Genomic DNA, 57,671 nt, shown 5'->3' with positions numbered 1-57,671 from the left:
CGATCAAGGACACGGCCGTGCGGGAGGCTCGCGAGGAGACCGGCTACGACATCGAAGTCGACCGTCTCGTGGGCGTCTTCTCGGACCCCCACCACGTCGTCAGCTACGACGACGGGGAAGTGCGCCAGCAGTTCTCCGTCTGCTTCGCCGGCCACGTCATCGGTGGCAGCCCGCGACTGAGTGCCGAGACCCGTCAGGTGGGCTGGCACACACGCGAAGACCTCGAAGCCATGACCGAGGACGAGGTACATCCCTCCATCCTGCTGCGCGTCCGCGTGGCCCTACGCGGAGAGGCCGCGGCCTACATCGGCTGAGAGTCGGCCAACAGCCGCTCTGCGGCAGCCAGTTGACGCGACAGCTCCTTCTCCGCTGCTTGGAGGGCGCGGGTGACCACTCCGTCCGCGCCGTAACGCTCCTGCACATCCGCCAAGCGCTCATCCATCGTCATCGCCTGGCCTGCTGGGCCGGTCGTTATGTCGCAGTAGGTCAGCAGGTCGCGTACCGCGGTGCCCTCGTCCGGGTAGGTCGCCATGACCTTAGACAGTCCCCGCAGGGCTGCCTCGAAGGACGCGCACGAGTGATGCGCCACCAGGCACGCCACCCGTTCGTGGCCCTGCTGGCGCAACCATTGGGCGCCATCAAGCGAGTGAAAGCCTGTCGCCATGAGCGGCTCGGCGTACCCAACGTCGTGAAGCCATGCGGTTAGCACGAGCAGCTCAGCCTCCGCTGGCGCCAAGGCTCGCGCCGCCCCCGCCGCCTTAGCGGCCACAGCTTGAACATGCCCCCATCGGCGCGCATCGCCGCCAAGTAGTCGCAGTGCTGCACTACGAGCCGACGGAACGGTCAGCTCAGGTAGGCCTGGCGACTCACGCACCTCACCAGTTTAAGGATGGGCCTCCCCACCTACCAGCGCCACGAGTGCTGTGAGGAGTTTCTCTACTCCGTCAAGGCGGCGGGCTGCGCCCACCGCTGTTGCTGGCTACGGCGCGTCTCACCGCCCTGCGCGCGGCCTCCGGCCGTGCTCGCACGGCTCGCACGCCGTAGCCAGCAACGGGAGGGATGCGTCGGAGGACTGATGACAACGGCGGGGCACAAGTCGCGACGGGCCAGGGCTATCCAGGCAAGAATCCGGCGAAACGGGCAAAGACGGGGCCTGTAGGCTAATCTGCGATGTATGGCTGAGCCCTGGGTGTCTGCTGACGTGATAGCTGAGCATCTCGGCGTGACCAAGGACAGCGTCTATGTCTGGATCGCCAACAAGGCGATGCCCGCTCACAGGGTCGGACGGCTGTGGAAGTTTCAGATCACCGAGGTTGACGCGTGGGTGCGCGCTGACGGCGCGGTCGACGCCACCAGCGAGAAGGTCGACCGATGAGGATCATTGACAACCTTAACGAACTCCTTGGTGACGACCTCAAGGGATCAATCAAGCCTGGGTCGAAGTTGCGGATCGCGGCGAGCACGTTCTCGATCTTCGCCTTCGAGGCATTGAAATGTGAGCTCCAATCGATCAAGGAGCTCGAATTCATTTTCACTGCACCGTCGTTCACGACGACGAAGGCGACCGACAAGCCCGCGCCGGAAAAGCGCCTGTTCTTTATCCCGAAAGACAAGAACCGGGACGCCACGCTGTATGGATCGGAGTTCGAGATCCGGCTGCGCAACAAGCTGACACAGCGGGCGATCGCGCGGGAGTGCGCGGAGTGGGTACGGCAGAAGGTGACGTTCCGTTCCAACCGCACCGGAGCGCCCATGCAGTCGTTCGCCGTCGTCGACGACGGTGCCGCCTATGCACCGCTTCAGGGGTTCACCACGGCGGACCTCGGCTATGAACGGGGTCCGGCGGTGTCCAACATGGTGCACAAGATCGATGATGCCCCGCTGACGCGACAGTACATCCAGCTTTTCGACCAAATTTGGCACAACCTAGACCAGCTCGAGGATGTGACCGAGGCGGTGAGGGAGCACATCGCGAGCGTATACGCGGAGAACTCCCCGCAGCGGGTGTACTTCCTGATCCTCTACAACCTGTTCAATGAGTTCCTCGACGACATCAATGAGGATGTGCTGCCCAACGATCTGACCGGCTATCAGGACACCGAGGCCTGGAGGGCGTTATACAACTTCCAGAAGGACGCCGCGACTGGTGTGATCAACAAGCTGGAGACGTACAACGGCTGCATCTTGGCGGACAGCGTGGGACTGGGCAAGACATTCACGGCACTGGCGGTGATCAAGTACTACGAGTTGCGGAATAAGACGGTGCTCGTGCTGGCACCGAAGAAACTCGCGGACAACTGGACGAACTACAACAGCAACTACACGACAAACATCTTCGCCAAAGACCGCTTTAACTACGATGTGCTCGCCCATACCGACCTGTCCCGCGACGGCGGTTACTCGCTAGGCAAACGGCTCGACCTGATCAACTGGGGGAACTATGACCTGGTCGTGATCGACGAGTCGCACAATTTTCGCAACGCCGACTTGGTACAGGAACGTGAGACCCGCTATCAGAAACTGATGCGCAAGGTCATCCGTGAGGGCGTCAAGACCAAAGTGCTGATGCTCTCCGCGACACCGGTGAACAACAGGTTTAACGACCTGCGCAACCAGCTCGCCTTGGCCTACGAGGGCGACTCGACACAGCTCGCCGAAAAGCTGAACATTCAGACCTCAATCGAGGAGGTGTTCCGGCAGGCGCAGCGCGTATTCAACGAGTGGAGCGACCTGCAGCCGGATGACCGCACAACCGACGCGATCCTGGCGCGCCTGGACTTCAACTTCTTCGAGCTGCTCGACGCGGTCACCATCGCCCGCAGCCGCAAGCACATCCAAGCGTTCTACGACACGGCGGACATCGGCGCATTCCCCCAGCGGTTGAAGCCGGCCTCGCTGCGCCCGCCACTGACTGAGCTCACAGACGCGCCGACGTTTAACGCAATCTTCGAGCAGCTCCAGCTCCTGACGCTCGCCGTGTATACGCCGCTTGCATACGTTCTTCCGAGCCGCCGTGACAAGTACGAGCAGATCTACGGCGCAGGCAGCGGACAGAACTTCATGGGCGGTGAAAACGCGAACCTGGGGGCGGCCAGTCGAGAGCAGGGGATCCGCAAGCTCATGACGGTGAACTTGCTCAAGCGGCTGGAGTCCAGCGTCGAGGCGTTTCGACTAACCTTGAACCGGCTTGAGACGACGGTTGCCGAGGCGATCGAGGCCGTCGATAACCATTCGACCAATATCGCCGACCTCATCTCGGCATTCGCTGACGTTGACGCCGAGGACGACGACTTCGAGATTCCCACCAGCGGCACGGTCGGCAAGAAGGTGCAGATCGACCTGGCCGACATGGACGTCGATTCGTGGACCCGGGACCTACTCAACGACGCCACGGTCATCCAGCAGCTCCTCGCCTCGATCAGCGACATCACCTCCGAGCACGACGCGAAGTTCAGCGTGCTGCAGGACCTCATCCTCAACAAGTTCACTCAGCCGCTGAACCCGGGCAACCGCAAGGTACTTATTTTTTCTGCGTTCGCTGACACCGCCGAGTACCTCTATAGAAACCTCGCCCCGACGCTGAAGCAGCAGGGATACAACTCCGCTCTCGTGACCGGCCGAGGTAACCCTTCGACGACAGCGGGCAAGGGCTATGACTTCCAGCAGACGCTCACGCTGTTCTCCCCGCGGTCCAAGCAGCGACACCTGGTGATGCCGAAGGAATCGTTGGAGATCGACGTGCTGATCGGCACCGACTGCATCAGCGAGGGCCAGAACCTCCAGGACTGCGACTTCCTCGTCAACTACGACATCCACTGGAACCCGGTGCGGATCATCCAGCGGTTCGGCCGCATTGACCGCATTGGCTCAATCAATGAGCGCATCCAGCTCGTGAACTTCTGGCCCGATATCTCTCTCGACGAGTACATCAACCTCAAAGAGCGCGTCGAGAACCGCATGGTCATCGCCGACCTCGCCGCGACCGCCGACGACAACATGCTCACCCAGGAGGCCAGCGACGCCGCATTCCGCAAGGAGCAGCTCCGCAAACTCCAGGACGAGGTCATCGAACTCGAAGACGTGCGCACCGGCGTCTCGATCACCGACCTGGGCCTGAACGACTTCCGGATGGACCTGCTCGGCTACATCAAGGAGTACGGCGACCTGGCCGGCACCCCTAAGGGTCTGCACGCCGTAGTGCCCGCGGACCGCGACAAAGGCCTCAAGCCTGGCGCGCTCTTCGTGCTCCGAAACATCAACGCCGACGAGCACCTCAACCGCGGCAACCGCCTGCACCCGCACTACCTCGTCTACCTCGACGACGAGGGTCAGGTCATCGCCGACTACACCGAGGTCAAGCACCTACTCGACCTGATTCGCGCCGGATGCCGCAACCGTGACGAGCCTGCATGGGAGGTGTGCCGCGTCTTCAACGCCGCCACCCGCGACGGTGCCGATATGAGCCGGTACAGCCACCTGCTGACCGAGGCGATCCGCTCCATGATTGACGTCACCGAAGAACGCGACGTCGACAGCCTCTTCAGCCCCGGCCGCACCACCGCCCTCCTTCAGACCATCGCCGGGCTCGACGACTTCGAGCTGATCGCCTTCCTGGCCATCGTCGAGGAGCCCACCGATGGTTGAACCCGTCCTCTACCGCTGGCCGCCCAACGCAGCCTTCGGCCGCACCGTGCCCAAGACGAAGTTCTACGAGCACGGCAACGTCGGCGCCGCCTTGCGCGAGAAGTTCGTCAATGATGTCCAGCGCATCATCTGGGGCTACAAGCTAGGGGACGACACCGTCCGCCTACGGGGAACCACCGCCGTGCCGGAGATTCAGGTATTCACCGTAGAGACCAAGGGAGTAGACGTTTCCGACGACGTGCTCGCCGCCATCGACAGGACCGTGCACTTCCCGATCGTCTTCGAGGTCACCGGCGGCGACAAGGTGCGCACCGTCGCCGCACAGAAGACCTTCGGCGGCAAGACTCCCGCGGTCGGTGCCTACTACTCGGCCGGTTGGCTGTCCGCCGACGCCGAGCGGCAGCCCCTGCCAACCGCGCTCGACCTGCCGGGCCTGTATGAGGCGATCCTCAGCGCCTTGTTGCCCATGGACAAGCGCGCCGGCGAGACAGTCCCGGAGGCAATCGACAGACTGGACCGCGCCCGACGACTTCAGCGCGAGATCGCCGCACTGGAGCGCAAGCTGCGCACCGAACCGCAACTCAACCGAAAGATCGAATATCGAAGGCAGATCAGTGAACGCACCGCAGTTCTGACCGAGCTGACCAACCCCACACCGAGCAACAAGGAATGACCGTGGACAGACTCAAGATGCACTCGCCTGACGTCACCCAGCGCAACATCGATGCGATCGCGGAACTCTTCCCCACGGTCATCACCGAAACCCTCGACGCCGATGGCAACCCCAACCGTGCGATCGACTTCGACGCTCTCCGCCAGGAACTCTCTCACCACATCGTGGATGGGCCGCAGGAGCGATACCAGCTCGACTGGCCGGGCAAGCGCGCCGCGGCCTTCGCCACCAATGCCCCAATCGCGAAGACCCTGCGCCCGGCGCGGGAGGAGTCGGTCGACTTCGATACGACCAAGAATCTCTTCATAGAGGGCGACAACCTGGAAGCGCTCAAGCTGCTCCAGGAGTCCTATCTGGGCAAGGTCAATCTCATTTACATTGACCCGCCGTACAACACAGGCAACGACTTCGTCTACGAAGACGATTTCGCGGAATCGAGCGCCGACTACTTGATGCGCTCGGGCCAGAAGTCGGAGATCGGTGACCGACTTGTGGCGAACACTGAAGCAAACGGTCGGTTTCACTCCGACTGGCTGAGCATGATGTATTCCCGACTCAAGCTGGCGCGTGGCCTGCTGACCGACGACGGGGTCATAGTTGTCGCCATCAGCGACCACGAGCATGGGAACCTTCGTCTGCTCCTTGACCAGGTCCTCGGCTCGGAGAACTTCATCGCGAATGTCACGTGGCAAGGCAGCGGGAAGAACGATGCGCGCTACACAGCGGGTGGCGTTGACTACATGCTCATCTACGCGAAGAACGAGCGTCTGCTTCGTTCTCTCGACACTCGCTGGGTGGAGCCCAAGCCTGGGATCGACCAGGTCGAGGCGGTCGCTCGCCGCGCCTGGCAGCAGTCGGAGGGCGACCCCGCGAAGGCAACCAAAATCTTCCGAAGCGGAGTTAGGGTGATCAAGGCCGACCTGGAGCCGGCCGTCTTCCGCTACGACCAGATTGACGAGTCGGGCCGAGTGTTCCAGGCAACGGACCTGCGAAGCCCGAACCCACGTCCCAATCTACAATATCCAGTCGCCCACCCAGTCACCGGGCGGCCGGTTAGAATGCATCCGAACGGTTGGGTCTATTCGGCCGACAGGATGCAAGCATTGATTGCTGAAGGTCGAGTCGTATTCGGGCCGGACGAGACAACTTCCCCCCGCCTGAAGCGGTTCCTCGAGGAGCAAGGCAGTCGGGTCCCGTACCCCACCTTCACCCAGGTTCGTATGCCCGGGTCAAAGAAGCTTGCTGATCTGCTGGGCGCTGGCGTTTTCGACTACCCGAAGGACACCGCAGTCCTGGTGCGTTGGATTGGCGCAATCACCAGGAACAACCCGAACGCGGTTGTTCTCGACTTCTTTGCTGGCTCTGGCTCGACTGGCCACGCCGTCATGGAACTGAATGCCGCGGATGGCGGACACCGCCGCTACATTCTCATTCAGCTCGGCGAGCCGGTTGACCAGCCCGACTATGACACCATCGCCGACATCGCCCGAGAGCGCCTGCGCCGCGCCGGCGCGCAGGTGACGCAGTCCGCCGGACAGCTGAGCGAAGATCTCGACGTCGGCTTTCGGTCACTACACGTTGCAACGACAAGCATGGCTGACACGGCGGCAACCGCGGACGACCTGGTGCAATTCGAGCTCTTGGATGCCGTCCGCAGCGTGAAGCCCGACCGCACCGACGAAGACCTGCTCTTTCAGGTGCTGCTGGACTGGGGGCTCGACCTTGCTGAGCCGATCGCGGTCGAGGACGTCGGAGGCCGACGTGTGCTGTCGGTCGCCGATGACGCTTTGATCGCGTGCTTCGCTGATGACGTCACCGACGAGGTCGTGCAAGCGATCGCTGGACGGCATCCGCTGCGCGCTGTCTTTCTGGATGCCGCCTTCGCAAGCGACGCCGCTCGCATCAACGCCCAGCAGGTCTTCCGCGAGGTGTCACCCGAGACACAGGTAAGGGCCATCTGACCCATGAAGCTTCAGTTCAAAGTGCAGCAGTACCAGACCGAGGCCGTCGATGCCGTAGTCGAGGTCTTCACCGGGCAGCCGTATGCGGACGGGGTGAAGTACCGCATCGACCCCGGCAAGGACGCGGGGTTGACGCTGTTGGAGGACGCTGGGCTGCGCAACGCCGAGATCGCGCTCACGACATCCCAGCTGCTGGAAAATGTACACCGAGTGCAGCAACCGCGCGGGCTGGCGCCCTCGAAGGACCTCAAGGACCCGGTCAAGAAGTCCGCCGCCCCGCTCAATCTCGATATTGAGATGGAGACCGGTACCGGAAAGACCTACGTCTACACGAAGTCCATCATGGAACTGCACAAGCGGTATGGGTGGTCCAAGTACATCGTCGTGGTGCCGTCGATCGCGATCCGTGAGGGCGTGAAGAAGTCGTTCGACATCACCGCGGAGCACTTCCAACAACTCTACGGCACCAAGCCGCGCACCTTCGTCTACAACTCCTCGCGGCTGCACGAGTTGGAGCGCTTCTCTTCGGACGCAGGCGTGCAGGTGATGATCATCAACATCCAGGCGTTCAACGCCACGGGCAAGGATGCGCGTCGCATCTACGAGGCGCTCGACGACTTCCAGTCTCGTAGGCCCATCGATGTAATCGCGGCGAATCGGCCGATCCTGATCATAGACGAGCCGCAGAAGATCGAGGGCGACGCGAAGAAGCCGTCGAAGTCGCTGGAAGCGCTCGGGCTGTTCAACGCCCTATTCGCGCTGCGCTACTCGGCCACTCACAAGATTGAGCGCACGAAGATCCACCGCCTCGACGCTGTCGACGCGTACAACCAGAAGCTGGTGAAGAAGATCGCGGTGCGCGGCATCACCGTGAAGCACCTGGCCGGCAGCACCGCATACCTGTATGTCGACGGCCTGGAGGTCGGCAAGGGGGCGGACTTCCCGAAGGCACGCGTTGAGCTTGAGGTGCAGACCGCTCAGGGCATCAAGCGTCAGGTGAAGCGCTTGAGTCAGGGAATGAATTTGCACGACATCTCCGGCGGAATCGAGGCGTATAAGGGCCTGTTCGTCCGAGAGGTCGACGTGAACCGCGACATCATCGAGCTGAGCAACGGCGACATCATGGGTGCGGGGGAGGTCACTCAGGACGTGACCGACGACGCGAAGCGCCGCATCCAGATTCGCGAGGTCATCCGCGCCCACCTCGACAAGGAACGCGAACTGTTCGCGCAGGGCATCAAGACCCTGTCTCTGTTTTTCATCGACGAGGTCGCTAAGTACCGGGACTATGAGCGCGAGGACACCCTTGGCGAGTACGCGCGGGTCTTCGAAGAGGAGTACGAAGCAGTGCTCGCCGATTACCTCGGCCAGCTCGATCTCGACGACGCCGCGGAGCGGTACCGAAAGCACGTCGAGGCGATTGGAGTTCGCTCGACACACGAGGGCTACTTCTCGATCGACAAGAAGACCGGTCACTCGATCGACGGCAAAATCGTCGCGCGTGGCGACTTCGCCGGGCAGTCCGACGATGTGGACGCCTACGACCTCATCTTAAGGGACAAGGAGCGACTGCTGTCGTTCGAGGAACCCGTCCGGTTCATCTGGTCGCACTCGGCGCTGCGGGAGGGCTGGGACAATCCGAACGTCTTCGTGATGGGCATGCTCAAGAAGAGCGACAACACCACGACGCGGCGGCAGGAGATTGGCCGCGGCCTGCGCCTGGCGGTCGACCAGAACGGCGAGCGAATGGACAACCCGGTCACCGTGCATGACATCAACGAGCTGACCGTCGTCACCGACGAGTCCTATACCGACTTCGTCACCGCGCTCCAGAAGGAGATCGTCGAGTCGTTGTCGGCCCGCCCCCGCAAGGCCACCGTGGAGTACTTCATCGGCAAACAATTCAGCACCGCCGATGGGTCGACCAGCGTACTGGAGAAGGCGGTCGCTCAGGCTCTGTACAACCACCTCATCCGCAACAACTACATCGACGACGACGGCCTGGTTACCCAGGAGTACAAGGACGCCCGCGCCGATGGAACTCTCGCTGCACCGACCGCCGAAGTACTCAAACCGGTCATCGACTTCATGTGGCCACTGGTCGACGCGCTCTACCTTGACGTTCCTAGGCCGATCGACGGGCGTAAGCCTAAGAAGATTCCGCTCAACGAGGTCAACTTCACGAAGCGCGAGTTTCAGGAACTGTGGGCGCGCATCAACCACAAGGCTGTTTATCAGGTCAAGTTCGACTCACAGGAGCTGATTAAGAACTGCATCCGTACCCTCGACTCCTCGCTCAACGTTACAGTGATGCAGTATCTCGTTGAGAGCGGCAAGCAGGTCGTCGGCCTCGATGTCGAGCAGCTCGAAGCCGGCACAGGCTTCAAGGTCGCCGAGACCAGGATCGCGCACTCGGCCGTCTCGGCGGGCTCGACCGTGAAGTATGACCTCCTCGGCGAGATCGCGGAGAAGACGCAACTCACCCGGCGTACCTGTGCGGCCATCCTCACCGGAATCCAGCCGGGCACGTTCGCGAAGTTCAAGCAGAACCCCGAGCAGTTCATCACCGAGGCCGCCCGGCTCATCAATGAGCAGAAGGCCACCGTGATCGTAGAGCACCTCACCTACGACCCGCTCGACGGCCGCTACGACTCGTCGATCTTCACAGGGAATCAGACCGCCCAGGACCTGTCGAAGGCCGGCAACAAGCTCAAGAAGAGTGTTTACGAGTACGTTATCACTGACTCCAAGGTCGAGCGCTCGTTCGTCGAGAAGCTCGACGTCAGCGACGAAGTAGTCGTGTACTCGAAGCTGCCGCGCGGGTTCTTCATCCCAACCCCCGTCGGCGACTACAACCCCGACTGGGCAATCGCTTTTCGCGACGACACGGCGAAGATCAAGCACGTCTACTTCGTCGCCGAGACCAAGGGCTCCATGTCGACCCTGCAGCTCAAGGGCGTCGAGGAAGCCAAGATCGAGTGTGCACGAAAGTTCTTTGCCGCGCTCAGCGCCAAGACCGAGCACGGGGGTGTGGAGTACGACGTAGTCGACAGCTACTCCAAACTTATGGATCTCGTGACAGGAGAATGAGTTCCTAGCACGGCGAAGCTCAGGGACGGAAACGCTGGCGAGCACTGGACGTGGCCACCCAGCGATGGCTCCCACCTGTGCCGGTGAGCGTTACGGGTCCACGCTGACGGCAGCCGTGACGGCAACGCGACGGCAACCGCCGCACTCCCCCCGCACGCCAGCGCACCATCCCCGCAGGTCAGCCGCCTTCCCCGGACCTCCGCAGACGCCCCTCCCCGCTCTTTTAATCCGCGGGTTCAGGGTTCGAGCCCCTGGGGGCCCACCCGCTCGACCTGCAGGGCCCTATGGGATCTAGGCCCCTGGGCCTGCACTCGCCAAGGAAGCAGCACCCCAGCTCCGGGCGTCAGCGCCAGTTGGGGTCCATCGTCAGCGACGTCAGCGGGTCAGCCATCCACGCGTCGAACTCCTCGACCGTCACGAACAACGGTCGGCCGGAGAAGCACCGAGCGACCTCGCTGAGCCGTTTGAGACCCTCATCAGGGTCAGCGCTCGTGACGGCGATCAACGCGTCGTCCAGCAGCGGGCTGACGGTCGAGGTGACGTAGGCGTTGCGCTGCTCACCGAGCGCGCGCTCGGCCTCCCCGAGCAGGAGCGCCGTGGCGACAGCGGTGGCTGTCTCGTCTTCCAGAACCCCGATCCGCTCGCCGTCGAGGCGCTCAGTGCGGGCGGCCGCGAGTGCGGTGCGCAGCCCCTGGGCGATGAAGGTCGCCGCCGCCTGCGCCACGAGACCACCGGCGAGCGCCCCCACGACCGGCACGGGGATCACCGTCTGGGCGACCGCGCCGCACACCCCGGTCAGCGTGGCCCGCAGGGCGGCCTCGCAGCAGCGTGCGGCGAGCTCGCCCGAGTCGATGTCGCCGCGGGCGAAGGCGATCCCGGCTTCGGTGACCTCGGCGACGGCCTCGGCCATCGAGGCCGGTGAGGACCCCCTGCCCAGGGCGGCGGGCAGGGCTCCGGCCTTCGCGGCGACGCCGATGCTCTTCCCGAGACCGGCGATCGCACCGGAGCGCACCGCGGCGCGTGCGGCGGCCCCGGCGGCGCTGGCGGCCGCAGCGGCCGCCGACGTCTCGCCTGCCCGCACCCGGGCGGCGTGGCCGGCGGCCTCCAGGACACCGGTGAGGACGGCTCCTGTCGCTGCGCCGGCTGCCATCGCGGCGCCGACTTCGCGGGACGCGGCGGCCGCGGCCTGCCGGTGTCCCCACCTCGCGGGGTCTGCTGCCGCCCGGTACGCCTCCTCCGTCGACACCGGGCGGCTGCGCACGTCCCCGGCGTGCAGGACGTCCGTGACGTGTGCACGGGCGTCGAGGTAGTCGGCGTAGCCGATGCCCTCGGCGTTGAGGGTCAGGCGCCGGTCGAGCAGGTCCTCGACGGCTGCGAGCTTGTCCTGGGCGATGAGGCGCTGCATGCCCTCGTAGCGCTCGCTGGCGATGCTCCTGGCGGTGGTCGTGGCGCGGCCCATCAGCTTGGCCTGGGCCGCGGCCAGCAACCGCTCGCCGTCGACGAGGTGCAGGTCGGCCGCAGCGTTCTGCGAACCGCCGGCGGCCCACTCGGTGGTGGGGGCACGCACCGTGGAGCCCTTGGCGATCGCGTCCCGGTTGAAGGACGCCTCGTGCATCACCTCGAACAGGTGCCCGGCACGCTGGGGCAGGCCGGTGTTGCGGTACCGCTGCGCGACCTGCTGGGCGATCCCCCGGATGCGCAGCGCCTCCGCGGTCTGCTCGGCGAGCTTGCGCGTCGAGGCGTTGACGAGCGCTCAGGTCACCGCATCCACGCCGCTGCGCCGGAGCCTGCGGCGTCGGCCGGCGGGCTCGTCAGGACCACCGCCCCCGAGGTCCTGCAGGCGTCGCCTGGCGTCGTCGACGACCTGCCCGGACAGGTCGGTGACCACCCCGTCCTCGTCGGTCAGCGGCGTGGACATGATCGAGATCGTCGTCGTCACCAGGGACACCACCGTGGCCACCTGAGCGCGCTGGGCCGGGGAGTAGGTGGCGTAGTCGTCGTCGGCCTCGACGAGGGCCTGCAGCTGCGGCAGGTGCGCACCGGTCTCGGCGCGGGTGAGGTCGGCGTCGGCGCGGCTGAGCTCCTGCGCGGTCTGCTGCTGCTTCCTGCGCTGCCGGCGTCCCTGCCAGGAGACGACACCGACGGTGGTGAGCAGCACCGGCGCCGCCACCAGCCCGCCCAGGACGACGGTGCCCGCGGCCACGCCGCCGCCCCCCGCCGCGAGCGATCCACCGCCGAGCCAGGCGAGCGTGGCGCTGGTGGCGGCGGCCCCGGACAGGGTGGAGATCGCGGTGCCGGTGGAGGCGGCCGCGAAGGCGCCCACGGTGGCGAAGGCCGTCGCACCGGCCCCGGCGCCCGCGGTCAGCCCACCGGCCAGCGCCCCGACCGTGCGCAGGGCGCTCAGCCGCACCCGGACGACCTGGACCTGCGGTGCCGAACCGGTGGTGGGCAGGTCGATGCCCGCCAGCTCGGCCAGGTCGACGTTCTTCAGCTGCGCGAAGACGTCCCGGAAAGGCACCAGGACCTCGTCGTAGACCTCCCGCCGGCGCTGCTCCTGCGCGGTGCGCTCACGCTCCGCACGGGTGAGCAGCGCCGCGTGGCGGTCCTCGAGCTCCTCGGCCTGCGCCCGGTTGGCACGGGCCAGCCGGGCCGCCTCGACGAGGGCGATGGCCACGCTGTCTCCTTCCTCGTCCCCGGTGTCAGTCCCCGACCGCACCGGAGCTGGATGCGTCCTCGTCCCCCGGCTCGTCGTTCGCGTCGTCGGCCGGGGGCATCCCGGTGGCGTCGTCGGGCAGTTTCGGCGCCGGCGACACCGCGCACGACCGCGGCGAAAAAGGCCTCCTCCACCGCCGCGCGGCGCGACAATGGCGGCCGTCGGCACACACGTGAAGGAACGGCAGCATGGCGATCTTCCGCAGGCGCTCCCCGCTCGCACAGGCTCGGCGCCTGCACGCCGCGTGGCTGGCCGCCGCCCACGCCGAGCGCCGCCACGCGCACAGCAGTGACACCCGCGCGGAGGAACGTGCCTGGGCCCGTCTCGTCGCCCACGTGGACGCGCACGGCCTGAGCGGCGGGCCCCTGGACCCGCGCGGTCCGCAGCGGACCGCGTGCTCACCGCCCCAGCAGCTGCGCGAGGGCGAGCGCGTCGACGGGGGCCCGCGCGGCCATGGTGTTGTCGAAGTAGACGTACACGTCGCGCCCACCCGCCGCCCACGCCTCCACCCGCCCGGCCCAGTCGTCGAGCGCGGCGGCGTCGTAGCCGCTGACGTACAGCTCGGGTGAGCCGTGCAGCCGCACGTAGGAGAAGTCGGTGGTCTGCTCCAGCCGCAGCGGCCAGCGCCCGCCGGTGTCGGCGGTGACGAGCGCGACGCCGTGCGCGCGCAGCACCTCGGCGAGCGCCGGGTCCTCGTGGCTGCGGTGGCGCACCTCCACGGCGTGCCGCAGCGGGCGCTCCTCGACGGCGAGCGGTACGGCGGAGCCGGGCGCGCCGGACGCGGCGAGTTCCGCGGCGGCGGTCGTGGTGCGCGGCAGCAGCGCGCAGAACCGCGCCAGCACGTCGGCGTCGAAGCGCAGGCTGGGCGGCAGCTGCCACAGCACCGGCCCGAGCTTGTCGCCGAGGCCCAGCACGCCTGACGCGAAGAACGCGGCGAGCGCGTCCCGCACGTCCACGAGGCGGTGTTCGTGGGTGACGGCCCGCCAGCCCTTGACGCTGAAGCAGAAACCCGGTGGGGTGCGCCGCGCCCAGGACGGGTAGTTCGCGGGGCGCTGCAGGGCGTAGAAGGAGGCGTTCAGCTCCACGCTCGCCAGCCGGCCGGCGAGGTGCTCCAGCTCCCGGCGCTGCGCCAGGCCGGGCGGGTAGAACACCCCGCGCCACTCCGGGTAGGTCCAGCCGGACGTCCCGATCCGCACGCGTCCCACGAGCCGGGGACCCCGCGTCAGAGGGCGGTGAGCACCACGGGACCGTCCGCGGTGACGGCGACGGTGTGCTCGGCGTGCGCGGCGCGGCGCTTGTCGAGGGTGACGACCGACCAGCCGTCGCGGGCGGTGCGGTAGCCCTCCCCGCCGGCCAGCAGCATCGGCTCGATGGCCAGGGTGCTGCCGGGTTCCAGGCGCACCGCGTCGGCGCCGGGCGCCGGGCGGTTGGGCACGAACGGCGCCTCGTGCATGCTGCGGCCGATGCCGTGGCCGCCGTGGTCGGGCAGGTGGGAGTAGCCGTGGCGGCGGGCCACCTCGTCGACGGCGCGCGCCACGTCCAGCAGGGTGGCGCCGGGGCGGGCGGCGGCGATGCCGGCCGCCAGGGCCTCCTCGGTGGCCCGCACCAGCCGCACGTCGTCCTCGTGCTGCTGCCCGACGTGGACGGTGATCGCGGAGTCGCCGTTCCAGCCGTCCAGGATGGCGCCGGCGTCGATGCTGAGCAGGTCCCCGTCGTCGAGGCGGCGGCCGGTGGGGCGGCCGTGGACGACGACCTCGTTGACGGACAGGCACAGCACGCCGTTGAACGGCCGCGGCGCCCAGGAGGGGGCGTAGCCGAGGAAGGACGGCAGGGCGCCGGCCTCGCGGATGCTGGTCTGCGCGATCTCGTCCAGGTCGCGCAGCTTCGCGCCGGGCACGGCCGCGGCGCGCACCGCCTGCAGCGTGCGGGCCACGACGCGGCCGGCTTCGCGCATGGCGTCCAGCTCGGCGGTGGTCCGGACGGGGAAGGCGGGTGCGTCGCTCACCGGACGAGTATGGCGCCGCGCCGGTCGCGCCGGCGGACGGTCACCCCCCGGGCAGCACCGGGCGGGCACGGTCGGGAGTCCCGCCCGGCGCGACACCCCCGAGGCGCCGCCGCACCGCATCGGGCACGGCGGGGCGCGCGCGCCGGGGCATCCCGGCGACCACGAGCCCGTAGGCGTCCAGGACGAGTTCCTCGACCAGCCGGGCGGTGACGCCGGGGCCGCCGGCCACGGAGATCCAGTGCCGCTTGTTCACGTGGTAGCCGGCGGTGATGCCGTCGAACTCCTGGCGCAGCGCCCGGGCGTGCTCCGGGTCGCACTTGAGGGTGACGATCGGCTGGCCGGTGGCCTCGGTCGCCATCAGGAACACCTTCCCGGCGACCTTGTACACGTCGTGCTCGGGACCGAACGGCCAGGTGCGGGTGACGGCGGGCAGCTCCTCCGCCACCCGGGCCGCGACCTCCTGCACGGCGGTGCCGTCCAGGGACGCGCCGCCGTCCGGGGTGGAGGGGGTGGGGCTGTTCACGCGGGCATCGTGCTGCCCCGGACGGGTGCGGGGCAACGCACCCCGGCCGCCTCGCGGGGGCGCCCGGGCAGGTGCGGTGGGTACGATGCCGGTCGCCTCCGGCGGCAGCGGATCGCCGCTCGCAGGCACGGCAGCGTGCTCCCGGGCACTCCCGCACCGTTGAAGGGCTGACCTCGTGATCTTCCTCTCCGTCCAGTCGGCGGTGGCCTTCGGCCACGTCGGCAACTCGGCCGCGGTCTTCCCCCTGCAGCGCATCGGCGTGGAGGTCGTCCCCGTCCACACGGTCAACTTCTCCAACCACACCGGGTACGGCGCCTGGCGGGGCCCGGTCATGGCCGCGGAGGACGTCCGGGACGTCCTCACCGGCGTGGAGGAGCGGGGGGTCTTCCCGCAGGTCGACGTCGTCCTGTCCGGCTACCAGGGGGGCACCGGGATCGGCGACGTGATCGTCGACGCGGTGCGCCGGGTGAAGGCCGCCAACCCGTCGGCCGTCTACGCCTGCGACCCCGTGATGGGCAACGCGAAGTCGGGCTGCTTCGTGGCGCCGGAGATCCCGCACCTGCTGCGGGACCGGGTGGTGCCCGTCGCGGACATCATCACCCCGAACCAGTTCGAGCTGGGTTTCCTCACCGGCACCGAGCCGACGACGCTGGAGTCCACCCTGGCCTCCGTGGACCTCGCCCGCGCGATGGGCCCGTCGACGGTGCTCGTCACGAGCGTGGAGCGGCCCGAGGTGGGCGAGGACGGCATCGAGATGCTCGCCACCGACGACGCCGGTTCCTGGATCGTGCGCACCCCGCGGCTGCCGTTCAAGGCGAACGGTTCCGGGGACGTCACCGCGGCCCTGTTCGCGGCGCACTACCGGTCCACCGGTGAGGCCGCGACCGCGCTGGAGCGCACCGCCTCCAGCGTGTTCGACCTCATCGAGCTGACGTACCGCTCCGGGGAGCGGGAACTGCAGATCGTGCGCGCGCAGGACTCCTTCGCGAACCCGAAGATGCAGTTCACCGCCGAACGCGTCCGCTGAGCCCCGCGGGTCCGTCACCGGCCGGGCCGGGTCACGCCTCGGCTCGCTCGAGGGGTTCCCGGCCCGGCGCCCGTCCGTCGCGCTGCGCCAGGGCGACGGCGAGCACCAGGACCAGCAGGACGGCGGCCAGCCCGTCGAAACCGACCCGGGCCAGAACGGGCCCGGCGAGCGCACCCCCGGCAGCCCCGGCGTAACCCATGAGCGAGTCGGACACCCCCTGCAGGCGGGGCCGCTGCACGGGCGCGACCGCGGAACCGACCAGGGTGGAACCGGCCACGATCGACGCCGACCACCCCAGCCCCAGCAGGACCAGGCTGATCGTCACGAGCGTCGCGTCCTCCGAGCCCAGCAGGGCCAGCAGCAGCGCCCCCAGGTACAGCGCCTGCCCGGCGAGGACGACGGCGCGGGCGCCGACGCGGTCGCTGAGGGCGCCGAAGACGGGCGAGAGGGCGTACATGCCGGCCACGTGCAGGCTGATCGTCAACCCCACGAGGCTGAGCGAGGCGCCGTGCCCGGTCAGGTGCACCGGGGTCATCGACATCAGCGCGACCATGGTGGCGTGGCTGCCGGCGACGGTGAGCACCGCGCGGCGCGCGGCGAGGTTCGAGCGCAGCACGCTCAGCCCGCCGACGGGGCGAGCAGCGGTGGCGCCACCGGCGGGACCGTGCGTCTGCGCCGCGGCGAGCGCGGTGGCCGTCAGGAGCGGGTCGGGCCGCAACCCCGCGAGCAGGACGACGGCGCCGAGCGCCTGCGCGCACGCGGAGACGACGAAGCCGCCGGTGAGCGGCGGCAGGCCCAGGGCCCGGCCGACGGCCTCGCCGGGTTCGAGGAGGTTCGGTCCGGTGACCGCCCCGACGGTGGTGGCCCAGACCACCAGGGAGAGGTCGCGACCGCGGGTGTCGGCGGCGGCCAGGTCGGTGGCGGCGAAGCGGGCCTGCAGGTTCAGCGCCTGGGCGGACCCCATGAGCAGCAGTCCCGTCAGCAGCAGGACGAGGCTGCCCAGCACGGCGGCGGTGACGACCACCGCCCCGCCCAGCACGGCGATGAGCGCGCCGGTGCTCAGGGAGGTGCGCCGCCCCCGTGCCTGCGCGAGCCGGGCCAGCGGCACCGCGAGCAGGGCCGCGCCCAGGGTGGCCGTGGTGGCGGCCATCCCGGACCAGGCCGGCGAGCCGGACACCCGGGTGGTGAGCAGCGCACCCAGGCTGAGGGTGGCGCCGGTGCCCAGCCCGCCCAGGACCTGACCGGCGGCCAGGACGCGCACGACGCGGCGCTGCAGCGCCCGGTGCTCCGGGGTGCTGCCCGTAGGGCTGCCCGGGGTGGTGCTCGTGGGCACGTGCGACCTCCGATCGTCCGGTACCGGTGCGGCGGGCGGGACCTACGACCCGGCGAAGGCGGCCGGGGCCTCGGCGGCGGCGCCCGCCCGCACCGTGCAGGTGAAGCGGTGCACGCCCGCGGCCACGGTGGTCGGGGGCGAGCCGTCCGGCAGGTGCACGTCCGCCTGCGTCGACGGCGGGACCACGACCTCCAGGGTGAACTCCTCCCCGTCGAGGGTCCAGGACACCGCGGCCCGCCCGTAGGGGGTCTCGTGCGCGGTGCGCGCCCAGGTGAGCGCCGGGTCCGGCAGCGGCGCGATCCGCAACCGGCGGTAGCCGGGCGCCGCGGGCGCCAGGCCACCGACGCGGCGGTGCAGGAAGTCCGCGACGGCGCCGAACGCGTAGTGGTTGAAGGACGTCATGCTGCCGGGGTTGATGGAGCCGTCCGGGAGCATGGAGTTCCAGCGCTCCCAAATCGTCGTGGCTCCCATCGTCACCGCGTACAGCCACGACGGGCACTCGGTCTGCAGGAGCAGGCGCCACGCGGTGGCGCCGTGGCCGGTGTCGGCCAGGGCGTCGCACACCAGCGGCGTGCCGAGGAAACCGGAACCCACGTGGTACCCGTCGGCGGCCACCTGCTGGGCGAGGAGTTCACCGGCGCGCTCGCGCTGCGCGGGGTCCAGCAGGCCGAAGGCCAGGCCGAGGGCGTGGGCGGTCTGGGAGGGGAACGCCGCCCGGCCGCTGGGGGTGACGTACTCGGTGCGGAAGCGCTGCGCGACGCGGTCGGCGAGCTCGCCGTAGCGCTGCTGCGCCTCGTCCTCGCCGAGCACGCGCGCGGTGTCGCGCACGATCTGCGCGGAGCGGGCCAGGTAGGCGGTGGCGACGGCCTGCCACGGCAGGCGGGCCGCCCACGGCTGGTCGTCGGGGGCGGCCGCGTCGAGCCAGTCGCCGAAGGAGAACCCGCCGCTGGCGAAGTCCAGCTCCTCGCCGGCGCGGGCGGCGAACGCGTCCACCCAGGCCGTCATGGAACGCCACTGCCGGCGCAGGATCCCCGCGTCGCCGGAGCGCTCGTACAGCGTCCAGGGCACCACGGTGGCGGCGTCGCCCCACCCGGCCTCGGCGCCCAGCGGCGGCAGGTTCGGGTCGACGTCGGCCCACGGCACGTAGACGGGGACGTTGCCGTCGGGGTGCTGGTCGGCCGCCAGGTCCGCGAGCCAGCCGGTGAGCATGCCGGTGGTGTCGTGCAGGTACGCCGCGGTGGGGGCGAACACCTGCAGGTCGCCGGTCCAGCCGAGGCGCTCGTCGCGCTGCGGGCAGTCGGTGGGCACGTCGACGAAGTTGCCGCGCATGCTCCACAGGACGTTCTCGTGCAGGCGGTTCAGCAGCGGGTCGGAGGTCTCGAACTCCCCGAGGCGGCGCAGGTCGGTGTGCACGACGACGGCTTCGAGGGCGTCGGCCGTCAGCTCGCCCGGCCAGCCGGTGACCTCGGCGTAGCGGAAGCCGTGGAGGGTGAACTCCGGTTCCCACGTGAACTCGCGGCCGTCCAGGACGACCTCGTCGGTGGCGCGGGCGGCGCGCAGCGAGCGGACCCCGAGCTCACCGTGCTCGAGCACCTCGGCGTGGCGCAGGGTGATGACGCTGCCGGGTTCCCCGGCCGGCACGCGGACGCGCAGGCGCCCCACGAGGTTCTGGCCGAAGTCGACGATCGTGCGCCCCGACGGCGAGGTGGTGATCCCCACCGCTCGCAGGCTCTCCTGCCGGCGCACGGGCGGGCCGTCGGGAGCGACGAGCGTGGCGGTGTCGAAGGGTTCGACCGTCACGGCGTCCCAGCCGGCGTCGTCGAAACCGGGGCTGTCCCACCCGTCGAGGCGGCGGCGGGCGTCGAACGTCTCGCCCGTGTACAGGTCGGCGCGCGTGACGGGGCCGAGGGTCGAGCGCCAGGAGGCGTCGGTGCCCACCACGGTGCGGGTGCCGTCGGCGTGGTCCACCTCGAGCTGGACGAGGGCCGCGGTGCGCTCGCCGTAGACGTCGCGCAGCCCGGCGAAACCCAGGTAGCCGCGCCACCAGCCGTCGGCCAGGTGCACGCCGAGGGCGTTGCGGCCCTCCCGCACGAGGTCCGTGACGTCCCAGGTGCGGTAGCGCAGACGGGTGGCGTAGCTGGTCCACCCCGGGTGCAGCACGTCCTCGCCGACCGGTGCGCCGTTGAGGTGCAGCGTCATCACGCCGTGGGCGGTGGCGCGCACGCGGGCGCGCACGACCCCGCCGGGGAGCTGCACCTCCCCGCGCAGCAGGGCCGCGGGCTCACCGCCCTCCCCCGCGGGCGGCAGCACCGGGGCCACCACCCGCGCCTGCCACAGGCCTGCGTCCAGCAGCCCGGTCTCGAGCACGGTCGGCTCGCTCCACGCCGAGGGTTCCTGCGCGGGCCCCCACACGCGCACGCGCACCGAGCGCCGTTCGCGGCTGCCCAGCGGGGCGGCCGGCCAGGGCACCAGCACCTGCTCGGCGCCGTCGACGCGTCCGGTGCGGAAACGCTCGCCCGGGTGGTCGGGGTCGGTCACCTCGATCTCGTGGGCGTGCTGCACCCAGCCGGGCTCGCCGGTGTCGACGACCCAGGACAGGCGCGGGCGCTCCTGGCCGATGCCGAGGGGTTCGCGGTGGTGCTCGACGGTGACGGGCCGGACGGTGACGGGGTGGATGGCGACGGGGTGGGCGCTGGTGCTCACGGTGCTCCTGGGGCCGGTGCGGGTCCCGCCGGCGACAGCGCCGGCGCGGGGACCTCTAGAGGGGGGTGTGGAGGAAGCTGTTGAGGTGGCGGCGTATGCCGTCGGCCATGTCGACGTCGAACCCGTCGAGCCACAACAGCTCCAGGCCCTCCGTCATGGCGATCGAGCTGAACGCGGCGCGGCGGGGGTCGACGTCGTCGAGGAGACCGCCGACGGCGTCCTCCTCGGCGAAGGCGGTGGTGACCGCGTTGGCGATGCGCTCGAACCGCTCGGCGAAGTACTCGCGGGCGGGGTGGTCGGGATCGGTCGCCTCCGCCGACAGGACGGTGTAGAGCTGCACGACACCGCGCTGGCCGGCCTGGGTGCGGGAGACCTCGACGAGCCCGGCCAGGAAGTCGCGGCCGCGGCGACCGGCCAGCAGGTGCTCGGCCCGCACGTCGCGCTGCTCGAGCACCGCCCGCAGCAGCGCCATCTTCCCGCCGGAGAAGTGGTGCAGGACACCCGTCTGGGTCATCCCGACGGCGCGGGCGATCTCGTTGACGGACGTGCCGGTGTAGCCGCTGCGAGTGAAGACGGTGAAGGCGGCGTCGAGGATCTGCTGACGGCGCTCCGCGCTCTTGCGGTACTCGCCGCGGGGTCCGGCCATGTCCGCACGCTAGCAGCTCACAGCCGAAAACATTGACCCCTTCAGATTTTGGCTCTACCGTCCTCCTCGTCCCCCTCCCGGGGATGTCAACGTCGACAACCGGCCGCCACGAGACGGCCCCAGCTGGCGAGGAAGCCCATGGACCTGTCCTCCGACTCCGCCACCGCGGCGCCGCACACCTTCGACGCGGCACCGCTCAGCGCGTCGCCCCTGCTCGCGCCGTCCACCGGGACCTCCGCCCCCACCGCCCCCCTGCCGCGCGGGTTCGTCCCGCTCCTGGTGCTCGCCGCGGTCGGCGCGGGCGCGGCCCAGATGTCCGCGGCCCTGCTCACGCTGACCCTGAAGGCCACCGCGCTCGACGCCACCGGCGCAGCGGGGATCATCGCCCTGTCCAGCGGCATCGCCGGGGCCTTCACGATCTGCGCCCTGCCGACCGTGGGTGCGCTGAGCGACCGCTCGCGGTCCCGGTTCGGCCGGCGCCGGCCCTACCTCGTCGCCGGGGCTGCCTCGTTCGCCATGGGCGGCACGCTGCTCGTGACCGCGCCGAACGTGCCGCTGTTCGTGCTGGCACACCTGCTCATCTCGCTCGGGTTCATCGCCGCCGGCGTGGCGACGACGGCGCTTCTCGCCGACCGACTGCCGGCCGACCGCCGCGGCCCGGCCGCCGCGTTCCTCAGCCTGTCCACCGCGATGGGCGCCCTGCTCGGCATGGCGGTGGTGCAGCCCTTCGGTGCGAACCTCGCACCGGTGGTCGGGGTGCCCACGGCCCTGGCCGTCGGCGCGATGCTCCTGCTCGCCGCCGTCCTGCGCGAGGAGCGCTCCACGCAGCCGCGCACCCCGCTGCACCTGCGTGAGGTCATCGGGATCTTCTGGGTCAACCCGCTGCGCTTCCCCGACTTCGCGCTCGTCTTCAGCAGCCGCCTGCTCGTCTTCTGCGGCGTGGCCGCCCTCAACGGCTTCCAGGCCCTGTACCTCCTGCAGCACCTGCACCTCGAACCGGTGCAGCTCAGCGGAGCGATCCTGCTGACGGTCGTGGTGAACTGCGGCCTGTCCCTGCTCGTCGCCCCGGCGATCGGCAAGCTCAGCGACCGCCTGGACGTCCGCCGTCCGTTCATCCTGGTCGCCGCTCTCGTCTTGAGCGCCGGCCTCGTCGTGGCCACCCGCGCGACGGACCTGCCGTCCTACCTCGTCGCCTGCGCCGTGATCGCCCTCGGCCAGGGTGTCTACTTCGCCGTGGAACTGGCCCTGGCCACCCGCGTGCTGCCCGACCTGCAGAACCCCGCCAAGGACCTGGCGCTCATCAAGGTGGCGGACAACCTTCCGGTCCCGCTGGTCGCGGCCGCGGCCCCGGCACTGCTGGCGATCGGCGGCGGCGGCAACTACGCCGCCCTGTTTAGCGCCGGCGCGCTGTGCGCCGTCGTCGGCGGTGTGCTGATCCTGTTCATCCGCGGCGCCCGCTGACCGGCGCACCACCGCAAACCCCACCGAGGAGAGCACGAGATGACCCACCCGTTCCCCGACGACTTCCTGTGGGGCGTGGCCACCGCCGGGCACCAGGGCGAGGGCGACAACGTCCACAGCGACACCTGGTTCCTGGAGAACACCACCCCCACGTTGTTCGCCGAACCCAGCGGCCCGGCCTGCCGCACCCTGCAGCACTGGCCCGCCGACCTGGACCTCGTCGCCAGGATGGGCCTGAACGCGTACCGGTTCTCGGTGGAGTGGGCGCGGGTGGAACCGGTGCGCGGCGAGGTGGACGCCTCGGCGCTGGACCACTACGAGCGCCTGGTCGACGGCTGCCTCGAACGAGGGCTGTCCCCGGTGGTCACCTTCAACCACTTCACGGCGCCGCACTGGTTCTCCGCCGCGGGTTCCTGGCTCGCCGACGACGCCGCGGACCGGTTCGCCGCGCAGTGCGAGCGCGTCACGGCCCGCCTGGGCGACCGGATCACCTCCGCCGTCACCCTGAACGAGCCGAACCTGGAGCAGCTCCTCCAGGCCGGCGGCAAGCTGCCCCCGCAGGCCGAGCAGCTCAAGCGCGACATGCTCGCCGCCGCGGCGCGGGCAGCGGGCACGGAGCGGTACTTCTCCGCCAACGTCATCCCCTCCGACGCGCAGGACGCGTTCCAGGAGGCGACGACCCGAGCCCACCGCGCGGCGCGCGCGGCCGTCAAGGCGCTGCGCCCGGACCTGCCGGTCGGCGTCTCGATCGCCATCGCCGACGAGGTCGCGCTGCCCGGTGGGGACGATCACCGCGATGCCAAGCGCGCCGCCGTGTACGACCACTGGCTGCGGGTGGCGCGCGAGGACGACTTCATCGGCGTGCAGAACTACGAGCGCGTGCTGCACGGCCCCGACGGCGAGGTGCTGCCCGACGGGCCCCGCAACGGCATGGGAACCGTCGTCGAGCCCGCGTCGCTGGCCGGGGCCGTGCGCTACGCGCACCAGGTCTCCGGCGTCCCCGTGCTCGTCACGGAGCACGGCCTCCAGACCGACGACGACGCCCAGCGCGCCGCCTTCATCCCCGCCGCCCTGGAGCACCTCGGCGCGGAGCTCGCCGCGGGCACGCCCGTGCTCGGGTACTGCCACTGGACGCTGCTGGACAACTTCGAGTGGATCTTCGGTTACGGGCCCAAGCTCGGTCTCGTCGCCGTGGACCGGGAGACGTTCGCGCGCACCCCGAAGCCCAGCGCAACGGCGTACGCCGACGCGGTCCGCGCCCACCGTCCCGCCGTGGTCGGCTGAGGCCGACACGAGTCGCTCGCGGCGCCCGGGCGGTGGTGCCGGAACCACCGCCCGGGGGCTCGGCTACTTCACGGTGATGCTGCCCACGAGGTCGACGTCGGCGGCGGACCGCCCGACGTAGACGGGAACCTCACCGGTCGGGGTGACCCACCGGTCGGCGTCCTCGTCCCAGTACGAGAGAGCCCGGCGGTCCAGCTCGATGCGGACCTCGCGCTTCTCCCCCGGCCGCAGGGCGACCTTCGCGAAACCGGCCAGCGCCTTCTCCGGCGTCTCCACCGCGTCGGTGGGCAGGTGACCGACGTACACCTGGACCACGTCGGAGCCGGCGCGCTGGCCCGTGTTGCGGACCTGCACGCGGACGGACGTGGTCTCGCCCTCGCCCTTGCGCGTGTCGAGCTTGCCGGTGCGCAACTGGCGGTGCTCGAAGGTCGTGTAGGACAGGCCGTGACCGAACGGGAAGAGGGGTTCCTCGTCCTGCTGGTCGTACCACTTGTAGCCGACGTGGATGCCCTCGTCGTACTCGACGCTGGCACCGGTGTCGTGGGTCGGTCCCTGCCCCTCCGCGGCGGGGAACGTCACGGGCAGGCGCCCGCCGGGGTCCGCGTCGCCGTACAGCACGTCGGCGGTGGCGGTCCCGACGGCTGCCCCCTGGTACCAGCTCTGCACGACGCCCTCCACGTCGTCCAGCCACGGCATCAGCACCGGTCCGGGGGTGTTCAGCACGACGATCGTGCGGGGGTTCACCGCCGCGACGGCCTCGATGAACGCGTCCTGGTCGCCGGGCAGGCGCAGGCCCAGCCGGTCGACCGCCTCACCGGTGAACTCGTTGACGACCACGACCGCGGTCTCGGCGCCCTTCGCCGCCTCCACCGCGGCGGGGATGAGCGATTCCGGCTGCCAGCCGAGCGTGAGGCGCGGGCCGAAGAAGCCGGCCTCGCGGGTCGAGTACTCCACCGTGATGGGCACCGACTCCCCCTCGGTGAGCGGGACGGTGCCGCCCAGGGTGTACTCCTGCGGGGCGAAGAAGAAGTCCCAGATGAACCGCGACCCGTCGAAGACCGTCTCGCCGCCGATCGTCACCTTCGCCGATCCGGACAACAGCGAAGAGATGCGTGCCAGACCGGTGGCCGTCGGGGTGATCGTCCCGGTGAAGCGCGCCGACCACTGCGCCGGCAGACCCTCGACGGGGGCGGCGCCGCTGAAGTCGACGTTCGGGGTGGTCGTGGTGGCGACGGGAGCGCCCTGGAAGTCGGGGTTCGCGAAGAACTCGGCCTGCAGGCCCTCCTGACCGCTGGGTGCGGTGAAGGCCGATGCGGGCACGGTGGGCAGCGCGACGTCCCCGAGGGAACCCTGGGACACCGTCGTGCGCTCGGCGCCGGCCTTGCTCCGCACGGCTTCGGCGAGGGTGGTGAAGTCACCCGGGTCCACGTAGGAGGAGCCCTCGATGCCGGTGATCGCGTCCTCGCCCGCCGGGCCGATCACCGCGACGCTGTCATGCTTCGACAGCGGCAGCGCGCCGGAGTTCTTCAGCAGGACGCTGGCGGCAGCGCCGGTCTCGCGGGCGAGGCGCTGGTGCTCGGCGGTCGTGACGACGTCGGGGATCGTGGTGGGCAGCGGGTTGTCGAAGGCGCCCGAGTTGAACAGGGCGACGAGGATGCGCCGCGCGGCGTCGTTCGTCCGCTCCTCGGGGATCCGGCCGTCGAAGAACGCCTCACGGGGCATGCCGGGGAACAGCGACTGCGAGTCCACACCTGCGTTGATGCCCGCCACCGGGTCCGTGCGGGGGTTGAAGTCGGTGGCGACGTACCCCTCGAGCCCGAGGTCCTGCTTGAGGTCGGTGAGCAGTTCCTCGTTCTGGCAGACGTGCTCGCCGTTGACCTTCGGGTAGGCGCACATGACGGAGTCGGCGCCGCCCTCGCGGATCGCCTTCTCGAACGCCGGGTAGTGCACCTCACGCAGCGCCCGCTCGGAGACGTCGACCGCGAGGGTCTCGCGCGGGCCGCTCTCCTGGTTGTACACGGTGAAGTGCTTGAGCATGGCGATGACGTCGTTCTCCTCGAGGCCGCGGGCCATCGCAGCGCCCATCTCGCCGTTGACGAGGGGGTCCTCGCCGTAGCCCTCGGCGGCCCTGCCGGAGAGGCCGTTGCGGTCCACGTCCACGGTGGGGCCGAGCACGACGTTCCAGCCCTTCGCGCGGGCCTCGGCGCCGACGGCCTGCCCGTACCGCTCGGCCAGGGCCGTGTCGAACGTGGCTCCCAGGGCGTTGGGGGCGGGGAAGGCCGTCACCCCGGTGTCCCCGCGCAGTCCGCCGGAGGCGTCCACGCGCCGCATCCGCGGGATCCCCAGGTGTGCCAGCGGGTCGAAGTCCTCGTCGTTCGTCGCCAGGACCAGGGTGACCTTCTCGTCCATCGTCATGGCGTTCAGCAGCGCGTCCGCGCGCCAGGCGGGAGATCTCGACGGGTCGCGCCAGGGCTGGGCGTGCTCGCCGGGGCGCGCCGCTGCGGCCGCCTCGGACGACGCCTGCGCCGCCTGGGCGCTGATGCAGGGGGTGAGGACGGCGGCGGCGCACAGGGCCGCGGCAGCAGCCCGGCGTCGGGCGGCGTGGTGGGTCGTCACGGCAGTTCCTCCTCGAACCGGGGGGAGGGCGCGAAGCCGTCGAGGGCTCCGTCGCCACATCGGACGGCGGTGAGGCTTGAAGCGCTTCAGCTCGCCGTGGGACGAGTCAACCGCAAACCCTCAGCGACGGCAAGGGTCGGATCCAGTGACCACGCCCTTCCCCGGCCCAAGGCGCACGCACGGGGGGCGGATCGCGTCCCGCACGATCCGCCCCCCGTGGTCGTCCCGGTGTCCAGGGGTGGTCGAGGACGTAGCTCGGCTGCCCGGCCTGCTGCGGGGTCACCGGTGCCCCGACGCCGTTGACCACGCTGTCCAGCGTGCCAGCGGTGAGGTTCACGGTGTGGAGGTGGCGCAGCCGAACCCCTTCCGTCCGCGGGACCTCGAACCCCTGGGAGGCGCGCAGGGACGGGTCCACGTTCATGAAGGTGCAGGAGCGGGCGCCGGTCAGCTCGTGGTGGCGGACGTGGTCGGCGACCTCGTACGCCGCCCACCCCAGCGTCCCGTCGTGCTGCCAGTCGGCCTGGTTCGGCAGGTCGTGGGGTAGTTCGTCCTGGAAGAGGAAGGTCCGGCCGCGCTCACCGTTCCACACCACGTCGTACTGCTGGTAGTGCTCGACGAACAGGCCGGTGGCGCTGACGTCGTCACCGTCGACGACGACGCCGTTGCGACCGGTGCTGACGTCCCACCCGCAGGTCACCGGGTCGGCCGGGTCGCTCTTGCGGGAGCTCTTCGTGCCCACCCGCAGCAGGGCCGGGGACTCCTGCGCACCGGCGTCCACGGTGACCCCGGCGATGACGACACCGGGGACGCCGCCACCGTCAGCGGGACCGATCCGCGCCGCGAACTGGGAGTTGCTCTCCGTCACGGAGTCGGTGGGGCGGGCGACGAAGAAGTCGCGGAGCGGAACCGTGCGTCCCGGGGTCGGTCCCTCGCCCCAGGTGACGCCGCGAGAACCTCGCTGTCACGCGTGAGCCACTGCTGCTGGGAACCGCTCACGACGTTCGACCGCTTCGAGTCGGCGATGAAACCCCGGCTGGCCAGGGACGGACCCGCGGAGCGGTGGTCCATCAGGGACGACTGCCCACCCGTGACCTGCACCCGGCGCATCGAGACCGCCTGCGAGACGGCCCAGAAGTTCGTCCCGGCGCGGCAACCCTCCTGCCCCGCCGAATCCACCTCGATCGTCAGGTTCGACACCGTGCGCCAGAAGTTGGTCAGCGCGTTGCACGACGTCTGAGCACCGGAGCCGAAGCAGCGGTCGAACACCTCCACCTTGCCGTCGACCGTCACATCGGACGGCGACGCCCCCAGACCGGCGATCTCGGTGCAGCAACCCACTCACAGCTGCAGGGAGTCCTCGGCGCTGCCGCAGGTCCCGGGCTGGAACAGGAACGCGTACCGCTCACGCCCCATCTCGTCGTCGGCCTGCGCGTCGGCGACACGGTCGACCGCGTCCTCGATCTGCTGGGCCGGCGTCTGCGGCGTGAAGACGGTGACGGCGGGCCCGAGGCCTGCTGCCGGATCGCCGGTTGCAGGCGGGGCTGCGGCGGCAGGGCCGGCCAGGGCCGCGGTCAGCAGTGCCGCACCCCAGGGAGCCAGCCGCCGCGCGCGGCGACCGGGGTCCCGGAACCTGCGGGCACGTGGAGGGACAGGTGTGTTCGCGGGGTTCCGGGTGTCAACCCCCGGTGCGGTCGCTGGTGCGCCGCGCCAGGAGCGTCGGTTGCAGCACGACGCGCTCGTGCTCGTGCCCGGCGGCGTCGCCGTCCTCCCGCAGGAGCAGTTCGGTGGCGCACCGGCCCATCTCCGACTGCGGCTGCGACACCGTGCTGAGCGAGACGGCGGTGGAGCGGGTGAACGGCATGTCGTCGTACCCCACGACCGCCACCTGCTGCGGCACCGCCAGTCCGCGCTGCGCGCACTCCGCGACGGCTTCCAGGGCGATGAGGTCTGTCGCGCACGCGATCGCAGTCGGGCGCCGCCGGGCAGGCGCGTCCAGCAGTTCGCCGAGCGCCGGCAACCCGCCGCCCGACTGCCACCCGGAGACGTCGACCGCCTGCACGTCGGCACCCGGCAAGGTTTCCGCCAGGCCCGCGAACCGCTCGTGCACGTGGTGCGCCGACAACGGTGCCCCGGCGAAGACGACGCGCCGGTGCCCCGCGCCGGCCAGGTGGGCGCCGACCTGACGACCACCGGAACGCTCGTCGATCGAGACCGAGCAGAAGGGGTGCTCGCCGAACACCGGCCCCACGAGCACCAGCGGCGTTCCCCGCTCCTGCAGCGCCCGCACGCCCTCCAGGGACGCGTCGACAGCGGGGCTGAGCAGGACGCCCCGGACCCGGCGCTGCTCCAGCGTCTCGAGCTGCCGGTGCTCACGCTGCACGTCGTGCTCGCTGCTGGCGACCATGACCTCGAGCCCGTGCCGGGCCGCAGCCTGCTGAGCGCCGTGCACGACGTCGAGGAAGAAGGGGTCGGTGATGGTGGGCAGGACCACGGCGATGAGCTCGCTGCGGCCGCGCAGCGCCAGCTGGCGCGCCGGCTCGTTGCGGACGTACCCGAGCTGCCGCATGGCCCCGCGCACCCGCTCGGCCGTCTCCGAGGAGACGAGCTCGGGGTGGTTGAGGACGTGGCTGACGGTGCCGACGGAGACACCGGCCAGCCGGGCGACGTCCTTGATCCCCGTGCGCATGCCACCTCCGAGCCCCGACGCGCGACCCTGGACACTATGCACGACGGTCCGCCCCGTCGCCGTCAGCCCACCGGATCGGCCGCGAGCACCCCGCTGGTGAACCGGTGGGTGCCCGACAGGACCCTCTGCGTGGTGCCGTCGGGCAGCACCAGGCGGCCGGTGGCCCCCGTGGGCACCTGCACCGTCACCGCGAACTCCCCGCCCTGCAGCGTCCACTCGATCGAGGCGGTGCCGTAGGGGGTGAGGTGCCGGGCGGAGGCTGAGGTCAGGCCGCCGCCGGGCCGGGGGTGGAAGAGGATCGAGCGGTAGCCGGGCTCGTCGGGCGCCAGCCCGGCCACGACGCGGTGCAACCAGTCGGCGACCGCCCCGAGGGCGTAGTGGTTGAAGGACGTCATCTCCCCGGGGTTGACGGTGCCGTCCGGGAGCATGGAGTCCCACCGCTCCCAGATCGTCGTGGCCCCCATCGTCACCGGGTACAGCCACGAGGGGCAGCCGCGCTCCAGCAGCAGCAGGTACGCCTCCTCCAGGTGCCCGGTCTGGGTCAGGGCGTCGCAGATGACCGGGGTGCCGGCGAAACCGGTGGCGATGCGCCCGCCGGCCTCGCGCACCAGTTCCGCCAGCCGCGCGCCGGCGGTCCGCTGCTGCTCCCCGGACAGGAGCCCGAAGCGGATCGCCAGGGCGTAGGCGGTCTGCGCGTCGGAGCTGAGGAGGCCGTCCTCGCGCAGGTGCGCGGCGAGGAAGGCTTCGCGGACCTCGTCGGCCAGCGCCGCGTACCGCTGCGCGTCGTCGTCACGACCGAGGACGCGAGCGGTCTCGGCCAGGTGCCGGGCTGACCAGGCGAAGTAGGCGGTGGCCACCAGGTAGCGGTCGGTGCGGGCGTCGGCCGGTGACTCGGGCGGGGCGGCCGGGTCCAGCCAGTCCCCCAGTTGGACGCCGGTGTCCCACAACCGGCCCGGCCCGGCGAGGCGCTCCACCAGGTCGACCCAGCGCCGGGCGCTGTCGTACTGCGCGGCGAGCACCCCGGTGTCCCCGGTCCGCTCGTACAGGGTCCAGGGCGTGAGCACCGCGACGTCGCCCCAGACCGCGCCGGGCTTCGGCGGGGTCCAGAAGTCCCCGGGGATGACGGGCACGTACCAGGGCACGGTGCCGTCCTCGAGCTGCTCGGCCTCCACGTCGCGCAACCAGGACGCCAGGAAGCCGGAGCAGTCGTAGAGGAAGGCGGCGGTGGGGGCGAAGACCTGGATGTCCCCGGTCCAGCCGAGGCGCTCGTCGCGCTGGGGGCAGTCGGTGGGGATGTCGACGAAGTTCGAGCGCGTGCTCCACACGACGTTCTCGTGGAGGCGCTCCACCAGCGGGTCGGAGCAGGAGAACTCCCCGGTGCGCTCCATGTCCGTGTGCAGCACGCGGAAGACGACGTCACCGGGCTCGATCGTCGCGGCCGGCCAGCCCTCGACCTGCGCGTAGCGGAAGCCGTGGATCGTGAAGGCGGGCTCCCACTCCTCCACGCCGACCCCGGCGAGGGTGTACGTGTCGCGCGACTCCGCCCCCCGCAGCGGGCGGGTGTACAGCTCCCCGTCCTGCAGGACCTCGGCGTGGGTGAGGGTGACGGTCCGGCCCTCCTCCCCGCGCACCCGGATCCGCAGCCGGCCAGCGGCGTTCTGGCCGAAGTCGAGCAGGAACCGCCCGTTCCCCTTCGCCTCGACGCCGACCGGCAGCAGCTCCTCGGTGCAGCGGACCGGCGGGCCCTGCGGGGCGACGAAGCGCTCGGCGCCGGCCGGCGCGGTGCGCACCGGGCTCCACGCAGCGTCGTCGAAACCGGGCTCGGACCACCCGCGCGGCAGGGCGCGGGCGTCGTAGTGCTCCCCCTCGTACAGACCCGTGAAGAGGATGGGGCCGAACCCGGCTCGCCACTCCCCGTCGGTGGCGATGACCTGCTCGCTGCCGTCCTCGAAGACGACGTGCAACTGCGCGATCAGAGCCAGGTCGGTGCCGTAGAGGTTCCGGTGCCCGCCGTGGAACCCGAGCCTGCCGCGGTACCAGCCGTCGGCGAGCCAGGAACCGATCGCGTTGGAGCCGGTCCGCAGCAGGTCGGTGACGTCGTGGGTGGAGCAGCGCAGCCGCTCGCCGTAGACGGTCCAGCCGGGCGCGAGCTCGTCGGTGCCGACGCGGCGGCCGTTGACCTCGAGGCGGAAGACGCCGTGCGCGGTGGCGTGCAGGCGGGCCGAGCGGACCGGACGGTCCAGCGAGAACTCGCGGCGCAGCAGCGGGGGGCGGCGGTCGGAGTCGGCTTCCTCCGCCCAGGCCGGCCCGACCGCCAGCGCGGCCCAGTCCTGCGGGTGCAGCAGACCGGCCTCCACGGTGGACGGCTCGGACCAGGGCGAGGGCTCCTGCTCCCCCTCGCCCCACACCCGCACCCGCACGTCGGCCGCCTCCCGGGACCGCAGCGGCTCCCACGGCCAGTCCAGCAGGACGGAGTCGGGCGAGGCGACCCGGCCGGTGCTCGCCACCGCGCCGTCGCGGGTGACCTCCAGCTCGTAGCCGGCCGGTGCCCACCCGGCGGGCGCGGTGGTCCGCCAGGAGATCCGCGGTGCGGCCTCGCCGACGCCCAGGGCTTCGCGGTGGTGCTCGAACGTCGGGCGGGCGGGAACGGCGCTCATGCGCTTCAGATCCTCACGTGTGTCGGGGTGGAGCAGGGCTGCGACCGTCGTCGGTCGCAGCCCGTGCGGGGTGGCTCAGCCCTTGACGGCGCCGGAGGTCATGCCGGCGACGATCTGACGGTTGAAGAACAGGTACAGCACCAGCGGCGGGATCGTGATCAGCAGGATGTCCATGAACAACAGGTTGTAGCTGGACAGGGACTGGCTCTGGAAGTTGAACAACGTCAACTGCACCGTCGCCCCCGCATCCCCTGGCAGGAAGTACAACGGCGTCTGGAAGTCGTTGAACACCGCCACCGACTGCACCAGCACCACCGTGACCAGCACCGGGCGCAGCAACGGCAGGATCACCCGGAAGAACAAGCGCAACGGCCCGGCACCGTCCAGGACCGCCGCCTCGTCCAGCTCACGCGGGATCGTGGAGATGAACGCCCGGAACAGCAGGATCGTGAAGGAGATCCCGAACGCGACCTCCACCAGGATCAGCCCCGGCATCGTGCCGAACATCCCCAGCCGCTGCAGCACCCAGATCGTGGGCACCACCGCCGGCGGCATGATCAGCCCGGCGAGCACCAGGAAGCTGATCAGGCCGTTGAAGCGAGTGGCGCGCCGCTGCAGCACGAACGCGACCATGGAACCCAGCACCACCATCAACGTCACCGACGCCACCGTCAGCACGAACGAGTTGATGAACGCGATGATCAGGATGTAGTCGCGCGTCTGGACCACGTCCACCAGGTTCTGCCAGCCCTGGAACTGCCGCGGCCACGCGAAGCGGAACTCGCTGGCCTGCTGCGCGTCCATCACGGCCACCAGCACGATGAACACGAACGGCACGATGAACACCACGGCACTGACCAGGATCGCCAGGCCACCGACGCCGTAGCGGTACCACGCCGAGCGTGCACCACCCACCCGCCCGCCACCGGGCGCTGAGCCCTGTGGATCGACACCACCGGCGCCCGAGCGCGAGCGCGACTTCGGGTCCAGCGACCCGGCGGGACTGACGGTGGAGCTCACAGCTCGACCTCCTTGCGGGCCAGGAACCGCGTCAGCGGCACCACCAGAGCGGTCACCGCGAGGAACAGGATGACGTTGCCGGCGGTGGACAGACCGTAGAACCCGGCCTGGTACTGCTTGTAGATCACCGAGGCGATCACGTCGGAGGTGAAGCCCGGCCCACCACGCGCCATCGCCCAGATCAGGTCGAAGGAGCGCAGCCCCCCGATGAGGGAGAGGGTGATGACGGTGGACGTCGCCGGCCACGACAACGGGAAGATCACGTTGCGGAACAGCGTCCACGACCCCGCCCCGTCGACCTTGGCGGCCTCGTAGTACTCCTTCGGGATGGACACGATCCCGGCCATGTAGATCAGCGTGGCCAGCCCCACCCCCTTCCACACGTCCACCAGCGCCACCGAGAGCAGCGCCAGGGAGGGGTCCACCAGCCAGCCGGGCCCGTCGATGCCGAACACCCCCAGCGCGGCGTTGATCGCCCCCTTGGTGGGGTGCATCAGCACCTGGAAGGTGATCCCGACGCCGACGGAGGAGACCAGCACGGGGAAGAAGACCACCGCCCGCAGGTACCCGCGCCCGACGATCTGGCTGGTCAACAGCATCCCCAGACCCAGCCCGAGGACCACCTTGGCGCCGGAGGTGACGACCGCGTACACGAAGGTGTTCGTGAAGCCCTTCACCAGCGCCGGCTCGGAGAAGAACTGCACGAAGTTGCCCAGGCCGATGAACTCGCTGTCGAAGATCGTCCACCGGGTCAGCGCGAAGTAGAACGACGCGAACGTCGGCAGCAGGAACAGCACCCCGTACACCACCGCGGCCGGCAGGTAGAACCACCCCGGGTACGGGCTGTGCCGCTTTCCCGCCCTGCGCGCCCGGCCGGTGCCGGCCGCGGAAGGCGACGACCTGATCGTGGTGGCCATGCTTTCCTCCCTCTCGGGTCAGCCCGCCCCGGCCGTCACCGGCCGGGGCGGGGGGACGGCTCCGGTCACCAGCCCTCGAGGCCGAGCTGCCGAGCCTGCTTCTCCACGTCCTGGTCGTACAGCTCCGCCGCCTCCTGCGCCGGGCGGATTCCCGAGCCGACCTCCACCAGGATCTGCTCCAAGGCCGGACCCTTGATCGGCGAGAGGTACTCCAGCGCGGGGCTCTGCTGGTCGTTCTCGAAGTAGGCGCTGACGTCCTTGGTCACCTGGGGCACGTCCTCGGGGAGCTCGCAGCCCTCGACCAGGTAGGGGCCGGTGGGCACGGACGCCTCGGTGAGGATGTCGCACGCCGTCGGGGTGGCGAGGTAGGCGAGGAACTGGTTGGCGGCCTCGAACTCGTCACCCGTCGTCGTCTTCGGCACGTACACCCCGCCCGGGAACCAGGCGGTCAGCCCGTAGGTGGCCGGGTCGTCGCCGGGCAGGGCGAAGAAACCGATGTCGTCGATCTTGTCGGGGGCGATGGTCATCGCGGTCGCCACCATGCTCGAGAGCATCGGGTACTGGGCCCCGGTGCCCTCGAGCAGCATCCGGATGCCGTCCTCGACCTTCGCGGAGGCGAAGTCGCTGTTCTGCAGCCCCTGCTCGTGGATCTGCTGCGTGTGCTGGAAGCCCTTGATCGCCGCCGGGTCGGTGGCGTACTTCGCCTCACCGGCGGTGTAGTCCTCCGCGAAGGAGGGGTTGGCCGCAGCCACGTTGTGGAAGTCACCCAGGACCAGCAGCTGCGAGGTCCAGGTGTCCTGGTAGGTCTGGATCACGGGGGCGATGCCGGCGGCCTTGATCTTCTCGCTGTTGGCGATGAACTCCGCCCAGGTCTTCGGCACCTGCAGACCCAGCTGCTCGTAGATCTTCTTGTTGTACAGGACCCCCCCACCGAAGGCCGTGCCGTACGGGACGCCGTAGACCTCGCCACCGGCGCTGACCTGGGGGAGGAAGCTGTCGTCGATCTGCTCCATGTAGGGCTGGTCCGTCAGCGGGGTCAGCGTCTCCTGGGGGGCGATCTGCTGGAACAACGACCCCGAGTTGTAGGCGAAGACGTCGTCCATGGTGCCGGTCTGCAGGCGCGTCTTGACGAGGTTGTCCCCCTCCCCGCCTTGCGGACGGGTCTCCACGGTGACCTCCACGTCGTCCTGCGAGGCGTTGAAGTCCTCGACGAGCGCCTCGGCCCCCAGGACGGTGGAGGGGGCGTTGTCGACCAGGAAGGTGATCTCGGTGGCGCCACCGGCCGAGTCGTCGGAGGAGCCGAGGCTGCCGGCGCTGCAGGCGGACATCGACAGGGGCAGCATCGCCAGGGCAGCACAGATCGCCGAGCGGCGCAGGAACGTGGTCTTCACAAGGCTCTCCTCATCGAGACGGCCGCGGACCCCCGCGGCGGAGCACACCGTCATTGAAGCGCTTCAGACAGGAGCCTAGGCACCTCCTCCTCCGCCCGTCAACGGTTTCGGGCCGGATTCTTGAAGCGCTTCAGGCCTGCGGCGCGGGAACCGACGACCGGGCTACCGGGACCTCAGGAGGCGGACGGCCCGGACCGCCGGGCGGCCTCGTGCGCGCGGCTGGGGATCTGGGTGGCGAGCTTGCCGCCGGAGACGTCGACCAGGGTCCCGGTGATGTACGAGGCGGCGTCGCTGGCCAGGAAGACCAGCAGGTCGGCCACGTCGTCGGCGCTCTCCCAGCGCCGCAGCGACAGCGTGTCCAGCAGGCGGTCCTGCGCGGCCGGTTCCATCTCGGCGAAACCGTTCATGGCGGTGGGGACCATGCCGGGGGCGTACGCGTTCACCGTGATGCCCCACGGCCCGAGCTCGGAGGCCAGGACGCGGGTGAACTGCACCACCGCGGCCTTCGAGGCGGCGTAGGCGGCGCTGCCGACGCTGGGCACGATCGCGGCGAACGACGCGGCGTTGAGGATGCGGCCCCGCTCCGCCCGCTTCATCACCTCGGCGACCGCCTGGCTCACCAGGAACACCCCGCCGGCGTTGACGTCCAGGCAGCGGCGCCACTGCTCCCACGACAGGTCCACCACCTGCCCCTCGACGTTGATCCCCGCGTTGTTGACGAGGACGTCGATCGTGCCGTGGCGCTCGACCACCGCCCGCACCGCCCGGTCCACCGAGCCGGGGTCCGTCACATCGCAGGTGAGGCCCTCCACGCCGGGGTTCTCCTCCTCGAAGGCGAGGTCGAGGGCGACGACCCGGCACCCCTCCGCGGCGAAGCGGGCGGCGAGGGTGCGGCCGATACCCCGGCCCGCCCCGGTGACGACCACGACGCGGTCCGCGAGATCGAGGTGCACGGCGCCTCCCTGGACGGACGTGCCCCAGCGCACGCACCCGGACGTACTGTCGGGGCATGAGCGTAGCCACTCCCGCCGGTGCCGCACCCGAGCGCGAGGTCCTGTGGGTCACCGGCGGCGGGACCGGCACGGGCCGCGCGGTCGCCGTGACCGCCGCGCGGGCGGGCTGGGCCGTGGTGGTCAGCGGCCGTCGCCCCGCACCGCTGGAGGAGACCGCGGCCGCGATCGGTCGGGACGGCGGCGAGGCGCTCGCCCTGCCGCTGGACGTGCAGGACGCGGCGGCGGTGGCCGCGGCGCGCGCGGCGGTCCTCGAGCGGTTCGGTCGCCTCGACGGCCTCGTCCTGGCCGCCGGGCTGAACACCCCGCGCCGGCGCTGGGACGACCAGGAGGTCGCCGCGGTGCACGACGTCGTCGCCACGAACCTGCTCGCACCCGTCACCGTGATCGACGCCGCCCTGCCGGACCTGCGCCGCAGCGCCGGCGTCGTCGTGGTCGTCTCCTCCTACGCGGCGTGGACGTTCTCCCCCGGCGCCGGGGTGGCGTACTCGGCCAGCAAGGCGGCGCTCGGCCCGCTGGTGCGGACCCTGAACCAGCAGGAGGCCCCGCACGGCGTGCGGGCCTGCCACCTGTGCCCGGGCGACATCGCCACCGACTTCCTCGACCAGCGCCCCGAGGTGCCGGACGAGGCCGCCCGGGCGGTGATGCTCACCCCCGAGGACGTCGCCCGCACCGTCCAGTTCGTCCTCGACAGCCCGCCGCACGTGCGCGTCGACGAGGTCGTCCTCTCACCGCTCTCCCAGCGCTGAACCGGTCGGGACCGGGGCGGCGGGCCGGCTGAGCACCACGGCGAGCAGCACGCCGACGAGGACGAGCACGCCGTAGCCGCAGGCGATCTGCAGCATGGTGGACGTGCCCGTCAGGCGCCCGGCGACCAGGCTCGGGACGGCGGCGCAGCTGTAGTTCAGCAGGAACACGGTCGAGAGCAGGCCGGCGCGGTCGGCCGGCCCCGCCCGCACCAGCAGGGTGCGCATGCCGCCGGTCTGGGCCGCGCCCTGCACCACGCCCGCGACCAGGCTCACCGCCAGGAACGGGACGACCTCGCCGGCGCGCAGCGCGAGGAGGATCCCGGCGACGCACACCGCGTAGAGCACCACCGCGACCCGCACCGCCCGTTCCGGGCGGAACCGCGCCGTGAGCGGTCCGCCGAGCACGCTGAACAGGGTGAAGGAGCTGAAGACGGCGGCGGCCGTCAGGGACGCCCGGGACCCGAGCTGGTCCGCGGCGATCGAGGGGCCGAACGCCTGGTAGAAACCGCCCAGCGACCAGGTGGCCAGCACCACCCCGGCCACCGCCAGCAGGGGCCGGCCGGCGCCGGCCGGCACGTGCACCCGGGGCCGCAGCGAGGCGGCGGCACGGCGCACCGTGGTCCGCGGGACGGTCTCCGGGCTCAGCGCCAGCAGGACGGCGGCGGCGACGAGCAGGGCGATCACCACCGCGTAGCCCAGGTGGCGCGGGGCAGGACCGTGGTCCACCAGGGCGCCGGAGGCCAGCGCCCCCAGCGGGATGCCGAGCATGGGGGCGGCGCTGGTGACCACCGCGGGCAGCCAGCGCGGGTGCGGCGGGGCGCAGTCCACCGCGAAGGCGCCCAGCGCGCTGGAGGCCAGCCCGGTGGACAGGCCCTGCAGCGCCCGGCCGGCCGCCAGCGGGGCCAGGCCGTCGACACCGAGCAGCACGACGAGCCCCAGCGCGGAACCGGCCAGCGCGCCGATCCCCACCGGGCGCCGGCCGAGGTGGTCGGACAGGCGCCCCAGCACGAGCAGCGAGACGGCGGCGGCGACGAGGTACACCGCCGTCGCCACGCCCAGGTCGGCGTTCGTCAGGCCGTCCTCGGCGCGGTAGGTGTTGTACAGCGGGACGGGGCTGCCCGCGGAGACGAAGACCAGGACGAGGGCGGCCGACGCGGCGGCGAACCCGGCGGTGCGGGACAGGAGCGCCGAGGGGCGCACCGCCACGCTCACCGCGCCCCGCCGGGGCCGCCCGGCGCCGCTGCCCCGTCCGGGCCGGTGATCGGCGTGTAGATGACCACCTGCAGGTCCGGGTGGTCGGCCGGTGTCAGCTGGTGGTGCTCGAAGCGCAGGTCACCGGCGTCCGGGTGGTGGAAGAGCCGTTCCCGGGAGGTGAACCCGCGCACGTCGTGGTCGGTCCAGCCGGCCTCGAAGCGCGCGCTGGCCGCCCGCAACCGCTCCACCAGGGCGGCGACGGCCGGTTCGCCCAGCCGCGGGCCGGCCTCGGCGCGGAACTCCGCCAGGAACCGGCGGCTGTCCTCCTCCCAGCGCGGCAGCAGCTGCCGCACGAACGGGTCGGTGAACACCAGCCACAGCAGGTTGCGGTCCTCGTCGGCGACGGTCGCGATGCCGGGGTAGAGCTCCGCGTAGGCGGCGTTCCACCCGGCGATCTGCCAGGTGGAGGTGATCGCGAAGGCGGGCAGCCCCGCCTGCGCGTCCAGCAGCCGCTGCACGCTGGCGGGCGCCGTGCCCGCGGCGGTCGACGGCCGGGGGGCGGGGTGCCCGGCCAGGGAGAGCACGTACGCGTGCTCGGCCTCCGACAGGCGCAGGGTGCGCGCCAGGGCGTCCAGCACCTGCCGCGAGGGGTGGGTGTCGCGGCCCTGCTCCAGCCACGTGTACCAGGTCACCGACACGCCCGAGAGGGCGGCGACCTCCTCCCGGCGCAACCCCGGGCTGCGCCGGCGCGCACCGGCCGGCAGGCCCACGTCGGCGGCGGTGAGCTGGTCGCGGCGGCTGCGGAGCAGGGCCCCCAGCTCGCGCCGCCGGGTCTCGCTGCTCACCGGCTCATCGTAGTAGCGCCACTACCAGCACCGGCGCCGTCTCCCGGCACGGGTGCGCGTGCCGCACACTCCTGCCATGCCCCCTCTGAGGTCCCGGACCGTCACGCACGGCAGGAACATGGCCGGCGCCCGCGCACTGCTGCGCGCCGCCGGCGTGGCGCGCGAGGACTTCGGCAAGCCGATCGTCGCCGTCGCCAACAGCTTCACCGAGTTCGTCCCCGGCCACACCCACCTGCAGCCGGTGGGCCGCATCGTCTCCGAGGCGATCCACGCCGCCGGGGGCGTGGCGCGCGAGTTCAACACCATCGCCGTCGACGACGGCATCGCGATGGGCCACGACGGGATGCTGTACTCCCTGCCCAGCCGCGACCTCATCGCGGACTCGGTGGAGTACATGGTGCAGGCGCACCGCGCCGACGCGCTGGTCTGCATCAGCAACTGCGACAAGATCACCCCGGGCATGCTCATGGCCGCGCTGCGCCTGGACATCCCCACCGTGTTCGTCTCCGGCGGCCCCATGGAGGGCGGCACCGCCGTCCTCGTGGACGGCACCGTGCGCAGCCGGCTGAACCTCGTCTCCGCCATCGCGGACGCCGTGAACACCGAGGTCTCCGACGCCGACATCTCCCGCATCGAGGAGGCGGCCTGTCCCACCTGCGGGTCGTGCTCGGGCATGTTCACCGCGAACTCCATGAACTGCCTCACCGAGGCCCTCGGCCTGGCCCTGCCCGGCAACGGTTCCGTGCTGGCCACCCACACCGCGCGCCGGAAGCTGTACGAGGACGCCGGCCGCACTGTCGTGGACATCGCTAAGCGCTGGTACGAGCAGGACGACGCCACCGTGCTGCCCCGCAACGTCGCCTCCCGCGCGGCGTTCGACAACGCCATGTCCCTGGACATCGCGATGGGCGGTTCCACCAACACGATCCTGCACCTGCTGGCCGCCGCGCAGGAGGCCGGGCTGGACTACACCCTCGCCGACATCGAGCAGCGCTCGCGCGCCGTGCCGTGCCTGACGAAGGTCGCCCCCAACGGCACGTACCTCATGGAGGACGTGCACCGCGCCGGGGGCATCCCCGCGATCCTCGGTGAGCTGGACCGCGCCGGGCTGCTGGACCACGACGTCACCACGGTGCACTCCGCGTCGGTGGACGAGTGGCTGAAGGACTGGGACGTGCGCGGGGGTTCCCCGTCGCCGGAGGCGGTGGAACTGTTCCACGCCGCGCCCGGCTGCGTGCGCTCGGCGAAGGCGTTCTCGCAGTCCGAGCGCTGGGAGTCCCTGGACACCGACGCCGAGGCGGGGTGCATCCGCGACGTCGCGCACGCGCACTCCGCCGACGGTGGTCTGGCCGTGCTGCGCGGGAACCTCTCCCCCGACGGCGCCGTGGTGAAGACCGCCGGCGTGGACGAGTCGATCTGGACGTTCTCCGGCCCGGCTGTCGTGGTGGAGTCCCAGGAGGACGCCGTCGAGGCGATCCTCACCGGCCGCATCACCGCCGGCGACGTGGTCGTCATCCGCTACGAGGGCCCCCGCGGCGGCCCGGGCATGCAGGAGATGCTCTACCCCACCTCGTACCTGAAGGGCCGCGGCCTGGGGAAGGTGTGCGCGCTGGTCACCGACGGCCGCTTCTCCGGCGGCACCTCGGGGCTGTCCATCGGGCACGTCTCCCCCGAGGCCGCAGCCGGCGGCACCATCGCGCTCGTCGAGGACGGCGACACCGTCGTCGTCGACATCCCGAACCGCGTCCTGCGCCTGGACGTGCCCGAGGAGGTGCTTCAGCAGCGGCGCACCGCCCTGGAGGCCGGCGGCGGGTACCGCCCCGCCGCGCCGCGCCCCCGGAAGGTGTCCACGGCGCTGAAGGCGTACGCGGCGCTGGCGCTGTCGGCCGACAAGGGCGCCGTGCGCGACGTCAGCCGGTTCGGGGACGGCGCCTGACCGCACCGCCCTGGCCGCCCCGGCGGTCAGGGCAGCGGCGGGCCGTCCACGCCGAGCACCGGGTCCGTCGCCGCCCGCTCCGGCAGCGGTTCGCGCGCGGGCCGGCCCCAGCGCGCGACCACCGCCTGCCGCCGCGCGCGCTCGGCCAGGCCCTGTGCGGCGTACCCGTCGGCCACCATCGCCGCCTCGATCGCCTCCGCGAGCCGCTGCGGCCGGCGGGTGCCCAGCACCCACCAGGTGAACGGCGACCGGTGCGCCCCGGCGGTGTCCAGGCCGTTGACGGCCAGCGCGCGGGTGGTGAGCAGTCCGGTGCGGTAGTGCGGGGACGAGGGCGACTCGTCGCGGTGCCGGCCGATCAGGGGCGCCCGGTGGACGACGCGCACCCGCCCCGGGTCGAGCGTGGACCAGGGCACGACGTAGCGCGAGCGCCCGCGGAAACCCAGCACGAGGCCGTGCTCGCACACCCGGTGCCGGTCGAACAGCGAGGGCACCACGAACACCGCTGCGCTGCAGGCGGCGATCGCGGTGATCGTCGCGCGGACGAGGAGCTCCTCCCAGTCGGGGGCCGCGGTGGCCGCGTAGGCGGCCATGGGCAGCAGCAGGGCCGCCAGGACGAGCCACGAGAGGTTGCCCGGCCACGGGCGGAACGTCGCCAGCACCGCTCCCTGGGCCCGCCGGTCCTGCCGGGCCAGGCGCGCCACCTCGTCCACGACGTCCCGCGCGCGGGGGTCGGGAACCTCGAGGAACCGCCTGCGGGCGTTCACGACGCACCCAGCGCGTCGCGCCAGTGGGCGAGCACCGTCTCGGGCGAGGCGCCCCGGTACACCACGCCGCCGCCCGGTGCGGCGGTGGACACGAAGCAGCCGCCGGGGCCGGTGAAGACGCCGCTGGACTCCTCGGCGCCCGGGTCACCGACCCGCAGCCGGGTCAGGGTCACGGCGAGGGTGCAGCGGTGCACGGGCTCCAGCTCCTGCGGCCCCGCGGCCACCTGCTCGCGGTCGAGGAGGACGTCCAGTTCGGGGACGGGCAGCTCGCCGTGCGCGCCGCTCCACGCCGTCAACGCCCGTGCGGCCTCCTCGGCGGTGCACAGGACGAACTCGTGCACGCCGACGTGGTCGACGCGTTCGACGAGCCACAGGCCGGCCCGCTGCTGGTACAGCACGGCCCAGTCGCACCGGGCCGCTCCCCGGCGCTCGGCCACGACGACGCGGTCGGTGTGGCGGCGCATCGTCAGCAGCGCGAGCACGTCCGGCAGCGCGCGGAAGACGAACGCCCCGGTCGCCTCGTCGACGGGTTCGGCGCGGTACGCCCCCCGGGCCGTCAGGCCCCGCAACGCCGCGGTGAGCGCCGTCCGCTGCTCGGCCTCGGACAGGCTCGAGTACCACGGGCTGGGGGCGGAGGGCGTGCCTCCGGGCCCGTCGAGGCCGACGAGCTCCTCGTCGGTGTAGGACCCCAGGTCCAGCGGCGCGTCCACCGCCGCCGCGCACAGCGTCAGCCGCGCCTCGACGACGGTCCGCGACGCGGGGCCGGCGAGGTCGAAGACGTCTGCGACGGTCGGCGCGGTCATCCGAACAACCCCTTCCACACCTGCCGGGCGCCGTCGCCGACGGCACCGGCCACCTCCTCGGCCGCGTCGGCCACCTCGCCGGCGCCGTCGCTGATCGCACCGCCGAGCCGTCGGGCGCCGTCCGCGATCTCCTCCCGGTTCTCGTACGCCCACGCTCCCACGGCCACGACGCCCGCGACGGCCACGACGCCCACCCCGACGGGGCCCGTGGCGATGCCGAGCGCCAGGGCCGTCGTCGCCACGCCGCCGACGACGGCCGCCCCACCACCCACGCCGCGGGCGACGCGGTCGTCGCTCGCCATGGCGTCGTCGGTGAGCGCGGTGTGCAGGTCGACGGCTCCGGTCACGACCGACACGGGTCCCACGACCCGCGCGGCCACGGGTTTGGCGGCCTGCACGGCCGGCGCGAGGCGGTCCAGGAACCCGAACCGCACGACGTCGGCCGGGGGCACGGACGGGAAGCGCCGCAGCACGTTCGCCAGCGCGAGCTCGTCCCCCTGGAAGCCCCGCAGCATCTTCCACAACTGCTGGGCGCGCTGCGCGTCCTTCGAGCCGGCGCCGCCGGCGCTCCACCGGCGCAGGGCCTCGCGCTCGGCGGCGAGGTACCGCTCCCACGTCGCGGGGTCGTCGAGGTCCGGGCTGGACCCCTTCAGCTCCTGGTAGACGCCCAGGGCCTGCACCAGCCGGCGTTCGGCGAGCTGCGCCAGGAGCCACACGCGCGAGTGGCCGAGCACGTCGTACAGCTGGTACCCCTTCGACGCCAGCTTCACGGCCCGGCTCACGACGTCCTTCGCCAGCACCGCGTCGGGGTGGTGGTAGGCGTCGAGCAGGGTTCCGGCGTCCAGCGACGAGCCCGGCGGCAGCAGCCCCGCGGCCGCCTGCTGCCAGGCCCGCACCGGGGTGAGGGACCCGGTGTCCGGCACCCACGCCCCCACCTCGTGGCCGAGCGCGGAGACGACGCGCTGCCGGGCGGCGCTCAGCCCGTGCCCGGCGGTGTCGACGGCGGCCGCCTGGCGCGACATCTCCGCCCGGCAGGTCTGCGCTGCTGCGAGGTCCCCGGCGGTCTCCGCGGCGCGCCCGCGCGCCCGGGCGTCGTCGTGGCGGGCGTTCGCGTCGCGGACCGCTCGCTGGGTCGCCTCCAGGGCGTCGGCGTAGTCCGCGAGGGCGCCGGCGACGGCGACCAGGGAGGCGCCGACCGCCGAGGTGGCGGTGGTGGCCTGCCCGCGGGCGCCGGCGAACGCCGCCACCCGAGCCGTGGGGAGCGCCGTCTCGGTCTGCTGCCCGAGGGTGCGCAGGCAGCTGCCGCGCGCCTCGCCCAGCGTGCCGCTGAGGCCGGACAGGCGGCCGGCGGCGTCGCGCAGGCCGGCCGGGTCGCCCGGCGGCACGGGGAAGGTGCTCACCGCCCGCCACCCGTCGCGCGCTGCAGCTGGTCCCCGGCGGTGGTGGCGCCCTGCGACAGGCCGGAGACGAGGGCGGACGTGGCGAGGACCGCGCCACCGACGGCGGCCAGCGCCGTCTCCACGAGGGAGGCGACCGTGCCGTCGCCGGCGAGCGCGGCCGCGGACCTCCCCTGCGCGGTCAGCGCGAGCGCGTCCCCCACCAGGTCCTCGGACAAGGCGCGCAGACCCGCTGAGGCCACCTGCAGCTGGATCGGGTCACCACCGGCGAACGACACGGGTCCCCCTCGCTCGAACCTCCACGGACGTCTCGACGGTGGCAGGTGCGCGGGACCCGGGTGCCGGTTCGGTCGGGAGGTTCACCGGAATCGCCGCAGCGGTGCACCCGGCCGGGGGAACGCCGGGACACCCGCGTGCGGGGGCCGCGACGCCCGGTGAGGACCCGCCGCGCGCCGGCGCGCGGTGAGCGCGGCGCAGGAGGTCCGTGTCAGGCGGCGGACCAGCCGCCGTCGGAGGCGAGCACCACGCCGTTGACGTTGACCGCGTCGTCGCTGAGCAGCCAGGTGGTGGAGGCGGCCAGCACCTGCGCGGAGACGGGTGCGGTGAGGATCCCCCGTGCGCTGCCCAGGCGGGCCGGGCCGAACCGCGTGGTCACCTTCACCTCGATGCCCGTGATGGTCGGCCCCGGCGCCACCGCGTTGACGCGGATGCCGCTGGGCCCGTACATGAACCCCGCGCTCTTCGTCAGCCCCACCACGGCGTGCTTGGAGGCGGTGTACGCCGCCCCCGCCGCCGAACCGCGCAGCGCCGCCTCCGAGGCGGTGTTCACGATGGACCCGGCGCCGCGCTCCAGCATGCCCGGCAGCACCGCGCGCATCAGCTTCGCGGTCCCTTCGACGTTCACCGCGAACACCCGGTCCCAGATCGCGTCGGACATCTCGTGCAGCGCCGACATGTCGTCCATGATCCCGGCGATGTTCGCCAGCGCGTCCACCCGGTCGCCCGCCGCGGCCAGGATCGAGGCGATCGAGGCGTCGTCGGTGATGTCCGCGCCCACCGGCGTGACGCGCCCACCGCCGTCGGCGCCGGCGAGTTCCGCGACGAGGTCGTCCAGGCGCTCGGCGGCGACGTCGACGGCGACCACGTGCCCGCCCTCGCGCACCACGCGCGAGGCGGTGGCCCGGCCGATGCCGGAACCGGCACCGGTCACGACCACCGTCCTGCCCTCGAAGCGGCCGGCGCTGAGGCGCTCGTCCCAGGCGGGAGCGGCGGCGGGGGCGTTCTGGGCGTCCAGTTCGGTCACCGGTGTTCTCCTGGGGTTCTCGTGCGGTGGTCGGTCCCGGAGCCGTCGCCCGCCCTCCCGCCGGGGCGCTCTCGCGCTCGGCGAAGACGTGGACGGTCAGCAGGCGCACCACGTCGGTGCGTTCGGCGGCGGCGCCACCGGTGCGCTGCACCGGGTGGAGCGCTCGTCTCAACGTAGCTCCCCCGCCGCCGGCGGCGCACCCGGACGCCGAGGGGCGGTGCGGCGGACGCACAGGCAGGACACAGCGCACGCAGGCCCGGTTCCTGCGCTGGGCGCCGATGGTCACGGGTGTGAGCGACGAGGTGACCACCGTGAACCCCCAGGACGAGCAGCGGCCGGCGCACGCCCGCAGGGCGCTGCGCACCTACCGGGGCCGTCCCCTGCCCCGTCAGGACGAGGACGTCGACGACCAGGGCCTGGCCTTCGACATCGCCACCATGCAGCAGCGCGGGCTCGACCGCCGCCGCGTGCTGGGCGTGCTGGGCCTGGGTGCGGCGGGCCTCGGCCTGGCCGCGTGCGGCTCCGAGGCCGAGGCGGAGACCACCGCGTCGTCGGCGACGGCGTCCTCGGCGCTGAGCGAGATCCCCGACGAGACCGCGGGCCCCTACCCCGGCGACGGTTCCAACGGCGCGAACGTGCTGACGGTGTCCGGCGTGGTGCGCTCCGACATCCGCTCCTCCTTCGGCACCTCCACCACCACCGCCGAGGGCGTGCCGATGACCCTGACGCTGAACGTCGTCGACATGGCGAACGGGGACGTGCCCTTCGCCGGCGCCGCCGTGTACGTGTGGCACTGCAACATCGACGGCGAGTACTCCTTGTACTCCTCCGGCATCGAGGACGAGAACTACCTGCGCGGCGTGCAGGTCGCCGACGCGAACGGGCAGGTCACCTTCACCAGCGTCTTCCCCGCGTGCTACTCCGGGCGCTGGCCGCACATCCACTTCGAGGTCTACCCCGACGTGGACTCCATCACCGACGCCACCAACGCCGTCGCCACCTCCCAGGTCGCCCTGCCCGAGGAGACCTGCACCTCCGTGTACGCCACCAGCGGGTACGAGCAGTCGGTGAGCAACCTGGCGAACGTCACCCTCGCCTCCGACAACGTCTTCAGCGACGACTCCGGCGCCACCCAGGTCCCCACCGTCACCGGGGACGTCACCAGCGGCTACGCCCTGACCCTGACCGTCGGCGTGGACACCGACACCGCCCCCACCGCCGGTTCCGCACCCTCCGGCGGCGGCGCGGGCGGCCCCGGGGGCAGGGGCACCCCGCCCAGCGGCGTGCCCGCGGTGCCGACGGAGCGGCCCACGTCCGCCTGACCACCGCCTGACGCCGGTCGCCCCCGAGGCGACCGGCGTCAGGCCGCCCGGGCCGGCCGGGGGCGCAGCACCGTGCGCAGCGCGAGGAAGTTGGCCAGCCCGACGAGACCGGTGACGGCGTGGACGAGGAGCAGACCGCTCAACGCGCTCGCACCCGGCACCAGGTGGTGCCACGCGGTCAGCGCCGAGGTGCTCAGCACCACGCCGAGGACGGCGGCGGCGCCACCGACGCCGTGCCCGCGGAACCAGGGCGTGCCCGCACCGCCCGGGAAGGTGAACCGGCGGTGCATCTCGTTGGCCACCAGGGTGGACACCACCGTGGCGGAGACGTTCACCGCGGCGACGGGCAGCGCCGTCCAGGCGCCGAGCATCAGGAACACCACGGCGTGGGCCGCGTTGCCGGTCAGGCCGGCGGCCACGAACCGCGGCAGCGTGCGCGCAGCCCGGCGCGCCGGGGCGGGCTCCAGCGGGGCGGGCGGCGGGGTGACGCGGGTGGCGGTGGGCCGGGTGGCGGTGAGCACGGTCCCAGCCTGGCGCGCCGGGGGGCGCTTCCGCGTCCTCCCCCGGCACGGTCCTCACCTGCTCCCAGCGCAGTACGCGGCGGGCCGCCGCCTCCCCCGATCGGGGTGGTCGGGCCCCGCCGGTGGGCTCAGCGGGAGTCGCCGCCCTCGGTGTCGGGGAGGACGTCCCGCGACTCCTGGTGCGCCTGACCGCTGACCCGGGTGCGTTCGGGCGCGGCCGCGGCCGGGGGTGAGCCGCCGGCGGCGGCGAGCACGCCGATGAGGGCGGCGAAGCTCAGCGTGGTGGCGGTGGTGCGCACGGTCGGTCTCCCTGGTGACGGCGTCGTCGGTTGCCGGTGCAACGAACGGGCGGAGCCGTCTGTTCCAGGCGGACCCGGAGGCGGGGTCTCACGGCGCCTCGCCGCGCAGCCAGGCGACCTCGCGGCGCAGCAGCTCCCGGCGGGAGGGGCTGTCGTAGGAGCGGGTGTCGTGGCCGAGCCCGTCGTAGAGGACCCGCCCCGGTCCCCCGGCCTGCCACACCACGGGGTGCTCGGTGCCCTCGTGGTCGGTGGTGAGCAGGACCCGCGCGGTCGGCGCCGTCTCCAGCAGGCAGTAGCGCTCGTCGAACGCCTCCACCGGCCCCAGCCCGGCGACGACCGGGTGCTCCTCCCCCGGGACGGGGCGGAAGAGCGCGGGCCCGATGGGCGGGTGCATCGAGCGCTCCGGCACCCACCGGCCGCCGACGAGGTCCGCCCAGCCGGGGGTGTCGGTGAAGGTGTTCGCCGCCTGGTGCAGCGCCAGGAGCGGCACGCCCCCCTCGGCGACGAGGGCGGCCAGGCGCGCGTGGAACGGCGCCCACACCTGGTCGCCGCCGTCCCACTCGGCCTCGACCCGCCCGGTGCCGGCGACGACGACGAGGAGTCCCAGCCCGTCGGTGGCGTCGAGGGCGTCCGGGGCGGTGCCGCGCAGCTCGGGTTCCAGCCCCACCTCGGCGAGGACGGCGGCGACGCGGTGCCCGGTCGCGGCGTCGTCGTGCCAGCGGTCCTGGTAGCGGCCGCGGCCCACCAGCACCAGGGCCCTCGTCGTCTGCGCTGCGCTCACGCGGCGATCCTGGCCCCGCCGAGGGCCGGGCGCATGCTCCAGCGGCTGTTGGCCCACACCACGTACAGCAGCGGTGCGGCGCCCAGGCCCAGGCCCAGCGCGGGCCGGGACGCCACGGCGGCCGCGAGCAGGCCCAGGACCGCCAGGGACAGCAGGGTGAACGGCCAGCGGCGCACCGCCAGCCAGACGGCGGGCCGGGCGACGTCGCGGACCCGGGCGCCGGGCCGTTCCGCGAGCCCGACGACGGCGAGCACGGCGACCGCCACCGCCAGCAGGCCCACCACCGCCAGCAGCGGCAGGGTGAGCGCGCCCCAGGTGGTGCCGGCCAGCACCACCGCGTCCACCCCGAGCACCACGAGCACGGCGGCCGCGCCCAGGCCCAGCGGTACCGCGCGCCGCAGGGAGCGCGCCCACGCCCGGGCGAAGGTCCGCAGCACGGTCGTCGTGCCGTCGGCGGAGAAGGACGCGAACACGGTGGCCGCCGCCGCCAGCGCAGGCGCCCCCAGCGCACCGGCGAGCAGCGTCAGCACCGGCCAGCCGGAACTGACGTCCGGCACGACGAGCAGCGCGATCAGCAGGGGGCTGAGCGCCGCGGCGAGCGCGAGGTTGGTCGCGAGGCCGACGTACACGACGCCGGCCACGTGCAGGTACGTCTCGTGGGACACCCTGGTCACGGCGCCCTCAGCCCTTCATCCCGCTGGTGGCGATCCCCTGGATGAAGTACCGCTGCCCCAGGAGGAACACCACGAGGATGGGCACGACGGAGATGACCGACCCCGTCATGATGAGGGCGTACTCGGCGTCGTACTGCCCGATGAACTGGCGCAGGCCGATCTGGACCGTCCACAGGTCGTTGCTCGTCAGGTAGATGAACGGCCCCATGAAGTCGTTCCAGGTGTTGACGAACGTCAGCAGCGCCAGGCTCGCCAGGGCGGGCACCGACAGCGGCAGCATGACCCTGCGGTAGATGCCGTACTCGGACAGGCCGTCGATGCGCGCGGCCTCGACCAGCTCGTCGGGGACGGACATGTAGTACTGCCGCATGAGGAAGACGCCGAAGGCGCTGAACGCCTGCAGCAGGATCAGCGCGGTGAACGTGTTCACCAGGCCGGCCTTCTGCATGAGGATGTACTGCGGGATCATGTAGGCCTGCCACGGCACCGCGATCGTCGCGATGTACGCCAGGAACAGCCCGTCCCGGCCGGGGAAGCGGATCTTGGAGAACCCGTAGGCGGCGAAGCTGCCGGTGAAGACCTGCAGGAACGTGATGACGACCGCGAGGAACGTCGTGTTCCGCAGGTAGGTCAGCAGCGGGACGCGCGTCCAGATCTCCGTGAAGTTCTCCCAGCGCAGCTCCCGCGGGATCCACTGGATCGGCACGGTGAAGACCTGGGAGTTGCTCTTCAGGGACGAGGACACCATCCAGGCGAACGGCACGAGCAGCAGCGCGGCCAGCACGGTGAGCAGCGCGTACGCCAGCGGGGTCGCCCACGGGCGCACCGGCCGCGCCCGCCGCCGGTCGGGGGCCGGGGTGGTGGGCGGCACGGGTGCGGTGGTGCTGATCCGGGGCCCGAGGACGCTGGCCATCACGCCTCCAGCCGCTTGTTGCGGGCGTACTGCGCCACGGTCACCACGAGGACGAGCAGGAACAGCGCCAGCGCGACGGCCGAGGAGTACCCGAACCTGCCGTTGACGATGCCCTCGCGGTAGATGAGCTGGGACAGCACCAGGGTGCTGCGCCCCGGCCCGCCGTCGGTCATGACGACGATGAGGTCGAAGACCTTGAAGCTGCCGATGGTCAGCATGATGAGGACGAAGAACGTCGTCGGCCGCAGGCACGGCAGCGTGACGTTGCGGAACCGCTGGAACGCGTTGGCCCCGTCGACCTTCGCGGCCTCGTGCAGCTCCGGCGGGATGGTCTGCAGCCCGGCGAGGAACAGGATCATGTAGTAGCCCATGTCCTTCCACACGCCGGTGAGGATGACGGCCGGCATCGCCCACGACGGGTCCGACGTCCAGCCCGGCGGGTCCTCGAACCCCAGCGACAGCAGGAACTGGTTGATCGGGCCCTGGGTGGGGTTGTAGAGCATGTTCCACACCACGGCGACGGCGACGATCGACGTGATGTACGGGAAGAACGCCGCGGTGCGGAAGAACGCGACCCCGCGCAGCTTCCGGTTCAGCGCCAGCGCCAGCAGCAGGGACGCGGCCATCGTCAGGGGCACGTGGCCGACGGTGTAGTAGACGGTGTTGAACAGGGCGACCCGGAAGTTGTCGTCCTGCACGAGCCGCGTGAAGTTGTCCAGGCCGGTGAACTCGGGCGTGGAGTACGCGTTCCACTTCGTGAAGGCGATCCCGAAGGTCGCCACCACCGGCACGAGCGTGAGCAGCGCGAAACCGGCGAAGTTCGGCAGGATGAACGACCACCCCAGCAGGGTGTTGCGGCGCACCTGGCTCCGGTTGGAGTACGTGGTCGCCGACGGGGTGACCGGGCGCGCGAGGGGGGGTGCGGGTGCGGCCATCACCCCACCTCGTTCTCGACGCGCTCCGCCATGTTCTCCAGGGTCTCGTCGACGGAGGCGGAGCCGGTCATGATGAGCTGGTGCTCCTCGGTGAGGACCTGCTCGACCTGGGCGGTCGTCGGCCCGACCGGCATCTCCAGGGCGACCTCGTCCGGTGCTAGGGCCTCCCTCGTGAGGTCGTCGGTGGGGATGCCCTCCAGGGAGAGGTAGGCGTCCTTGATCTCCTGCGTCTGCAGGGCGGGGAGGATGCCGGTGGCCGCGACGGCCTTGGCGCCCTCCTCGCCGGCGGCCCACTCCAGGAAGTCGCGGGCCGCACCGGAGTGCTCGGCGTTGCGGTTCACGGCGAAGGCCGTGGGACCGCCGAAGGTGACCGTCTCGCCACCCGCTTCCGGCTGCGGCATCGGGGCGATGCCCCACTCCACGTCGGTCTCACCAGCGGCCTGCGACTGCAGCAGGGCCGAGGTGAACCAGGTGCCCATGGGGACCATCGCAGCCTGCCCGGTGGTGAACATCGTGCGGTAGGTGATCTGCTGCGTCGTGGCGGTGCTGTAGTCGAGGGTGGCACCCGACTCCTGCAGCTGAAGGGCCCGCTCGTAGTACGGGGCGAAGAACTCGTAGCCGTCGCTGCCGAGCTGGTCACCGCCGGTCTGCGCGGCGGCGATGGCGCCGACCGCGGAGCGCCACGGCTGGGTGAACGTCCCGTAGGTCTTGGTGCCCTCGGCGGGCTCGATCCCCGCCGCGGCCGCCTTCTCGGTGATGCGCTGCGCGAGGTCGACGTACTCGTCCCAGGTGAGGTCGGCCGGGTACTCCTCGCCCACCGCGTCGAAGATGCCCTTGTTGTAGTAGTTCACCCAGAAGTCCTGCCGGTACGGCAGGGCGAAGTACGTCCCGTCCTGCTCGTAGGCGTCCAGGCCGCCCAGGTCGCCCGCGCCCTCGGCGAGCTCGGTGACGTCCTGCAGCTGCCCCGCGGTGGAGAACTTCGAGTAGTCCATGAGGCTCTTGACGGCGATGACGTCGGTGGAGTCTCCACCGGCGAGCATCGTCGTCACCTTCGTCGGGTAGTCGTCGGCGAGGATGTCGACCGGTTCGATCGTGACGTTGGGGCGGGCCTCCTGGTAGGCGTCGAACAGCGCCTGGAACTCGGGGGTCCCCGCCAGGTTCCACACCGACACCGTCAGGGTGACGGGCTCGTCCGGGTCGAAGGGCTCGTTCTGGGCCGCTTCGCTGCCGCCGCCGCAGCCGGCGAGCAGCAGGCTCGCCGCCGTCGTGGCGGCCAGGGCGTGCAGAGTCCTGCGCTTCATCGCGTCTCCTCTCGTCCGACGGGTCGCTGGACGCCGTCGGTGTGCGTCGACGGGACGTCCGCGTCCTCGTCGTCGGGCAGCGCCACGCTCGTGCGCGCCCCGTCCGCCCACGTGACGTCCACGTGGGCGCCCTCCCCCCGCGCCAGTCGGGGGGTCCTGCCGGCCCCGGCCGGGGAACCGGCCAGGGCCGCTGCGGCGACGAGCCACGTGCCGGCCCGCACCGGCGCGCGCAGCACGGGCACCGCCGCGTGCGCGCCCAGCGGTGACGCGTCCTCGCGCCGCACCACCTGCGCACCGCTCGCGCCCTCGAGGGCGACGAGGGTGGACGTGAGCCGGTCGGTGCTCACCGTCGCGGCCGGGGCGCCCTCCGGCGCTCCGGCCGGTGCGGTGATCCCGGCGGCCGGGGGTTCGACCGCCGCGAGCGCCCACCCGCCGACCTGGACCTCCACGGCGCCCCCGGCGGGGGCGTCGACGCGCACGAAGCGCACCTCCCACGCCCCGCGCACCAGGGACACGGTGGTGACCGTCCCCGCGGGCGCGGCGGTGCCGCGCAGGCCGGAGCCGTGCCGTGCGTCCGGTCCGGGTTCCAGCCAGTGCGCCGCGGCGCGCGAGCCGGCGACCAGCGCTGCGGGGGCGTCCCCTCCGCCGCGCGTCGGTGCGGCACCGGTGCCCGGCAGGGTGGTGAAACCCGCGCGGTGCGAGCGGCGGCCGGCGGCGTCGACGAGCACGACGGACTGCTCGAGGGGTTCGCGCCAGGCGTCCGCGTCCAGCAGGGGGCCGGTGGCGGTGGAGTAGCCCAGGCGCGCGTACAGCGGGGAGTCCCCGACCTCGTCGCCGGGCCGGGCGTGGTCGGTGCCGTGGTTCGCCACCCGGACGACCCCGTCGGTGCGGGTCGTCGTCACGAGCCAGCCGGCGGCGCGCACGGTGAGCGCGGTGTCGGCGACCTCGACGGGGAGGGGTTCCTCCTCGGCGGTCCACACCGGGTGCTCCGCCGGCAGGGCCAGGCCCAGCAGTCCCTTGCTGGCCCAGTACGGGGAACCCGGCCCGGAGTAGGCCTGGGAGAGCTGCCGCCACTCGCCGTGCCAGCCCTGGGTGAGCAGGCCGCGCTCGTCGGGCACGCCGTTCTCGGCGAAGTGGCCGACGACGGCGGAGGCCGCGCGGCGCAGCAGCCCCGGGCGCACCGAGGGCACCTCGGCGAGGGCGCCGACCCAGAACGGCGCCGCGGCGGCGAACCGGTAGATCAGGCTGCGGCCCTGGATCAGCGGGGACCCGTCGCCGCCGACGAGGTGCACGGCGTCCTGGAGGAACCGGTCCAGCCGCTCGCGATCCGCGTCGCGACGACCGGCGGCGAGGTCGGCGGCGCCGGCCATGCGGGCCCACAGCGTCGGGTAGAGGTGCAGCGCCCAGCCGGCGTAGTGGTCGTAGGAGCGTTCCGCGCCGTCGCAGATCCAGCCGTCCTCGCGCAGGAACGTGTCGTGGGTGGCGAGGTCGTCGGCCATGTCGTCCAGGGAGTGGGGGCCGCCCACCGAGCGCAGGAACGTCTGCACGACCAGGCGGAACCACACCCAGTTGATGCGGGGGTACGTCTGGTCGCCCACGGCGGGGGCGAGCCAGTCCACGACCTGCTCCTGCACGCGCGGGTCGAGGCGGTCCCAGAACCAGGGGCGGGTGAGGTCGAGCACCAGGGCGATCGAGGCGGCCTCGACCTTGGCCTGGCCGTGCTCGGGCAGGCGCACCCAGCGGTCCGGGTTGTCCGGGTCGGTTCCGGCGGCGATGCCCTGCGCGTACCACCCGGCCAGGTCCAGCGGGTCCGCACCGCGCTCGCCGGCGAGGCGGAAACCCGCGGTGAGGAACGTGCGGGCGAAACCCTCCAGGCCGTCGACGTCGGTGCCGTACCCGCCCGGCCCGCCGGGCGGGGTGATGCGGGCGTGGTCCGCGGAGGCGTGCGGGCGCACCGCCAGGAGGAGCCCGTCGGCGAACTCCGCCCACCGCGCCCGGTCCCAGCCGCGACCGGCGCCGGCGGTGCGCGGCGCGGTTCCCGCGGTCCGCGCGCTCACGCGCTCACCGCCGTCGCCTCGGCGGTGACCGGTGTGCTCAGGGGCCGCCCCGCCGCCCACGCCTCCAGCTCGTCGAGGGCGTGGTGCGTCAGGCGCCGCGTCTCGGAACCGAGGGAACCGGCGACGTGCGGGGTGACCACGACGTTCGGCAGGTGCAGCAGCGGGTGCCCGGCGGGCAGGGGTTCGGGTTCGGTGACGTCGAGGATCGCGTCGACGTGGCCCGCGGCGCAGGCGACGAGCAGCGCGTCGTGGTCGACGAGGCTCCCGCGGGCGGTGTTCACGAGCGTGGCGCCGCGGGGCAGCAGGTCCAGTTCACGCGCGCCGATCATGTGCCGCGTCTCCGGCAGGGCCGGTGCGTGCAGCGAGACGATGTCCGCGCGGCGCAGCGCGTCGTCGAGCTCGGCGACCTCACCGCCGGCGGCGCGCACGGCGGCCGGGTCGGCGTGCGGGTCGACGACGAGCACCGCCGCGGTGTCGAGGACCCGCAGCATCCGAACGACGCGCCGCCCGATCCGGGAGAAGCCGACGACGACGACGGTGCGGCCGCGGTTCGACAGGTCCTCCCGGTGCAGCACCTCGTGCCAGGCGGCGGGCAGGGTGCGCCCGTCCGCGGCGAGGAAGGGCACCTTCTTGCCGGCCATGATGATCGCCGCGAGCGTGTACTCGGCCACGGGCACGGCGTTGACGTCGGCGGCGGTGCTCACGGCGATCCCGCGGCGGAACACCTCCTCGTCCACCAGGCCGCGCACGCTGCCGGCGGCGTGCAGGACGGCGCGCAGCCGGGGTGCCCGCGCGAGGCGTTCCGCGGTGAGGGCGGGAGCCCCCCAGGAGGTGAGCAGCACGTCGGCCCGGGCGAGCCGCCGGTGCGCCGCGGGGCTGTCGAGCTCCGCCGTCCACACCGGGTCGCCGAGCTCGGCGAGGCCGGCGAGCCGCTGCAGCTCCGGCTCGCGGAACTGCAGCGCGAAGGTCCGCCGGTCCATGACCAGCAGCGCGTGGGGTCGATCGGGAGCGGGCACGGCGGTCCTTCGTCGTCGGAGGTCGGTGCGCCGGCGACGGCAGTGCGGTGGGGGTGCGCGCCGGAGTGAGGATCGTTCGGGATCGCTTCTGTGCGATGCGGAGAGTCAACTGCGCTCTTTCCCGCCCCGTCAAGCACTATTTTGATTCGACTCGCTGTTACGATCATTTCCGATCAGCAACGCAGTCACCCCGCTCGACGAGGAGCCCGCCCGTGACGATCCCCAGCGCCCCACCGGCTCCACCGTCCCCGGGCGCGCCCGCACCCGGCCCCCTGCTGCGCGCGTGGGGTGACACCGCCGGTGCCGGCACGCTGCAGGGGCTGCTGCGCCCGCCGCACCTGGCGCTGCCGGTGGCGAGCGCCGCCGAGCGCGGGGTGTGGCGGCTGCCCGGCGCGGACGGGACCGGAGCGGCGGAGGGACCCGAGGGCGCGCGGCCGCCCGGCGCCGCCGACGCCGCGACCGTGCGCGCCCTCCTCGAGCGCGCCCGCGCTGACCTCACCGCACCCTGGCCGCAGCCCACGGCCTCCGGCTTCGCGCGGTACTGGCGCGACGGCGACCGCGTCGGCTACGAGACGGCCGTCTTCGCCCGCCAGCACCGCCTGTCCCGCGCCGTGCTGGCGGCCGCGGCGACGCTCCAGGACCGCTGGCTCGACGAGGTGCTCGACGGGGTCGTCCTGCTGTGCGAGCAGAGCACCTGGTGCTGGCCCGCCCACGACGACACCCGCTCCCGGCACGGCTCCGTGCTGCCCACCGTCACCGACCCGTACCTCGACCTCGGCGCCGGTGAGGTCGCCGCCCAGCTGGCGTGGACGCTGCACCTGCTCGGCGAGGCGCTGGAGGAGCGCTCCCCGGGCCTGCGCGCCCGCGTCGAGCACGAGGTGCGCACGCGCGTGCTCGACCCGTACCGCGCCCGCCGGGACTGGCACTGGCTCGGCCTGGACGGCGACGTGCACAACTGGAACCCGTGGATCCTCGGCGACGTCGTCACCGCCGCGCTCGTCCTCGTCGACGACGCCGGGGCGCGCGCCGGGCTCGTCGCCTCCGCGATCGCCGACGTCGACCGCTACGCGGCGTCCCTGCCGGCCGACGGGGCGATCGACGAGGGGTTCGGGTACTGGTGGAACGGGGCAGCCCGGCTGCTGGAGCTGCTCGAGCTGCTGGAGCACGCCACGGGCGGGGCGCTGGACGCCACGGGGATCGCCCCGCTGCGCGAGGTCGTCGCGTTCCCGCACCGGATGCACCTGGGCGGTCCCTGGTACCTGAGCCTCGCCGACGCCCCGGCCCGGCCCGGCGACGACCTGCCGTGGGAGGTGCTGCACCGGTGGGGCCGGCGCCTGGACGTGCCCGGGGCGGTGGCCCTGGCCGCCTCGCACCGCGCGCCGGGCCTGCCCGCCGCGACGGAGGCGCCCGGGCTGGGCCGGCTGCTGCGGGCCGTGACGGACCCCGCCTGGTGCGCCGCGGAACCTGCCACCCCGGTGCTGGAGCGGGACGTGTGGCTGCCGTCCACGCAGGTGCTGCTGGCCCGCCCGGCCGCCGGGGACTCCCGCGTCGTGCTGGCCGTCAAGGGCGGCCACAACGGCGAGCACCACAACCACCTCGACGTGGGCGAGGTCGTCGTCGCCGCCCGGGGGGTGCCCGTGCTGGTGGACCCCGGCCGCCCCACGTACACGGCCGTCACCTTCGGCCCCGACCGGTACACGCTGTGGCCGCTGCGGAGCGGCTGGCACAGCGTGCCGGTGGTGCGCGGCCACGAGCAGCTGCCCGGCCGCGACCGCACCGCCTCGCACGTCGTGGCCACCGCCGACGACGAGAGCGCCTGCCTGGGCCTGGAGCTGTCGGGGGCGTACCCGCAGGACGCCGGCGTGGAGTCCTGGCGGCGCACCGCCGTGCTGCACCGGGCCACCGGCCGCGTCCGCGTCACCGACACCTGGCGGCTGCGGCCCGCGGCGGGCACGGTCACGAGCACGGGGCCGACGCGGCTGCACTGGGTGCTCGCCGGCGAGGTGACCTCGCTGGAACCCGGCCGCGCCGTGGTCGCCGGGCCGCGGGGCGCGGGTACGGTCGTCCTGCACTGGGGAGCGGCGGCGGCCCGCGCCCGGCTGGAGGAGCGCGTGCTGGACGACCCCCTCCTCGCCGACGCCTGGGGGGAGCGGCTCCTGCGCCTGGTGCTCGAGCTGACCGACCCGCCGGCCGCCGGCTCCTTCGACCTGCACGTGGAGGTGGGACCGTGAGCGTCACCGAGAACCGCCGGCTGCTGCCGGCGACCCGCAGGGCGCAGGTGCTCGACGTGCTGCGCCGGCACGGCACCGTCCGCATCTCCGAGCTCGTCGACGAGCTGGGCGTCACGGCGATCACGCTGCGGCGCGACATCGAGCAGCTCGCCGCCGAGGGGCTGCTGCAGCGGGTGCACGGCGGGGCGACGCTGCCGCCGGCTGCGCCGACCGCCCCCGGCAGCGCGCCCGGCACCGTCCCCGCGCCCGCGCCCGCCGCCGACGCAGGGC

General features: G+C 72.2%; 48 protein-coding genes (1 of these 48 running past the window's edge). 14 read left to right on the top strand and 34 right to left on the bottom strand.

Annotated elements, in window-relative coordinates:
- Nucleotides 1–314 carry the 3' portion of an NUDIX hydrolase gene (locus V9U69_RS02730; RefSeq protein WP_337059764.1) on the top strand. 163 nt of this gene lie to the left of the window's left edge, so 314 of the gene's 477 nt are visible here — the last part of the coding sequence; its start codon lies off the left edge, out of view; its stop codon occupies nt 312–314.
- Here the strand turns inward: V9U69_RS02730 and V9U69_RS02725 are convergent.
- Entirely contained in the window at nt 302–874 is a 573-nt protein-coding gene (locus V9U69_RS02725) for an HD domain-containing protein (RefSeq protein ID WP_337059763.1), read from the bottom strand. The genes V9U69_RS02730 and V9U69_RS02725 overlap by 13 nt on opposite strands.
- Nucleotides 875–1,174: 300 nt before the next feature.
- Here V9U69_RS02725 and V9U69_RS02720 point away from each other — a divergent pair, with 300 nt between their 5' ends.
- Genes V9U69_RS02720 through V9U69_RS02700 form a run of 5 tightly spaced genes read left to right on the top strand, consistent with a single transcriptional unit; the run spans nt 1,175 to nt 10,368 of the window.
- The gene (locus tag V9U69_RS02720; RefSeq protein WP_337059762.1) at nt 1,175–1,375 is read left to right on the top strand and encodes an excisionase family DNA-binding protein; all 201 of its coding nucleotides are present in this window, start codon (nt 1,175–1,177) and stop codon (nt 1,373–1,375) included.
- Nucleotides 1,372–4,644, top strand: coding sequence for a helicase-related protein (locus V9U69_RS02715; RefSeq protein WP_337059761.1), 3,273 nt, complete (start codon nt 1,372–1,374; stop codon nt 4,642–4,644). The genes V9U69_RS02720 and V9U69_RS02715 overlap by 4 nt, the downstream gene beginning before the upstream one ends.
- Complete coding sequence (locus V9U69_RS02710; RefSeq protein ID WP_337059760.1) at nt 4,637–5,317, top strand: DUF4391 domain-containing protein; 681 nt, start codon at nt 4,637–4,639, stop codon at nt 5,315–5,317. The genes V9U69_RS02715 and V9U69_RS02710 overlap by 8 nt, the downstream gene beginning before the upstream one ends.
- Nucleotides 5,314–7,278, top strand: a complete 1,965-nt coding sequence (locus V9U69_RS02705) for a site-specific DNA-methyltransferase (RefSeq protein ID WP_442907555.1) — start codon at nt 5,314–5,316, stop codon at nt 7,276–7,278. Before V9U69_RS02710 ends, V9U69_RS02705 begins: the two co-directional genes overlap by 4 nt.
- Before the next feature lie 3 nt (nt 7,279–7,281).
- The gene (locus V9U69_RS02700; RefSeq protein WP_337059758.1) at nt 7,282–10,368 is read left to right on the top strand and encodes a type III restriction-modification system endonuclease; all 3,087 of its coding nucleotides are present in this window, start codon (nt 7,282–7,284) and stop codon (nt 10,366–10,368) included.
- A 343-nt stretch (nt 10,369–10,711) separates the two neighbouring features.
- On the opposite strand, the gene V9U69_RS02695 is transcribed toward V9U69_RS02700, so the two are convergent.
- The 5 genes from V9U69_RS02695 to V9U69_RS02675 form a co-directional block, all read right to left on the bottom strand.
- Nucleotides 10,712–11,983 carry a hypothetical protein gene (locus V9U69_RS02695; RefSeq protein WP_337059757.1) on the bottom strand — a complete coding sequence of 424 codons (1,272 nt, stop codon included), beginning with the start codon at nt 11,981–11,983 and terminating at the stop codon, nt 10,712–10,714.
- A gap of 138 nt (nt 11,984–12,121) precedes the next feature.
- Nucleotides 12,122–13,042, bottom strand: a complete 921-nt coding sequence (locus V9U69_RS02690) for a hypothetical protein (protein WP_337059756.1) — start codon at nt 13,040–13,042, stop codon at nt 12,122–12,124.
- Between the two features lie 437 nt (nt 13,043–13,479).
- The gene (locus tag V9U69_RS02685; protein ID WP_442907554.1) at nt 13,480–14,286 is read right to left on the bottom strand and encodes a DUF72 domain-containing protein; all 807 of its coding nucleotides are present in this window, start codon (nt 14,284–14,286) and stop codon (nt 13,480–13,482) included.
- A gap of 17 nt (nt 14,287–14,303) precedes the next feature.
- Nucleotides 14,304–15,035, bottom strand: a complete 732-nt coding sequence (gene map / locus V9U69_RS02680) for a type I methionyl aminopeptidase (protein ID WP_442907559.1) — start codon at nt 15,033–15,035, stop codon at nt 14,304–14,306.
- A gap of 91 nt (nt 15,036–15,126) precedes the next feature.
- A complete protein-coding gene (locus V9U69_RS02675; RefSeq protein ID WP_337059753.1) occupies nt 15,127–15,609 on the bottom strand; it encodes an MmcQ/YjbR family DNA-binding protein in 483 nt (160 codons plus the stop codon).
- 175 nt (nt 15,610–15,784) lie between these two features.
- Here V9U69_RS02675 and pdxY point away from each other — a divergent pair, with 175 nt between their 5' ends.
- Nucleotides 15,785–16,636, top strand: coding sequence for a pyridoxal kinase PdxY (gene pdxY, locus V9U69_RS02670; RefSeq protein WP_337059752.1), 852 nt, complete (start codon nt 15,785–15,787; stop codon nt 16,634–16,636).
- A 31-nt stretch (nt 16,637–16,667) separates the two neighbouring features.
- On the opposite strand, the gene V9U69_RS02665 is transcribed toward pdxY, so the two are convergent.
- From V9U69_RS02665 to V9U69_RS02655, 3 genes are read right to left on the bottom strand one after another with little or no spacing between them, the layout of a single operon-like run.
- Complete coding sequence (locus V9U69_RS02665; RefSeq protein ID WP_337059751.1) at nt 16,668–17,969, bottom strand: MFS transporter; 1,302 nt, start codon at nt 17,967–17,969, stop codon at nt 16,668–16,670.
- Nucleotides 17,970–18,011: 42 nt separating this feature from the next.
- Nucleotides 18,012–20,672, bottom strand: coding sequence for an alpha-L-rhamnosidase (locus V9U69_RS02660; protein ID WP_337059750.1), 2,661 nt, complete (start codon nt 20,670–20,672; stop codon nt 18,012–18,014).
- 55 nt (nt 20,673–20,727) lie between these two features.
- Nucleotides 20,728–21,318, bottom strand: coding sequence for a TetR/AcrR family transcriptional regulator (locus V9U69_RS02655; RefSeq protein WP_337059749.1), 591 nt, complete (start codon nt 21,316–21,318; stop codon nt 20,728–20,730).
- Nucleotides 21,319–21,456: 138 nt separating this feature from the next.
- Here V9U69_RS02655 and V9U69_RS02650 point away from each other — a divergent pair, with 138 nt between their 5' ends.
- A complete protein-coding gene (locus V9U69_RS02650; RefSeq protein WP_337059748.1) occupies nt 21,457–22,779 on the top strand; it encodes an MFS transporter in 1,323 nt (440 codons plus the stop codon).
- A gap of 39 nt (nt 22,780–22,818) precedes the next feature.
- Nucleotides 22,819–24,063 (top strand): family 1 glycosylhydrolase, encoded by a 1,245-nt coding sequence (locus V9U69_RS02645; RefSeq protein WP_337059747.1) that lies wholly within the window; start codon nt 22,819–22,821, stop codon nt 24,061–24,063.
- Nucleotides 24,064–24,126: 63 nt separating this feature from the next.
- On the opposite strand, the gene V9U69_RS02640 is transcribed toward V9U69_RS02645, so the two are convergent.
- From V9U69_RS02640 to V9U69_RS02600, 9 genes are all read right to left on the bottom strand, one after another.
- A complete protein-coding gene (locus V9U69_RS02640) occupies nt 24,127–26,679 on the bottom strand; it encodes a beta-glucosidase (protein ID WP_337059746.1) in 2,553 nt (850 codons plus the stop codon).
- Between the two features lie 106 nt (nt 26,680–26,785).
- Nucleotides 26,786–27,544: a hypothetical protein gene (locus V9U69_RS02635; RefSeq protein WP_337059745.1), complete on the bottom strand. Its 759-nt coding sequence runs from the start codon at nt 27,542–27,544 to the stop codon at nt 26,786–26,788.
- Nucleotides 27,541–28,017: a hypothetical protein gene (locus V9U69_RS02630; RefSeq protein ID WP_337059744.1), complete on the bottom strand. Its 477-nt coding sequence runs from the start codon at nt 28,015–28,017 to the stop codon at nt 27,541–27,543. Before V9U69_RS02630 ends, V9U69_RS02635 begins: the two co-directional genes overlap by 4 nt.
- Nucleotides 28,018–28,354: 337 nt before the next feature.
- Complete coding sequence (locus V9U69_RS02625) at nt 28,355–29,365, bottom strand: LacI family DNA-binding transcriptional regulator (protein WP_337059743.1); 1,011 nt, start codon at nt 29,363–29,365, stop codon at nt 28,355–28,357.
- Between the two features lie 62 nt (nt 29,366–29,427).
- A complete protein-coding gene (locus V9U69_RS02620; RefSeq protein ID WP_337059742.1) occupies nt 29,428–32,022 on the bottom strand; it encodes a family 78 glycoside hydrolase catalytic domain in 2,595 nt (864 codons plus the stop codon).
- A 75-nt stretch (nt 32,023–32,097) separates the two neighbouring features.
- Nucleotides 32,098–32,937: a carbohydrate ABC transporter permease gene (locus tag V9U69_RS02615; RefSeq protein WP_442907558.1), complete on the bottom strand. Its 840-nt coding sequence runs from the start codon at nt 32,935–32,937 to the stop codon at nt 32,098–32,100.
- Between the two features lie 101 nt (nt 32,938–33,038).
- Complete coding sequence (locus V9U69_RS02610; protein ID WP_337059740.1) at nt 33,039–33,959, bottom strand: carbohydrate ABC transporter permease; 921 nt, start codon at nt 33,957–33,959, stop codon at nt 33,039–33,041.
- A 65-nt stretch (nt 33,960–34,024) separates the two neighbouring features.
- On the bottom strand, nt 34,025–35,350 hold the full coding sequence (locus V9U69_RS02605; RefSeq protein ID WP_337059739.1) for an ABC transporter substrate-binding protein: 1,326 nt from the start codon (nt 35,348–35,350) through the stop codon (nt 34,025–34,027).
- A 173-nt stretch (nt 35,351–35,523) separates the two neighbouring features.
- The gene (locus V9U69_RS02600) at nt 35,524–36,303 is read right to left on the bottom strand and encodes an SDR family NAD(P)-dependent oxidoreductase (protein WP_337059738.1); all 780 of its coding nucleotides are present in this window, start codon (nt 36,301–36,303) and stop codon (nt 35,524–35,526) included.
- A gap of 56 nt (nt 36,304–36,359) precedes the next feature.
- On the opposite strand from V9U69_RS02600, the gene V9U69_RS02595 reads away from it, so the two are divergent.
- Nucleotides 36,360–37,109, top strand: a complete 750-nt coding sequence (locus V9U69_RS02595) for an SDR family oxidoreductase (RefSeq protein WP_337059737.1) — start codon at nt 36,360–36,362, stop codon at nt 37,107–37,109.
- Here V9U69_RS02595 and V9U69_RS02590 read toward each other — a convergent pair.
- On the bottom strand, nt 37,089–38,321 hold the full coding sequence (locus V9U69_RS02590) for an MFS transporter (protein ID WP_337059736.1): 1,233 nt from the start codon (nt 38,319–38,321) through the stop codon (nt 37,089–37,091). The genes V9U69_RS02595 and V9U69_RS02590 overlap by 21 nt on opposite strands.
- Entirely contained in the window at nt 38,318–39,148 is an 831-nt protein-coding gene (locus V9U69_RS02585) for a helix-turn-helix transcriptional regulator (protein WP_337059735.1), read from the bottom strand. The genes V9U69_RS02590 and V9U69_RS02585 overlap by 4 nt, the downstream gene beginning before the upstream one ends.
- Before the next feature lie 76 nt (nt 39,149–39,224).
- Here V9U69_RS02585 and ilvD point away from each other — a divergent pair, with 76 nt between their 5' ends.
- Nucleotides 39,225–41,084, top strand: a complete 1,860-nt coding sequence (gene ilvD / locus V9U69_RS02580) for a dihydroxy-acid dehydratase (protein WP_337059734.1) — start codon at nt 39,225–39,227, stop codon at nt 41,082–41,084.
- A 26-nt stretch (nt 41,085–41,110) separates the two neighbouring features.
- On the opposite strand, the gene V9U69_RS02575 is transcribed toward ilvD, so the two are convergent.
- From V9U69_RS02575 to V9U69_RS02555, 5 genes are all read right to left on the bottom strand, one after another.
- Nucleotides 41,111–41,848: a hypothetical protein gene (locus V9U69_RS02575; protein WP_337059733.1), complete on the bottom strand. Its 738-nt coding sequence runs from the start codon at nt 41,846–41,848 to the stop codon at nt 41,111–41,113.
- Nucleotides 41,845–42,651, bottom strand: a complete 807-nt coding sequence (locus V9U69_RS02570) for a hypothetical protein (RefSeq protein ID WP_337059732.1) — start codon at nt 42,649–42,651, stop codon at nt 41,845–41,847. Before V9U69_RS02570 ends, V9U69_RS02575 begins: the two co-directional genes overlap by 4 nt.
- A complete protein-coding gene (locus tag V9U69_RS02565) occupies nt 42,648–44,051 on the bottom strand; it encodes a hypothetical protein (RefSeq protein WP_337059731.1) in 1,404 nt (467 codons plus the stop codon). Before V9U69_RS02565 ends, V9U69_RS02570 begins: the two co-directional genes overlap by 4 nt.
- Nucleotides 44,048–44,326 (bottom strand): hypothetical protein, encoded by a 279-nt coding sequence (locus tag V9U69_RS02560; protein ID WP_337059730.1) that lies wholly within the window; start codon nt 44,324–44,326, stop codon nt 44,048–44,050. Before V9U69_RS02560 ends, V9U69_RS02565 begins: the two co-directional genes overlap by 4 nt.
- Before the next feature lie 209 nt (nt 44,327–44,535).
- Entirely contained in the window at nt 44,536–45,351 is an 816-nt protein-coding gene (locus V9U69_RS02555) for an SDR family NAD(P)-dependent oxidoreductase (RefSeq protein WP_337059729.1), read from the bottom strand.
- A gap of 356 nt (nt 45,352–45,707) precedes the next feature.
- Between V9U69_RS02555 and V9U69_RS02550 the strand changes: the two genes are divergently transcribed.
- Nucleotides 45,708–46,673 carry an intradiol ring-cleavage dioxygenase gene (locus V9U69_RS02550; RefSeq protein WP_442907557.1) on the top strand — a complete coding sequence of 322 codons (966 nt, stop codon included), beginning with the start codon at nt 45,708–45,710 and terminating at the stop codon, nt 46,671–46,673.
- 38 nt (nt 46,674–46,711) lie between these two features.
- On the opposite strand, the gene V9U69_RS02545 is transcribed toward V9U69_RS02550, so the two are convergent.
- The 9 genes from V9U69_RS02545 to V9U69_RS02505 form a co-directional block, all read right to left on the bottom strand.
- Nucleotides 46,712–47,194, bottom strand: a complete 483-nt coding sequence (locus V9U69_RS02545; RefSeq protein WP_337059727.1) for a GtrA family protein — start codon at nt 47,192–47,194, stop codon at nt 46,712–46,714.
- Nucleotides 47,195–47,322: 128 nt separating this feature from the next.
- Nucleotides 47,323–47,493, bottom strand: a complete 171-nt coding sequence (locus V9U69_RS02540; RefSeq protein WP_337059726.1) for a hypothetical protein — start codon at nt 47,491–47,493, stop codon at nt 47,323–47,325.
- 88 nt (nt 47,494–47,581) lie between these two features.
- Complete coding sequence (locus V9U69_RS02535) at nt 47,582–48,274, bottom strand: ThuA domain-containing protein (protein WP_337059725.1); 693 nt, start codon at nt 48,272–48,274, stop codon at nt 47,582–47,584.
- The gene (locus V9U69_RS02530; RefSeq protein ID WP_337059724.1) at nt 48,271–48,948 is read right to left on the bottom strand and encodes a hypothetical protein; all 678 of its coding nucleotides are present in this window, start codon (nt 48,946–48,948) and stop codon (nt 48,271–48,273) included. The genes V9U69_RS02535 and V9U69_RS02530 overlap by 4 nt, the downstream gene beginning before the upstream one ends.
- Before the next feature lie 7 nt (nt 48,949–48,955).
- Nucleotides 48,956–49,861 carry a carbohydrate ABC transporter permease gene (locus V9U69_RS02525; RefSeq protein WP_337059723.1) on the bottom strand — a complete coding sequence of 302 codons (906 nt, stop codon included), beginning with the start codon at nt 49,859–49,861 and terminating at the stop codon, nt 48,956–48,958.
- Nucleotides 49,861–50,796 carry a carbohydrate ABC transporter permease gene (locus V9U69_RS02520; protein WP_337059722.1) on the bottom strand — a complete coding sequence of 312 codons (936 nt, stop codon included), beginning with the start codon at nt 50,794–50,796 and terminating at the stop codon, nt 49,861–49,863. The genes V9U69_RS02525 and V9U69_RS02520 overlap by 1 nt, the downstream gene beginning before the upstream one ends.
- A complete protein-coding gene (locus V9U69_RS02515; protein ID WP_337059721.1) occupies nt 50,796–52,097 on the bottom strand; it encodes an ABC transporter substrate-binding protein in 1,302 nt (433 codons plus the stop codon). Before V9U69_RS02515 ends, V9U69_RS02520 begins: the two co-directional genes overlap by 1 nt.
- The gene (locus tag V9U69_RS02510) at nt 52,094–54,154 is read right to left on the bottom strand and encodes a DUF2264 domain-containing protein (protein WP_337059720.1); all 2,061 of its coding nucleotides are present in this window, start codon (nt 54,152–54,154) and stop codon (nt 52,094–52,096) included. The genes V9U69_RS02515 and V9U69_RS02510 overlap by 4 nt, the downstream gene beginning before the upstream one ends.
- Nucleotides 54,151–55,134, bottom strand: a complete 984-nt coding sequence (locus tag V9U69_RS02505) for a hydroxyacid dehydrogenase (RefSeq protein ID WP_442907556.1) — start codon at nt 55,132–55,134, stop codon at nt 54,151–54,153. Before V9U69_RS02505 ends, V9U69_RS02510 begins: the two co-directional genes overlap by 4 nt.
- 248 nt (nt 55,135–55,382) lie before the next feature.
- Between V9U69_RS02505 and V9U69_RS02500 the strand changes: the two genes are divergently transcribed.
- Together V9U69_RS02500 and V9U69_RS02495 are read left to right on the top strand one after the other, a co-directional pair.
- A complete protein-coding gene (locus tag V9U69_RS02500; RefSeq protein ID WP_337059718.1) occupies nt 55,383–57,401 on the top strand; it encodes a heparinase II/III family protein in 2,019 nt (672 codons plus the stop codon).
- The coding region (locus tag V9U69_RS02495; RefSeq protein ID WP_337059717.1) for a DeoR family transcriptional regulator at nt 57,398–57,671 on the top strand (274 nt) is incomplete at its 3' end. The genes V9U69_RS02500 and V9U69_RS02495, both read left to right, overlap by 4 nt.

Origin of the sequence: Kineococcus sp. G2 (assembly GCF_037154035.1) — a bacterium.
Classification (GTDB): domain Bacteria; phylum Actinomycetota; class Actinomycetes; order Actinomycetales; family Kineococcaceae; genus Kineococcus.
The sequence above is the reverse complement of the archived record's forward strand: the minus strand, read 5'-3'. Positions and strand labels throughout refer to the sequence as shown.

What these genes read in the sequence shown, in the direction of transcription:
- V9U69_RS02720 (WP_337059762.1), top strand. Translation starts at nt 1,175, where the DNA reads ATGGCTGAGCCCTGGGTGTCTGCTGACGTGATAGCTGAGCATCTCGGC.
- V9U69_RS02715 (WP_337059761.1), top strand. Translation starts at nt 1,372, where the DNA reads ATGAGGATCATTGACAACCTTAACGAACTCCTTGGTGACGACCTCAAG.
- V9U69_RS02710 (WP_337059760.1), top strand. Translation starts at nt 4,637, where the DNA reads ATGGTTGAACCCGTCCTCTACCGCTGGCCGCCCAACGCAGCCTTCGGC.
- V9U69_RS02705 (WP_442907555.1), top strand. Translation starts at nt 5,314, where the DNA reads ATGACCGTGGACAGACTCAAGATGCACTCGCCTGACGTCACCCAGCGC.
- V9U69_RS02700 (WP_337059758.1), top strand. Translation starts at nt 7,282, where the DNA reads ATGAAGCTTCAGTTCAAAGTGCAGCAGTACCAGACCGAGGCCGTCGAT.
- V9U69_RS02695 (WP_337059757.1), bottom strand. Translation starts at nt 11,983, where the DNA reads ATGCACGAGGCGTCCTTCAACCGGGACGCGATCGCCAAGGGCTCCACG.
- map (WP_442907559.1), bottom strand. Translation starts at nt 15,035, where the DNA reads ATGCGCGAAGCCGGCCGCGTCGTGGCCCGCACGCTGCAGGCGGTGCGC.
- V9U69_RS02655 (WP_337059749.1), bottom strand. Translation starts at nt 21,318, where the DNA reads ATGGCCGGACCCCGCGGCGAGTACCGCAAGAGCGCGGAGCGCCGTCAG.
- V9U69_RS02650 (WP_337059748.1), top strand. Translation starts at nt 21,457, where the DNA reads ATGGACCTGTCCTCCGACTCCGCCACCGCGGCGCCGCACACCTTCGAC.
- V9U69_RS02645 (WP_337059747.1), top strand. Translation starts at nt 22,819, where the DNA reads ATGACCCACCCGTTCCCCGACGACTTCCTGTGGGGCGTGGCCACCGCC.
- V9U69_RS02625 (WP_337059743.1), bottom strand. Translation starts at nt 29,365, where the DNA reads ATGCGCACGGGGATCAAGGACGTCGCCCGGCTGGCCGGTGTCTCCGTC.
- V9U69_RS02620 (WP_337059742.1), bottom strand. Translation starts at nt 32,022, where the DNA reads ATGAGCGCCGTTCCCGCCCGCCCGACGTTCGAGCACCACCGCGAAGCC.
- V9U69_RS02610 (WP_337059740.1), bottom strand. Translation starts at nt 33,959, where the DNA reads ATGGCCACCACGATCAGGTCGTCGCCTTCCGCGGCCGGCACCGGCCGG.
- V9U69_RS02595 (WP_337059737.1), top strand. Translation starts at nt 36,360, where the DNA reads ATGAGCGTAGCCACTCCCGCCGGTGCCGCACCCGAGCGCGAGGTCCTG.
- ilvD (WP_337059734.1), top strand. Translation starts at nt 39,225, where the DNA reads ATGCCCCCTCTGAGGTCCCGGACCGTCACGCACGGCAGGAACATGGCC.
- V9U69_RS02570 (WP_337059732.1), bottom strand. Translation starts at nt 42,651, where the DNA reads ATGACCGCGCCGACCGTCGCAGACGTCTTCGACCTCGCCGGCCCCGCG.
- V9U69_RS02525 (WP_337059723.1), bottom strand. Translation starts at nt 49,861, where the DNA reads ATGGCCAGCGTCCTCGGGCCCCGGATCAGCACCACCGCACCCGTGCCG.
- V9U69_RS02520 (WP_337059722.1), bottom strand. Translation starts at nt 50,796, where the DNA reads ATGGCCGCACCCGCACCCCCCCTCGCGCGCCCGGTCACCCCGTCGGCG.
- V9U69_RS02515 (WP_337059721.1), bottom strand. Translation starts at nt 52,097, where the DNA reads ATGAAGCGCAGGACTCTGCACGCCCTGGCCGCCACGACGGCGGCGAGC.
- V9U69_RS02505 (WP_442907556.1), bottom strand. Translation starts at nt 55,134, where the DNA reads ATGGACCGGCGGACCTTCGCGCTGCAGTTCCGCGAGCCGGAGCTGCAG.